The 54,976-nt window shown below is 72.0% G+C and carries 55 protein-coding genes and 3 tRNA genes (2 of these 58 running past the window's edge); 38 read left to right on the top strand and 20 right to left on the bottom strand.

Annotation, left to right across the window (positions count from 1 at the left end):
• Nucleotides 1–618 carry the 3' portion of a hypothetical protein gene (locus AB0G11_RS18330; RefSeq protein ID WP_219517280.1) on the top strand. Its footprint begins 261 nt before the window's first position, so the window shows 618 of its 879 coding nt (coding positions 262–879); the start codon falls outside the window, past its left edge; it ends in the stop codon at nt 616–618.
• On the opposite strand, the gene AB0G11_RS18335 is transcribed toward AB0G11_RS18330, so the two are convergent.
• A complete protein-coding gene (locus AB0G11_RS18335; protein WP_219517278.1) occupies nt 596–1,240 on the bottom strand; it encodes an O-methyltransferase in 645 nt (214 codons plus the stop codon). The genes AB0G11_RS18330 and AB0G11_RS18335 overlap by 23 nt on opposite strands.
• A 55-nt stretch (nt 1,241–1,295) precedes the next feature.
• Here AB0G11_RS18335 and AB0G11_RS18340 point away from each other — a divergent pair, with 55 nt between their 5' ends.
• Together AB0G11_RS18340 and cimA are read left to right on the top strand one after the other, a co-directional pair.
• The gene (locus AB0G11_RS18340; RefSeq protein ID WP_219517276.1) at nt 1,296–1,949 is read left to right on the top strand and encodes a thioredoxin domain-containing protein; all 654 of its coding nucleotides are present in this window, start codon (nt 1,296–1,298) and stop codon (nt 1,947–1,949) included.
• Between the two features lie 193 nt (nt 1,950–2,142).
• Entirely contained in the window at nt 2,143–3,720 is a 1,578-nt protein-coding gene (cimA, locus tag AB0G11_RS18345) for a citramalate synthase (RefSeq protein ID WP_219517274.1), read from the top strand.
• Here cimA and AB0G11_RS18350 read toward each other — a convergent pair.
• Both AB0G11_RS18350 and AB0G11_RS18355 read right to left on the bottom strand, forming a co-directional pair.
• Nucleotides 3,717–4,145 (bottom strand): DoxX family protein, encoded by a 429-nt coding sequence (locus tag AB0G11_RS18350; protein WP_219517272.1) that lies wholly within the window; start codon nt 4,143–4,145, stop codon nt 3,717–3,719. The genes cimA and AB0G11_RS18350 overlap by 4 nt on opposite strands.
• A 205-nt stretch (nt 4,146–4,350) precedes the next feature.
• The gene (locus tag AB0G11_RS18355) at nt 4,351–5,982 is read right to left on the bottom strand and encodes a heparinase II/III family protein (RefSeq protein WP_357586907.1); all 1,632 of its coding nucleotides are present in this window, start codon (nt 5,980–5,982) and stop codon (nt 4,351–4,353) included.
• 113 nt (nt 5,983–6,095) lie between these two features.
• Between AB0G11_RS18355 and AB0G11_RS18360 the strand changes: the two genes are divergently transcribed.
• Complete coding sequence (locus tag AB0G11_RS18360; RefSeq protein WP_357586909.1) at nt 6,096–6,692, top strand: HD domain-containing protein; 597 nt, start codon at nt 6,096–6,098, stop codon at nt 6,690–6,692.
• A 4-nt stretch (nt 6,693–6,696) separates the two neighbouring features.
• Here the strand turns inward: AB0G11_RS18360 and AB0G11_RS18365 are convergent, their stop codons facing one another.
• Nucleotides 6,697–7,092 carry an antibiotic biosynthesis monooxygenase gene (locus AB0G11_RS18365; RefSeq protein WP_357586911.1) on the bottom strand — a complete coding sequence of 132 codons (396 nt, stop codon included), beginning with the start codon at nt 7,090–7,092 and terminating at the stop codon, nt 6,697–6,699.
• Between the two features lie 93 nt (nt 7,093–7,185).
• On the opposite strand from AB0G11_RS18365, the gene AB0G11_RS18370 reads away from it, so the two are divergent.
• Together AB0G11_RS18370 and gltX are read left to right on the top strand one after the other, a co-directional pair.
• Nucleotides 7,186–7,962, top strand: a complete 777-nt coding sequence (locus tag AB0G11_RS18370) for a fumarylacetoacetate hydrolase family protein (protein WP_219517264.1) — start codon at nt 7,186–7,188, stop codon at nt 7,960–7,962.
• The gene (gene gltX / locus AB0G11_RS18375) at nt 7,955–9,328 is read left to right on the top strand and encodes a glutamate--tRNA ligase (protein WP_219517262.1); all 1,374 of its coding nucleotides are present in this window, start codon (nt 7,955–7,957) and stop codon (nt 9,326–9,328) included. Before AB0G11_RS18370 ends, gltX begins: the two co-directional genes overlap by 8 nt.
• Before the next feature lie 42 nt (nt 9,329–9,370).
• Here the strand turns inward: gltX and AB0G11_RS18380 are convergent, their stop codons facing one another.
• A complete protein-coding gene (locus AB0G11_RS18380; protein ID WP_357586913.1) occupies nt 9,371–10,576 on the bottom strand; it encodes an MATE family efflux transporter in 1,206 nt (401 codons plus the stop codon).
• Nucleotides 10,577–10,630: 54 nt separating this feature from the next.
• Here AB0G11_RS18380 and AB0G11_RS18385 point away from each other — a divergent pair, with 54 nt between their 5' ends.
• A complete protein-coding gene (locus tag AB0G11_RS18385; protein ID WP_357586915.1) occupies nt 10,631–11,191 on the top strand; it encodes a PadR family transcriptional regulator in 561 nt (186 codons plus the stop codon).
• Between the two features lie 30 nt (nt 11,192–11,221).
• Here AB0G11_RS18385 and AB0G11_RS18390 read toward each other — a convergent pair whose 3' ends face one another.
• Entirely contained in the window at nt 11,222–13,189 is a 1,968-nt protein-coding gene (locus AB0G11_RS18390; protein WP_357586917.1) for a M3 family metallopeptidase, read from the bottom strand.
• 154 nt (nt 13,190–13,343) lie between these two features.
• Between AB0G11_RS18390 and AB0G11_RS18395 the strand changes: the two genes are divergently transcribed.
• From AB0G11_RS18395 to AB0G11_RS18410, 4 genes are all read left to right on the top strand, one after another.
• A tRNA-Gln gene (locus AB0G11_RS18395) sits at nt 13,344–13,415 on the top strand.
• Between the two features lie 56 nt (nt 13,416–13,471).
• On the top strand, nt 13,472–14,053 hold the full coding sequence (locus tag AB0G11_RS18400) for a hypothetical protein (protein ID WP_219517256.1): 582 nt from the start codon (nt 13,472–13,474) through the stop codon (nt 14,051–14,053).
• Nucleotides 14,054–14,129: 76 nt separating this feature from the next.
• Nucleotides 14,130–14,205: transfer RNA gene (locus tag AB0G11_RS18405), tRNA-Glu, on the top strand.
• A gap of 18 nt (nt 14,206–14,223) precedes the next feature.
• A tRNA-Glu gene (locus AB0G11_RS18410) sits at nt 14,224–14,296 on the top strand.
• Between the two features lie 109 nt (nt 14,297–14,405).
• Here AB0G11_RS18410 and AB0G11_RS18415 read toward each other — a convergent pair.
• Both AB0G11_RS18415 and AB0G11_RS18420 read right to left on the bottom strand, forming a co-directional pair.
• The gene (locus AB0G11_RS18415; protein ID WP_219517255.1) at nt 14,406–16,112 is read right to left on the bottom strand and encodes a hypothetical protein; all 1,707 of its coding nucleotides are present in this window, start codon (nt 16,110–16,112) and stop codon (nt 14,406–14,408) included.
• A gap of 58 nt (nt 16,113–16,170) precedes the next feature.
• Nucleotides 16,171–16,887, bottom strand: a complete 717-nt coding sequence (locus tag AB0G11_RS18420; RefSeq protein ID WP_049556902.1) for an IclR family transcriptional regulator — start codon at nt 16,885–16,887, stop codon at nt 16,171–16,173.
• Nucleotides 16,888–16,953: 66 nt separating this feature from the next.
• Here AB0G11_RS18420 and leuC point away from each other — a divergent pair, with 66 nt between their 5' ends.
• The 4 genes from leuC (at nt 16,954) to AB0G11_RS18440 (ending at nt 19,565) form a co-directional block, all read left to right on the top strand.
• Nucleotides 16,954–18,339 (top strand): 3-isopropylmalate dehydratase large subunit, encoded by a 1,386-nt coding sequence (gene leuC, locus AB0G11_RS18425; protein WP_219517254.1) that lies wholly within the window; start codon nt 16,954–16,956, stop codon nt 18,337–18,339.
• An 11-nt stretch (nt 18,340–18,350) separates the two neighbouring features.
• Nucleotides 18,351–18,887, top strand: a complete 537-nt coding sequence (gene leuD, locus AB0G11_RS18430) for a 3-isopropylmalate dehydratase small subunit (RefSeq protein WP_357586919.1) — start codon at nt 18,351–18,353, stop codon at nt 18,885–18,887.
• 74 nt (nt 18,888–18,961) lie between these two features.
• Nucleotides 18,962–19,165, top strand: coding sequence for a hypothetical protein (locus AB0G11_RS18435; RefSeq protein WP_357586921.1), 204 nt, complete (start codon nt 18,962–18,964; stop codon nt 19,163–19,165).
• 100 nt (nt 19,166–19,265) lie between these two features.
• A complete protein-coding gene (locus AB0G11_RS18440) occupies nt 19,266–19,565 on the top strand; it encodes an HU family DNA-binding protein (RefSeq protein ID WP_219507033.1) in 300 nt (99 codons plus the stop codon).
• A gap of 51 nt (nt 19,566–19,616) precedes the next feature.
• Here the strand turns inward: AB0G11_RS18440 and AB0G11_RS18445 are convergent, their stop codons facing one another.
• The gene (locus tag AB0G11_RS18445; RefSeq protein WP_357586923.1) at nt 19,617–19,817 is read right to left on the bottom strand and encodes a hypothetical protein; all 201 of its coding nucleotides are present in this window, start codon (nt 19,815–19,817) and stop codon (nt 19,617–19,619) included.
• 10 nt (nt 19,818–19,827) lie between these two features.
• Nucleotides 19,828–20,475, bottom strand: a complete 648-nt coding sequence (cofC, locus tag AB0G11_RS18450) for a 2-phospho-L-lactate guanylyltransferase (RefSeq protein ID WP_357586924.1) — start codon at nt 20,473–20,475, stop codon at nt 19,828–19,830.
• Nucleotides 20,476–20,554: 79 nt separating this feature from the next.
• Here cofC and AB0G11_RS18455 point away from each other — a divergent pair, with 79 nt between their 5' ends.
• From AB0G11_RS18455 to AB0G11_RS18465, 3 genes are all read left to right on the top strand, one after another.
• Nucleotides 20,555–21,265, top strand: coding sequence for a lysophospholipid acyltransferase family protein (locus AB0G11_RS18455; protein WP_219507028.1), 711 nt, complete (start codon nt 20,555–20,557; stop codon nt 21,263–21,265).
• Between the two features lie 4 nt (nt 21,266–21,269).
• Nucleotides 21,270–22,280, top strand: a complete 1,011-nt coding sequence (locus AB0G11_RS18460; protein WP_219507026.1) for an NAD(P)H-dependent glycerol-3-phosphate dehydrogenase — start codon at nt 21,270–21,272, stop codon at nt 22,278–22,280.
• 61 nt (nt 22,281–22,341) lie between these two features.
• On the top strand, nt 22,342–23,439 hold the full coding sequence (locus tag AB0G11_RS18465; protein ID WP_219507024.1) for a D-alanine--D-alanine ligase family protein: 1,098 nt from the start codon (nt 22,342–22,344) through the stop codon (nt 23,437–23,439).
• On the opposite strand, the gene AB0G11_RS18470 is transcribed toward AB0G11_RS18465, so the two are convergent.
• Together AB0G11_RS18470 and AB0G11_RS18475 are read right to left on the bottom strand one after the other, a co-directional pair.
• Nucleotides 23,422–23,853 carry a DUF3515 family protein gene (locus tag AB0G11_RS18470; RefSeq protein ID WP_219507022.1) on the bottom strand — a complete coding sequence of 144 codons (432 nt, stop codon included), beginning with the start codon at nt 23,851–23,853 and terminating at the stop codon, nt 23,422–23,424. The two genes, AB0G11_RS18465 and AB0G11_RS18470, sit on opposite strands and share 18 nt — an antisense overlap.
• 13 nt (nt 23,854–23,866) lie before the next feature.
• The gene (locus AB0G11_RS18475; RefSeq protein ID WP_219507021.1) at nt 23,867–24,100 is read right to left on the bottom strand and encodes an Lrp/AsnC ligand binding domain-containing protein; all 234 of its coding nucleotides are present in this window, start codon (nt 24,098–24,100) and stop codon (nt 23,867–23,869) included.
• Between the two features lie 47 nt (nt 24,101–24,147).
• Between AB0G11_RS18475 and AB0G11_RS18480 the strand changes: the two genes are divergently transcribed.
• The 3 genes from AB0G11_RS18480 to thiD all read left to right on the top strand — a co-directional run bounded on the left by AB0G11_RS18480 (nt 24,148) and on the right by thiD (nt 27,791).
• A complete protein-coding gene (locus AB0G11_RS18480) occupies nt 24,148–25,134 on the top strand; it encodes a thiamine-phosphate kinase (protein WP_308125829.1) in 987 nt (328 codons plus the stop codon).
• A gap of 126 nt (nt 25,135–25,260) precedes the next feature.
• A complete protein-coding gene (locus tag AB0G11_RS18485; RefSeq protein ID WP_357586926.1) occupies nt 25,261–26,970 on the top strand; it encodes a hypothetical protein in 1,710 nt (569 codons plus the stop codon).
• An 8-nt stretch (nt 26,971–26,978) separates the two neighbouring features.
• Nucleotides 26,979–27,791 carry a bifunctional hydroxymethylpyrimidine kinase/phosphomethylpyrimidine kinase gene (gene thiD, locus AB0G11_RS18490; RefSeq protein WP_357586928.1) on the top strand — a complete coding sequence of 271 codons (813 nt, stop codon included), beginning with the start codon at nt 26,979–26,981 and terminating at the stop codon, nt 27,789–27,791.
• A gap of 108 nt (nt 27,792–27,899) precedes the next feature.
• Here thiD and rpmB read toward each other — a convergent pair whose 3' ends face one another.
• Nucleotides 27,900–28,085, bottom strand: coding sequence for a 50S ribosomal protein L28 (gene rpmB, locus AB0G11_RS18495; RefSeq protein WP_183656410.1), 186 nt, complete (start codon nt 28,083–28,085; stop codon nt 27,900–27,902).
• 201 nt (nt 28,086–28,286) lie between these two features.
• On the opposite strand from rpmB, the gene AB0G11_RS18500 reads away from it, so the two are divergent.
• From AB0G11_RS18500 to AB0G11_RS18540, 9 genes are all read left to right on the top strand, one after another.
• Entirely contained in the window at nt 28,287–29,831 is a 1,545-nt protein-coding gene (locus AB0G11_RS18500) for a DAK2 domain-containing protein (RefSeq protein WP_357586930.1), read from the top strand.
• Nucleotides 29,832–29,865: 34 nt separating this feature from the next.
• A complete protein-coding gene (gene recG, locus AB0G11_RS18505; RefSeq protein ID WP_219507017.1) occupies nt 29,866–32,064 on the top strand; it encodes an ATP-dependent DNA helicase RecG in 2,199 nt (732 codons plus the stop codon).
• A 675-nt stretch (nt 32,065–32,739) separates the two neighbouring features.
• Nucleotides 32,740–33,318, top strand: coding sequence for a 16S rRNA (guanine(966)-N(2))-methyltransferase RsmD (rsmD, locus tag AB0G11_RS18510; RefSeq protein ID WP_357586932.1), 579 nt, complete (start codon nt 32,740–32,742; stop codon nt 33,316–33,318).
• A gap of 14 nt (nt 33,319–33,332) precedes the next feature.
• On the top strand, nt 33,333–33,809 hold the full coding sequence (coaD, locus tag AB0G11_RS18515; RefSeq protein WP_219507015.1) for a pantetheine-phosphate adenylyltransferase: 477 nt from the start codon (nt 33,333–33,335) through the stop codon (nt 33,807–33,809).
• Between the two features lie 68 nt (nt 33,810–33,877).
• Nucleotides 33,878–34,429, top strand: coding sequence for a YceD family protein (locus tag AB0G11_RS18520; protein ID WP_219507014.1), 552 nt, complete (start codon nt 33,878–33,880; stop codon nt 34,427–34,429).
• 1 nt (nt 34,430) lies between these two features.
• The gene (gene rpmF, locus AB0G11_RS18525) at nt 34,431–34,610 is read left to right on the top strand and encodes a 50S ribosomal protein L32 (protein ID WP_033409409.1); all 180 of its coding nucleotides are present in this window, start codon (nt 34,431–34,433) and stop codon (nt 34,608–34,610) included.
• A 221-nt stretch (nt 34,611–34,831) separates the two neighbouring features.
• On the top strand, nt 34,832–35,545 hold the full coding sequence (gene rnc / locus AB0G11_RS18530; RefSeq protein WP_308125831.1) for a ribonuclease III: 714 nt from the start codon (nt 34,832–34,834) through the stop codon (nt 35,543–35,545).
• A gap of 1 nt (nt 35,546) precedes the next feature.
• Nucleotides 35,547–36,392 carry a bifunctional DNA-formamidopyrimidine glycosylase/DNA-(apurinic or apyrimidinic site) lyase gene (gene mutM, locus AB0G11_RS18535; protein WP_357586934.1) on the top strand — a complete coding sequence of 282 codons (846 nt, stop codon included), beginning with the start codon at nt 35,547–35,549 and terminating at the stop codon, nt 36,390–36,392.
• Nucleotides 36,393–36,498: 106 nt separating this feature from the next.
• On the top strand, nt 36,499–38,019 hold the full coding sequence (locus AB0G11_RS18540; RefSeq protein WP_357586935.1) for a D-aminoacylase: 1,521 nt from the start codon (nt 36,499–36,501) through the stop codon (nt 38,017–38,019).
• Here the strand turns inward: AB0G11_RS18540 and AB0G11_RS18545 are convergent.
• Nucleotides 37,972–39,150, bottom strand: a complete 1,179-nt coding sequence (locus tag AB0G11_RS18545) for an MFS transporter (protein ID WP_357586937.1) — start codon at nt 39,148–39,150, stop codon at nt 37,972–37,974. The genes AB0G11_RS18540 and AB0G11_RS18545 overlap by 48 nt on opposite strands.
• Before the next feature lie 89 nt (nt 39,151–39,239).
• Here AB0G11_RS18545 and AB0G11_RS18550 point away from each other — a divergent pair, with 89 nt between their 5' ends.
• The 6 genes from AB0G11_RS18550 (at nt 39,240) to AB0G11_RS18575 (ending at nt 47,818) form a co-directional block, all read left to right on the top strand.
• Complete coding sequence (locus tag AB0G11_RS18550) at nt 39,240–40,136, top strand: LysR family transcriptional regulator (RefSeq protein WP_219507006.1); 897 nt, start codon at nt 39,240–39,242, stop codon at nt 40,134–40,136.
• An 18-nt stretch (nt 40,137–40,154) separates the two neighbouring features.
• Complete coding sequence (locus AB0G11_RS18555) at nt 40,155–40,430, top strand: acylphosphatase (RefSeq protein WP_219507004.1); 276 nt, start codon at nt 40,155–40,157, stop codon at nt 40,428–40,430.
• A gap of 190 nt (nt 40,431–40,620) precedes the next feature.
• Nucleotides 40,621–40,815: a hypothetical protein gene (locus AB0G11_RS18560; protein ID WP_049556952.1), complete on the top strand. Its 195-nt coding sequence runs from the start codon at nt 40,621–40,623 to the stop codon at nt 40,813–40,815.
• A 174-nt stretch (nt 40,816–40,989) separates the two neighbouring features.
• Nucleotides 40,990–44,673 (top strand): chromosome segregation protein SMC, encoded by a 3,684-nt coding sequence (smc, locus tag AB0G11_RS18565; RefSeq protein WP_357586939.1) that lies wholly within the window; start codon nt 40,990–40,992, stop codon nt 44,671–44,673.
• A 53-nt stretch (nt 44,674–44,726) separates the two neighbouring features.
• Nucleotides 44,727–45,905 carry a signal recognition particle-docking protein FtsY gene (gene ftsY / locus AB0G11_RS18570; protein ID WP_219507002.1) on the top strand — a complete coding sequence of 393 codons (1,179 nt, stop codon included), beginning with the start codon at nt 44,727–44,729 and terminating at the stop codon, nt 45,903–45,905.
• A gap of 251 nt (nt 45,906–46,156) precedes the next feature.
• Nucleotides 46,157–47,818, top strand: a complete 1,662-nt coding sequence (locus AB0G11_RS18575) for a tetratricopeptide repeat protein (protein WP_357586941.1) — start codon at nt 46,157–46,159, stop codon at nt 47,816–47,818.
• 3 nt (nt 47,819–47,821) lie between these two features.
• Here AB0G11_RS18575 and AB0G11_RS18580 read toward each other — a convergent pair whose 3' ends face one another.
• From AB0G11_RS18580 to AB0G11_RS18590, 3 genes are read right to left on the bottom strand one after another with little or no spacing between them, the layout of a single operon-like run.
• Nucleotides 47,822–48,613: an ABC transporter ATP-binding protein gene (locus AB0G11_RS18580; RefSeq protein WP_219507001.1), complete on the bottom strand. Its 792-nt coding sequence runs from the start codon at nt 48,611–48,613 to the stop codon at nt 47,822–47,824.
• On the bottom strand, nt 48,610–49,653 hold the full coding sequence (locus AB0G11_RS18585) for an iron chelate uptake ABC transporter family permease subunit (protein ID WP_357586943.1): 1,044 nt from the start codon (nt 49,651–49,653) through the stop codon (nt 48,610–48,612). Before AB0G11_RS18585 ends, AB0G11_RS18580 begins: the two co-directional genes overlap by 4 nt.
• Complete coding sequence (locus AB0G11_RS18590; RefSeq protein ID WP_357586945.1) at nt 49,650–50,684, bottom strand: iron ABC transporter permease; 1,035 nt, start codon at nt 50,682–50,684, stop codon at nt 49,650–49,652. Before AB0G11_RS18590 ends, AB0G11_RS18585 begins: the two co-directional genes overlap by 4 nt.
• Before the next feature lie 100 nt (nt 50,685–50,784).
• Between AB0G11_RS18590 and AB0G11_RS18595 the strand changes: the two genes are divergently transcribed.
• Nucleotides 50,785–51,750: an iron-siderophore ABC transporter substrate-binding protein gene (locus tag AB0G11_RS18595; RefSeq protein WP_357586947.1), complete on the top strand. Its 966-nt coding sequence runs from the start codon at nt 50,785–50,787 to the stop codon at nt 51,748–51,750.
• Between the two features lie 4 nt (nt 51,751–51,754).
• Here the strand turns inward: AB0G11_RS18595 and AB0G11_RS18600 are convergent, their stop codons facing one another.
• Entirely contained in the window at nt 51,755–52,828 is a 1,074-nt protein-coding gene (locus tag AB0G11_RS18600; protein WP_219506998.1) for a PLP-dependent cysteine synthase family protein, read from the bottom strand.
• Nucleotides 52,829–53,074: 246 nt separating this feature from the next.
• Between AB0G11_RS18600 and AB0G11_RS18605 the strand changes: the two genes are divergently transcribed.
• On the top strand, nt 53,075–53,659 hold the full coding sequence (locus AB0G11_RS18605; protein ID WP_246645188.1) for a sigma-70 family RNA polymerase sigma factor: 585 nt from the start codon (nt 53,075–53,077) through the stop codon (nt 53,657–53,659).
• A 3-nt stretch (nt 53,660–53,662) separates the two neighbouring features.
• Here AB0G11_RS18605 and AB0G11_RS18610 read toward each other — a convergent pair whose 3' ends face one another.
• Complete coding sequence (locus AB0G11_RS18610) at nt 53,663–54,607, bottom strand: sensor histidine kinase (protein WP_357586949.1); 945 nt, start codon at nt 54,605–54,607, stop codon at nt 53,663–53,665.
• Nucleotides 54,608–54,634: 27 nt separating this feature from the next.
• Nucleotides 54,635–54,976 carry the 3' end of a DMT family transporter gene (locus AB0G11_RS18615; RefSeq protein WP_219506995.1) on the bottom strand. The gene runs 492 nt beyond the window's last position, so the window shows 342 of its 834 coding nt (coding positions 493–834); the start codon falls outside the window, past its right edge — the gene reads right to left on this strand; it ends in the stop codon at nt 54,635–54,637.

Genomic DNA, 54,976 nt, shown 5'->3' on the forward strand with positions numbered 1-54,976 from the left:
TTCGGCGAGCCGCTGGACGTGCCCGGCTTCCTCGTCCGGGGCGCGGGCGTGGCGGCCGGGGTGCTGACCATGCTGCGCGCGGTCGCCGCCCGGCGGCTCGTCGCCGGCGCCTGCCCGGCCTGCGGGCGCTCCCACGGCAGCAGCCCGGAGTCCCGTACGGACCCGTCCCCGCGCTGGGCGTACGTGGCGGCGTACGCGGCGGTGGCGGGGGCCGTCGCGCGGATCGCCGGGCAGCTCGCCGACTGGCCGTGGGCGACGGGCGACCCGGCGGGGCCGATCTTCCTGACGCTGTACGCGCTGGCCGGAACGCTGCTGCCGATGGCGCTGGTGCACCGGTGGGGGCGGATCTGGCCGGGCTGGGTGCCGGGGGTGGCCGGGCGGGAGGTGCCCCGGTGGGTGGTGCTGGTGCCCGCGTTCCTGGTCGGCGGCGGACTTACCGGATATTTCGGGATAGCGGGGTTCAGCATGATGCTGGCCGAGGGCACGGGGCAGCCGCTCTGGTGGACGCTGACCGTGATCCCCGGCTACACGGTGTGGGGGATCGGCCTGCTCGTCGCGGCCGCCTCGTACACGATCATGACGAAGCCGCCCTGCGTCAGAGCTTTCGCACCAGCGTGAGACCGTCGGCGACCGGCAGCATGAGCACGGTCACCCGAGGGTCCTCCCGGACCAGGTCGTTGAACTCGCGCATCAGCGCCGTCGGGGCGTCGTCGTGCGCCGGGTCGGCCACGTGCCCGCGCCGCAGCGTGTTGTCCACCATCAGCAGCCCGCCCGGCCGCAGCCGGTCGATCAGCAGCTCGTAGTAGCGGGGGTAGCTGGGCTTGTCGGCGTCGAGGAACGCCAGGTCGATCGGCTCGTCGAAGCCGGCCAGCGTCTCCACGGCCGGGCCCAGCGTGAGCGTCACCCGGTCGGCCACCCCGGCCCGCTTCCAGTAGCGGCGGGCGACGGAGGTCCACTCCTCGCTCACGTCGAAGCAGTGCAGCCGCCCGCCCGACAGGCCGCGCGCGATGCACACCGACGAGTAGCCGGTGAACGTCCCCACCTCCACCGCCACCCGGGGCGCGACGAGCTGGGTGATCATCGTCAGGAACGTGCCCTGGTCGGCGGAGATCTGCATCCCGGCGTCGTCGCCCGTCAGCTCCGCGGTCTCGGCCGCCAGCTCACGCAGCAGCGGGTCGGGCGGGGTGGAGTGGTCGAGGATGTACTGCGCGACCTGCGAGGTCAGGACGTATGCCTTCATGGATCTGGTTTACCACCCGGCAGGGCTGGCGGCCGGGTCAGGTAGGGTCGGGCGGATGATGAAGAGGGTGGCGGCAGTGGTGGTCGCCTGCGTGACGCTGGCCGTGATCGCGGTGGTGACGGTGTCGGGGCCCGGCCGGTCGTCGGCCTCCGGCGAGGTGCGGCTGATGCGCCAGCCCGACGGCTCCATGGTGCTGGCCGACAAGGGCGGCGACGCTCCCGTGCTCGACCTGTACGAGGACTTCGACTGCCCCGTCTGCAAGGAGCTGCACAGCCGGGTCGACGCCACCATCCAGCGGCTGGCCAGGGAGGGCCGGGTCAAGGTCGTCTTCCACCCGGTGACGATCTTCCAGCAGGAGCCGATGCGCTCCAACTCCATCCGGGCCGCCGCGGCCGCCCGCTGCGTGCCCGAGGCCAACTGGCTGGCCTTCCGCGACGCCCTCTACGCCATGCAGCCGGCGCCGCACGGCATCGCGTCCGGGTTCACCGTGGAGGAGCTGGCCAAGGCCGCGAGCACGGCCGGGGCGACGGCCGTCGGCGAGTGCGTGACCTCGCAGGCGTACGCGGACTCCCACGTGGCCGCGAGCGCCAAGATCCGCATCGAGGGCACGCCCACCGTGGTGCTGAACGGCCGGGTGCTGGGCAACGAGGCGTTCGACCCGGCCGCGCTGGAGCAGGCCATCACGGGCGGCACCGGCGTGACCGTCTGACGACACCGTCCCACAGGATGAGATCGATGTGCCAGATGGTGAGTGGGTGTGGCACACTCACAAGCACCATGTTCTACGGTCTGCTCATTATCGGCAGGCGCGCTGGCTGACACAGGGACAACGCCAGCGCGCAGACCTCTCACGTCCGTGAGGGGTCTTTTTGTTTTCCAGACCTCCATCAGAAAGAAGAACCATGGCCGACGACCGCTTCCACGTCTACGACACGACGCTGCGTGACGGCGCACAGCAGGAGGGGCTCAACCTCACCGTCGCCGACAAGATCAGCATCGCGCGGCACCTGGACGGCCTGGGCGTCGGCTTCATCGAAGGGGGCTGGCCGGGCGCCAACCCCAAGGACACAGAGTTCTTCAGGCGCGCTCAAACAGAGCTCGACCTGAAGCACGCGCAGCTCGCCGCGTTCGGTGCGACCCGCCGAGCCGGGGTGAAGGCAGCCGACGACCCGTTGGTGGCCGCTCTGCGCGAATCCGGCGCGCCGGTCGTGACCCTTGTCGCCAAGAGTCACGACCGGCACGTGGAGCTGGCCCTCCGCACGACTCTCCAGGAGAACCTCGCGATGATCCGCGACACGGTCTCTCACCTTCGTGCGGAGGGACAGCGAGTCTTCCTCGACGCCGAGCACTTCTTCGACGGCTACACGTCCAACCCAGCCTACGCGCTGGAGGTCATCCGCACCGCCGCCGAGGCGGGCGCCGACGTCATCGCCCTGTGCGACACCAACGGCGGCATGCTGCCCGACGAACTCGCCGAGGTCGTGCACGCCGCCGTGCAGACCAGCGCCCGGGTCGGCATCCACTGCCACGACGACACCGGCTGCGCCGTCGCCAACACGCTGGCCGCCGTCAGGGCCGGCGCCACCCACGTGCAGGGCTGCGCCAACGGCTACGGCGAGCGCTCCGGCAACGCCAACCTGTTCACCGTCGTGGCCAACCTCCAGCTCAAGCGCGGCTTCGACCTGGTGCCGCCGGAGGCGCTCGCCGACATGACCCGCATCGCCCACGCGATCACCGAGGTCACCAACGTCACGCCCAACTCCCACGCCCCCTACGTCGGGGCCTCCGCCTTCGCGCACAAGGCCGGGCTGCACGCCAGCGCCATCAAGGTCGACCCCAACCTCTACCAGCACATCGACCCCGCCCAGGTGGGCAACGACATGCGGATGCTGGTCTCCGACATGGCCGGGCGGGCCTCGGTCGAGCTCAAGGGCCGCGAGCTGGGCTACGAGCTCGGCGCGGCCGACACCAAGACGCTCGTCGAGCGGGTCAAGGACCTGGAGTCCAAGGGGTTCACGTTCGAGGCGGCCGACGCCTCCTTCGAGCTGCTGCTGCGCGACACCGTCCACGGCGAGCGCCGCCGCCACTTCGAGGTCGAGTCGTGGCGGGTGATCGTCGAGCGCACCAAGGGCGGCGAGCTGGTCAGCGAGGCCACGGTCAAGCTCCACGCCAAGGGCGAGCGGATCGTCGCCACCGGCGAGGGCAACGGCCCGGTCAACGCCCTGGACAAGGCGGTCCGCCAGGCCCTGGAGAAGCTCTACCCCGAGCTGGCCAGGCTGGAGCTGGTCGACTACAAGGTGCGGATCCTCGAAGGCACCCACGGCACGGGCGCCATCACCCGGGTGCTCATCACCTCGAGCGACGACACCGCCGAATGGGCGACCGTCGGCGTGGCCGAGAACATCATCGACGCCTCCTGGCAGGCCCTGGAGCAGGCGGTCACGTACGGCCTGCTCAGGGCCGGCCACGAGACCGCCTAGGACCGCACCGCGATCAGGTGCTGGCGGCGGCGTCCGAGCAGGTTGTCCAGGGCCCACGCTCCCGGGCCCAGGACGGCGATGAGCAGGAACGCCCAGCAGTACATCGCCGCCAGCTCGCCGCCGTTGCGCAACGGCAGCAGGTCGGCGGGCTGGTGGACCATGAAGTACGCGTAGGCCATCGTGCCCGAGGCGAGCGTGGCGGCGACGCGGCTGAACAGGCCGCTCATCACCAGCAGGCCGCAGACGAGCTCGATGAGCGCCGCCCACCAGCTCGGCCACGCCATGAAGGCGACGGCCTGGCCGGTTCCGCGATTGCCTCCCATCACGCCGAACAGCGATGTAACGCCGTGAATGCTGAAGAGGAATCCGGTGACGATGCGGAAGAGCGCGAGCACGGGCTGGGCGAACCGGTCTAGGGGGTGCATGGGATCACCTTCCGAATGCCGCTCCTGCGGGGTGAATGCAGGAAATAGGAAAACCGGTGAGTAAAGTTTTCGCGACCCCATTGGCGCAGTTCCCATTAGGGTGTAGTGCGGTCGTTGAAATGTCAATTCCCGGCGTCCGAAGAGCGCCGGGAACTGTGGGTGACCTGGATATTCGCGATGAAATCAATGACGAAACAATGTTCCGTCAGAAGAGGTCGGCGGCGAAGCTCACCCCGTCGACCGTGACCTTGCCCCCCGTGCACGACACCTTGGGCGAGCCGGTGCCCGGCACCACGATCGTCAGCAGCGACCTGGCCGCCGGCGACACCACCACGTTGGTCCGCTGCTTGGCCAGGTAGGTGGGCGACATCCAGCCCAGCTTGCCCCCGCGCTGCACCTTCTGCCCGCCGACCGGCTTGCACGAGGAGAGCTGGACCAGCGTCACCTTGAACTTGCCGTCACTCAGCACCACCCGGCCGCCCCGGTTGGACACGAGCTTGAACGCGTCGTCGAACCGCCACAGGCTCTGCACCTTCTTGCCGCCCGACGCCTCGTCCAGCACCGCCATCATGTCGTCGCCGTGGTTGACCAGGACCGAACGGGTGCGGGTCACGCCGTAGGCCTTGTCGGAAAGGCGGAACGACTGGCGGCCGGAGCCGTACTTCGTCTTGGTGAGTTTGCTGGCCGTACGCGGGCGGAAACGCTCGCCCGCCACGGTCGGGACGTTGTGCGCCTGCGGCGAGAGGGTCCAGTAACGGTAGGAGTTCTTCTCGTAGGAGTGGAATCCCGCGTCGACCAGGATGTCACGGCCGTGCGCGTAATAGGTGACGCCCAGATGGTCCTCGTGGCCGTGCCACTTCATGCCGGGGCCGAACCGGATCGAGTAGAAAGCCGACTCCGGCTTGCCCCAGGCCGTCCGGCCGAACACGTAACCCGCGTTGTAGGTCCTGACTTCCTGCTTGGGCGTGCCCGCGTCCATCTTCGGCTCGGTCTCGGCGCTGCCGTCGCCGATCGGCACCATGTAGCCGTTGGGCTGGGTGGAGTGGGCGATGAAGTCCTTCAGCGCGTGGGTCCGCTCGCTGATGTCGCCCGGCACCTTGCGGCCGCACGAGCGCATGCCCTCCATCGCGACCTGCAGCCGGTTGTGGACGTAGACGGCGTAACGCGGCGCCTGCTCCATGAGCGCGCCCTGCGAGTCGACGTCGAGCCTGACCGTGCCCCGCAGGCGCTTGACCGCCAGGTCGGCCCAGTCGCGCCGGTCGTAGCGGCAGCCGATCGCCAGCAGCGCGATGTCCTGGTCGATGCCGTGGTTGTGGCCCTTCTTGTAGAGCCGCGCGTCGGACAGCAGCTTGGCGTGGGTGGCCAGGCTCTCCTTCAGCCACCCGTCCTTGACGTGCATGCTCAGGCACACCAGCGGCTGCGTGCGCAGCGACACCGGGTGGTCCTTCCACACGTACGCCTTGGTGCCGCGTGCGCCGAGCTTGTTGTGGGCCACCCAGTCCTTGGTGATCTCCTCGGCGCGCCGCAGGTAGCGCTCCTCACCGGTCCGCTCGTACTCGACGACGAGCGTGCCCATCCAGCGCAGCGACTGGAACACGTACTCCCAGGACCGGTTCCTGTACGGGCTCGCCGCCCAGTTGATCTTCTTGCCGAGCTTGAACGCGGGCAGGCCCACCAGGGAGATCTCGCCGGCCATCACGTCGGCGGCGGTGGGGGTGCCCGGCAGCCAGTCGCCCTGGCACTGGGCGGTCCGCTTGACCGGGGCGTCGGCCCGCGCCGGGCTCACCGTCCCGCTGAGCAGGAGCGTGAGAGCAAGGGGGATCGCGAGGCGGCGCACGCCAGATTCCTTCCGGACCGAAAGACGGGGGCGCAACATGCTGTCCGACCGGCGAACTCAAGGTCAAGTTGGCCCCCGCGATCGTTAGCGGCTCGATGCGCCATGCTTCTGCCATGCGATACGACGACCTGGTGATCCCCGACACGTCCGTCTGCCGCGCCGCGCTGGAGGTGGCCACCCGCTACCACACGCCGTCGCTGCTCAACCATTCGATCCGGGCCTACCTGTGGGCCGCCGCGTACGCGCCGGAGCACGGCATCGCGTTCGACGCCGAGCTGCTGTGGGTGTCGGCGATGCTGCACGACATCGGGCTCGCCGCCGAGTTCGACAGCCACACCGTGCCGTACGAGGAGGCGGGCGGGCACGTGGCCTGGGCGTTCTGCGCCGGCGCCGGCTGGCCGGAGGAGCGCAGGCAGCGGGCGGCCGAGGTGATCGTCCGCCACATGTGGGCCGAGGTGCCGGTCGAGCAGGACCCGGAGGGGCACCTGCTGGAGCTGTCGACCGGCATGGACATCTCCGGCAGGCACACCGACCGGATCCCCGGCGGCGTGCGGCAGGAGGTGCTGCGGCGCTACCCGAGGCTGGAGATCGCCGGGGAGTTCGCCGCCTGCATCGCGGACCAGGGGGCGCGCAAGCCGGACAGCTTCGCGGGCGGGTTCGTGCGGGCGGGCATCGCCCAGCGCATCGCCGCGAACCCGCTCGACAGGTGAAATTTCAGGACTTGGGGGTGGCGCTCTGGACGACCTCGAACGACCACAGCTGCGACCCCGACGCGGCCGGCCCCTGACCGTGCCCGTGACCCTGCCCGTGACCCTGCCCCTGGCCGGGTTCCTGGCCCTGGCCGGGTCCCTGGGCCTCGGCCTCGGCCCTGGCCTGGGCATGGCCGCGCTGGAACGCCTGGCTCTCCTGCCAGCGCTGGAAGTCCTCCTCGCTGCGCCAGCGGGTGTAGACCAGATACTGGTCGGTGCCGTCGACCGGCCGCAGCAGCTCGAACCACTCGAACCCGTCGGCCGACTCGACCATCCCGGCCCGGTTGGCGAACCGCTGCTCCAGCTGCTCCCGCATCTCGGCGGGCACGGTCAACACGTTGATCTTCACGACGGAAGGCATGTCAGCTCCTCGGCAAAGTTGGTCCACCAAGCAAACCACGCCCCGCCCCGGTACCGGGCGGACCCGCACCGGTGGCGGCGATAGCCTTGTCAGGTGCGTATAGCGAGGTTCTCCACAGGTGAAGGCGTCTCGTTCGGCGTGGTCGAAGGCGGTCCGGGCGAGGAGTTCGTCTCCGCGATCTCCGGTCACCCGTTCGGCCAGGTCCAGTTCACCGGCGAACGCTTCCCGCTCTCCCAGGTGCGGCTGCTCGCCCCGATGCTGCCGAGCAAGGTCGTCGCCATCGGCCGCAACTACGCCGAGCACGCCCGGGAGATGGGCAACGAGGTGCCCGACGAGCCGCTCATCTTCATGAAGCCGTCCACCTCCGTGATCGGCCACGGCGAGGCGATCGCCTACCCGACCACGCTCTCGCACCGCGTCGACTTCGAAGGCGAGCTCGCCGTGGTCATCGGCCGGCTGTGCCGCGAGGTGCCCGCCGAGCGCGTCAAGGACGTCATCTTCGGCTACACCTGCGCCAACGACGTCACCGCGCGTGACCTGCAGAAGAAGGACGTGCAGTTCACCCGGGCCAAGGGGTTCGACACGTTCTGCCCGATCGGCCCGTGGATTCAGACCGACCTGGACCCCGCCGACCTGGCGCTGACCACGACGGTCAACGGCGAGATGCGGCAGAGCGGCCGCACCAGCCAGCTCATCCATGACATCCCCGCCCTCGTCGCCTACGTCAGCGCGGTCATGACGCTGATCCCCGGCGACGTGATCCTGACCGGCACTCCGGCCGGAGTCGGCCCGCTGGAGATCGGCGACGAGGTCAGCGTCGGGATCGAAGGCATCGGCACTCTGACGAACAAGGTGGTCTCTCGTGACTGATCTACGGGTGCGCTTCGCCCCGTCCCCGACCGGCATGTTCCACGTCGGCGGCGCCCGCACGGCGCTGTTCAACTGGGCGCTGGCCGAGCAGACGGGCGGCCGCTTCGTGCTGCGCATCGAGGACACCGACGCCACGAGGAACCGGCCGGAGTGGACCGAGGGCATCATCTCCGCCCTCGACTGGATCGGCATCAACGGCACCAACCCCGTCTTCGAGGGCCCGTACTTCCAGTCGGCATACGAGCCGCAGCACCGCGAGGCCGTCGCCAAGCTCCTGGCCGGCGGCGGCGCCTACCACTGCGACTGCACCCGCGAGCAGCTCGTCGCCCGCACCGGCTCCGAGCACAAGGGCTATGACGGCCACTGCCGCGAGCGCGGCCTCACCGAGGGCGCCGTCCGCTTCCGCACGCCCGACGAGGGCGTCACCGTCGTCGAGGACCTGGTCCGGGGCCGCGTCGAGTTCCCCAACGACGCCCAGGAAGACTTCGTCATCGCCCGCACCGACGGCTCGCCCCTCTACGTGCTCGCCAACGCCGTCGACGACATCACCCAGGGCATCACCCACGTCGTGCGCGGCGAGGAGCACCTGGGCAACGCCGCCAAGCAGCAGCTCCTGTGGCCGGCGCTCGGCGCGGTCCCGCCCGTGTGGGCCCACCTGCCGGTGATCGTCAACGAGCAGCGCAAGAAGCTGTCCAAGCGCCGCGACAAGGTCGCCCTGGAGGACTACCGCGCCGAGGGCTACCTGGCCGAAGCGATGGTCAACTACCTCATGCTGCTCGGCTGGGGGCCCGGCGACGACCGCGAGATCATGCCGTGGTCGGAGATGGTGCCGCTGTTCCGGCTGGAGGACGTCAACTCCTCCAGCGCCTTCTTCGACGAGAAGAAGCTGCGCGCCTTCAACGGCGAGTACATCCGGGCGCTGCCCATCGAGACGTTCGAGGAGCGGTGCCTGCCCTACCTCGACCCGTCCTGGGACCGCGAGCGGTTCAGCAAGGTCGCCGCGCTCGCCCAGACCCGCATCGGCGTGCTGTCGGAGATCCGGCAGAACGTCGACTTCCTCTTCCTGCCGGAGCCGGTCTTCGACCAGGCGTCCTGGGACAAGGCGATGAAGAACTCGCCGCGCGAGATCCTCTCCGGCTACCTGGAGCGGCTCGACACCGTGAGCTGGGACCCCGAGTCGCTCAAGGTCGCGCTGGAGGAGGTCGGCGCCGCCCACGGCCTCAAGCTCGGCAAGGCCCAGGCCCCGGTCCGCGTCGCCGTCACCGGCCGCACGGTGGGGCTGCCGCTGTTCGAGTCCATCGAGGTCCTCGGCCGCGAGCGCTCCCAGGACCGCCTCCGCGCCGCCCTCAGCCGCCTCGACGGCTGACCCGCCGCCGCCCCGGCCACCGGCCGGGGCCCTCGGGGCCGGTCACCGCGGTCCGCCCGCCCGCGTGGTGCGGGGGAGTACGGCGGCGGTGAGGCTGAGGGTCGCGCCGGCGGCCATCGACAGCCACACCCCGCTGACGCCCAGCCAGGCGCTCAGCGCGTACGCGAGGGGCAGCTGGACGGCGAAGCCCGCCAGGGTGGCGGCGAGCAGCCGGCCGCCTCTCCCGGTGGCCTGCAGCACGCCGCCCACGGCGATCAGCCCGCCGAACGGCACCAGATAGAGCGTCATCCAGCGCAGGAATCCCACGGCGGGCCCCGGGTCGGCGGCGAACAGCGCGGCGACCGGCTCGGCGGCCACGTTGAGCACCGCCGCCACCACGGCTCCCGTGGCCAGCCCGGCGAGCAGGGGCGACCCGGTGTGCTCGCCCCGGGCGGTGCGGATCATCGTGGCCTGGCGGAGCGCGTAGAACGCCATCACCCCGGCCAGCATCACCTTCTGCCCGACCCCGTACCCGGCCAGCTCGGCGGTGCCGAAGCCGGCGACGAGGTCGACGAGCACCATGCCCACGAGCGCCCGTGCCAGGAAGTCCCCTGACATGGGAAGCCCGGTGCGCACCACCGCTCCCACAAGCAACCCCGCCCGCGCCCCCGCCACCGGCCCCGTCCTTGGCCCCGCCCCGGGCTCCGTGCTCGCTTCCGGGCTGCGCAGGGCGGGGAAGGAGGCCGCCAGGGTGATGGCGCGGGCGAGCACGGTGGCCAGGGCGGCGCCCTCGACGCCGAGGCCGAGCCCGTGGATGAACAGCGGGTCCAGCGCGACGACCAGCGCGTTGCACAGCAGCGCGTGGCGCATCGGCCGCCTGGTGTCGCCCCGGCCCTTGAGCACCCCGTCCACGACCGTCTGGGCGAAGTACACGGGCCAGCCGGCGAAGGCGATGAGGAAGTACGCCTCCCCGCCCGACAGCCACAGCCCGGCTGCCGTGATGGGCACGGAGAGCCCCGCCCACAGCATCCACCCGGTCCTGACGACGGGCGCCAGCGGGGCGTGCCCGTCGCGCCGCCCGACGAGCACGGTCACGCCCGTCGGCACGGCCAGGAAGATCCCGTAGGCCAGGGTCTCGGCGGTCGTGGCGATGGTCACCGTGGCGATGGCGTCCTCGCCGAGCCCGGACACCCAGAGCAGGTCGATGAGCCCCACCGCCACGACGGCCGTGAGCAGTTCCACATAGATGGGCGTCGCCAGCCTGAACACGCATACCTCGAATCGTAGTATCTCGATTAGAGGTATAGCGTTACGATGCATCCCATGGCAAGCGGCGGTGACCTGACCCTCTCCATCCTGGGGTTCCTCGGCGAGCGCCCCATGCACGGCTACGAGCTCAAGGCCAGGATCGCGTCGCTGACCGGCCACCTGCGCCCGGTCAGCGACGGCGCCCTCTATCCGGCGATCGCCCGGCTGGAGTCCAAGGGCCTTGTCGAGCGGCACGAGGAGGCCGGCACGCACGCCGCCCGCCGCCAGGTCCTCACGCTCACCCCGGCGGGCCGCGAGGAGCTGCTGAGGCGCCTGCGCGAGCCCAGCGACCTCGACATCAGCGACCAGACCCGGTTCTTCGGCCTGCTGACGTTCCTGTCAGCCCTGCGCGACCGGGCCGAGCGGGCCGGGGTGCTGCGGCGCAGGCTGGCGTTCCTGGAGGCCCCGGCGAGCTTCTTCCACGAGGGGGGCGCGCCGGTGCGGATCAAGGACGAGCGCGACCCGTACCGGCGCGGCATGCTGATCGTCGCCCGAGCCTCCAGCGAGGCCGAGCGGACATGGCTGCGCGAGGCCATCGCGGAGCTCGAAGCCCCCCGCGACGACCCCGCGCGATGACCCTGGTGACCCTGGTGGTCCCGGGCCGGGTCACACCAGGCCGCGGCGCTCCAGCAGCGGGCGGATGCCCGGCTCGCGGCCCCGGAAGTTGCGGAACGCGGTCAGCGCGTCGACGCTGCCGCCCTTCGACAGCAGCTCCCGCCGGAAGTGGTCGCCGTTGGCCCGCTTGAGCCCGCCGTTCTCCTTGAACCACTCCACGCTCTCGGCGTCGAGCACCTCGCTCCAGATGTAGGAGTAGTAGCCCGCGCTGTAGCCGCCCGAGAAGACGTGCGCGAAGTAGTTGGTCCGGTAACGCGGCCGCACCAGCGGGAACGCGATGCCGGCCGCCTCCAGGGCCGCCGCCTCGAACGCCTCGGCGTCGGTCACCTCCTCGCCCGGGGCCAGCTTGTGCCAGGCCCAGTCGAGCAGCGTCGCGGCCAGATACTCCACGGTCTTGAAGCCCTGGTTGAACCGCTCGGCCGCCTTCAGCTTGGCCACCAGCTCGGCCGGCATCGGCTCGCCGGTCTCGTGGTGGCGGGCGTAGCTTTCGAGGATCTCCGGCCAGGTCACCCACATCTCGTTGACCTGCGACGGATACTCGACGAAGTCACGCGGCACGTTGGTGCCCGACACCCTCGGGTAGCGCACCTCGGAGAACAGCCCGTGCAGCGCGTGCCCGAACTCGTGGAAGGCCGTGTTGACCTCCTCGTACGTCAGCAGCGTCGGCCCTTCGGCGGGCTTGGTGACGTTCAGGTTGTTCATCACGACCGGCTTCTCGCCGAACAGGAACGACTGGTCGACCAGGTTGTTCATCCACGCGCCGCCGCGCTTGTTGGCCCTGGCGTACGGGTCCAGCAGGAACAGGCCGAGAGCCTCGCCGCCCTCGTCGGACACCTCGAAGACGCGCACGTCCTCGTGGTAGCCGTGCAGGTCGGGCCGGTCGGCGAAGCTCAGCCCGTACAGCAGCTCGGCGGCCCGGAAGATGCCGTCGCGGAAGACGCGGTCCAGCTCGAAGTAGGGGCGCATGGCGTCGGCGTCGAGGTCGTAGCGGGCCCGGCGCACCTTCTCGGCGTAGTAGGACCAGTCCCACGGCTCGATCGCGAACCCGGCCTGCTCCGCCAGCGCCTCGGCCTCCTCGCGGGCGTTGCGCACGGCCGGGCCGACGAGCTGGGAGAGCATCTCCTCGACGGCCTCCACGGTCTTGGCCGTCTCGTCGGCGACCACGTACGCGGCGTGGCTGGGGAAGCCGAGCAGCGCGGCGCGCTCGGCGCGCAGGCTCGCCATCCGGATCGCGAGCGCGCGGTTGCCAGGCGCCCGCTCGACGCTCAGCTCGTACAGGCGGCGGCGCACGTCGCGGTCGGTGAGCTGGGCCAGCGCCGGCTGGTTGGTGAAGTTGAGCAGCGGCAGCACGTAACGGCCGTCCTGGCGCAGCGACCTGATCGTGGCCTCGTCGAGCCCGTCGAGCTCCTTGGCGTCGTCGACGACCAGCGCCGACTCGGTGGAGGCCTTGAGCAGGTTCTGCGAGAACTCCGTCGACAGCGTCGACAGCTCCTCGTTGAGCGCCCGCAGCCGCTCCTGCTCCGGCTCCGACAGGTCGGCGCCGGCGCGGACGAAGTCGTCGCGGTACTTCTCCAGCAGCCACGCCTCCTCCGGGTCGTCGGTCGTGACCCGCTTGAGCCGGTCCCACAGCGCCCGGTCGAGGCGGATCGCGTCGCTGTGCCTGGCCAGCTCCGGCGAGATCCGCTTCTCGATCTCCATCAGCGCGTCGGAGGTGTTGGAGGACGCCATCGAGTAGAAGACCGTCGCCACCCGGTTCAGGACGCGCCCGGATCTCTCCAGCGCGGCGACCGTGTTGTCGAACGTGGGCGGCTCCTCGGCGGACGCGATGGCCGCCACCTCGGCCAGCTGCTCGGCCATCCCGCGCTCGAACGCGGGCAGGTAGTGCTCCTCCCGGATCTCCGCGAAGGGCGGCAGCTGATAGGGCAGGGTGCTAGGGGCGAAGAACGGGTTCTCGGCCAACGCTGAGGCTCCTCCACGTGGTGATTTGTCCCCATCAGCTTGGCACGTCACGGCCGGTGCCGGACCCCGCCGCGTATTCGTTTTGGTCTTACCCCCCGAGCTGGGCTATTCTTTCGGACATCGCCGAGCGCGCCCCGCAGGGGGTCCGCCGCGGTGGGGTATGGTGTAATTGGCAGCACGACTGATTCTGGTTCAGTTAGTCTAGGTTCGAGTCCTGGTACCCCAGCACAGTGCAGTGACAGTGCGGATGTTTCGATCAGAAACATCCGCTTTCTTGTTTTCATGACCGAGTTCCGGATGCGTCGCGGTTCCTTCTACGCGTTCGCCGCCCCCTTCCTGATGCCGCTCGCGCTCTTCTTCCCGGTCTGCCTGGCGCTGGGCGCGATCCTCACCCGGAGCACGCTCCTCGGCGTCCTCGTCGCCGCCGCGGCCACGGCCGCGCTCGTCGGCGTGCTCGCGGTCAAATACCGGCGGATGGTCGACGGCACCGTGGTGCGCTTCTCGCCGCAGGGCGTCGAGCTGTCCGACTCGTACGGCTTCCGCCTGCGGCTGGCGTGGGCCGACATCGAGCGCGTCGACGTGGTGGAGAGCCCGATGGCCGGCCGCAGGGTCATCGGTCGCCCCGGCGGCGTCCGGGTGCGCGCCGGGGAGATGCGCACGATCGGCCTCGTCGGCTGGGGCTCGCGGGTGCTGCCGGGCCGCGTCCCCGGCTGGATGCGCGACCACCTGGCCCGGGTGCCCGTCCACCCCGAGTCCGGCCTGCAGTGGCTCGGCATCCCGCTCGGCGCGATCGACCCGCTGTGGGAGCGCGGGCCGATGGGTGAGCTGGTACGACAGCGCAGGCCCGATCTGATGGTCCGATAGCGGTTTGGTTGTGCTCCTCGCCGTGCGGTAGAGTTACGTCCGTTGCCGGGGAGGCCCGGCACCAGCTTGTGGACAGGGTCCCGTCGTCTAGTGGCCCAGGACGCCGCCCTCTCAAGGCGGTAGCGCCGGTTCGAATCCGGTCGGGACTACCACTGTCACAAGCTCATGAAGGTCCCGTCGTCTAGTGGCCCAGGACGCCGCCCTCTCAAGGCGGTAGCGCCGGTTCGAATCCGGTCGGGACTACTCCTTCACCTGTGAGACCCGGCCCATCTGGCGCCGGGTCTTTTTCTTTCCCGAAGCTGAGACGCGAAAGCGCGCCCCCCGTTGAGGGAGGCGCGCTCGGTCGTGCGTCCTACTGCGCGGCAGACCGTGCCTTGAACAGCGCCCGCCGGGCCGCCTTGGCGATCTGCTTGTCCGGATGCACCTGGGAGATCAGGTCCAGCAGCTCCTCCACGTGCGCGTGCGGGATCTTCCACACCACGTCCAGCAGGTTGTTGAGCAGCTCCGGCCCGATGTCGCGCAGGCTGCCCACGAACTCCTGCCGCCCCAGCCCGGCCGAGATGGTCCACATGTCGAGGATCAGCCAGTTGGTGTCGTCAGGGGTGGGCTCGGGCGCGCCCTCCACGCCGAGCTGGCTCAGGTGCGTGGCCGCGTAGGGGCGCAGCGACACCTCGTCGAGCGCGGCCTGCCAGGCGGGCACGGCGGCCTCGCCGAGCGTGCCGACGACGCTGGCCGCCTGCACCCGGATGAGCGCGTCGTCGCCGTCCTTGGCGGCGGCCTCCAGCAGCTCCTCGGCGGCCTTGGCGGGCTCGCGCAGCCGCATCCAGGCGGCGAACTCCGCGTCGGCCTCCTCCTCGGGCAGCTCGGCGCTGAGGACCAGCAGCTCGTGCGCGCTCATCGACTCGATGGCGGGCCGGGCGTCGATCTCGATGTCGGAGTCGTCGAGCAGGTGGACGACGCCCTCGGTGCCGAGCGGCGTGAGGCTGACGGTGTCGCCGGAGACCTCCGTCATGCCATAGCCGGCCAGCCAGGTGAGCGCGGGGGCGAGCGGGTCGCCCGCCTCGTGCCACGCCTGGGCGCCCAGCTCGTCGATCTCGGCGGCGGCCTCGGCCAGCTCGCGCCGCAGCCCGGCCAGATCGCGTGAGCCGCCCGCGAGCAGCAGCCTGACCAGCAGGCCCCGGGTGAGGCCGGCCAGGGCCATGGTGAGGTCCTCGTCGGCCAGCTCGGGGTCGCCGTAGTCGACGGAGTGGAGGCCGAGCATCCAGGCGTCGAGCACGTCCTCGTCGTCGTCGAACGGCCACTCGGCGGTGTCGTCCTGCACGGCCACCGTGTTGCCCTCGCCCGGCTCCAGGAACTCCAGGTCGACGGCGAGGTTCCACAGGTTCCACAGGTCGGGCACGGCCTCGGCGAGCGCCCCCTCGGTCTCCGGCCTGGGCAGGCCGACGGCGGCCAGCGCCTCCTCGACCTCGGCGTCGGACAGCAGCGTGTCCTCGCCCACGCGGCGGCCGGAGCCGACCCACAGGGCCAGGTCGCGGGCCTTGGCGATGAGCGGCACCGCGCGCGCGGCGGCGGCCAGCTCGGCGTCGGGCCGCAGCCTGATCGTGGGCAGGTCGGCCAGATCGTCGGCGAAGGGCTCGAAGTCGCCGAGGTCGCCCGTCTCGTCCTCGTCCTCGACGTCCTCGATCAGGTCTTCCATCAGCTCGACGAAGTCGTCCTCCACGTCGTCGAGCTCGGCCTGCAGATCGGCGAGGCTGTCGGAGCCCTTGGCCAGCCTGCCGGTGCTCGACAGGAAGGTCAGGTAGGCGTCGACGGCGGGGAGCATGCCGTCGGCGGCCGCGTCGGGGTCGTCGACGACCTTCGGCATGCGATCGAGCAGCAGGTTACGCAGGTCGGCGCGCTTCCACGTGCCGAGGTCCTGCGAGAAGGCGAGACGGTGCCACAGTGCGGCGGGCCCCACGAGCTCGGGGTCGCTGTCGGGCGCGTTGGTCCGTGCCCACAAGATGAACTCTTCGAGCAGGGGTCGCAGCTCAGTGGCGGCTACCTCGATGCGATCTGTCACGCACTCAGGCTAGTGCGCCAGCGACGCACTCGGCTCCCTAAATACCGGCTTTGGCGGATCATGACGTGCGTCGCATGGCCTCCGTGATGCGCTCGGCCGCGGCCATCACCGGCACCGCGTGCAGCCGCCCCGGGGCGCGGGTCAGGCGCTCGATGGGACCCGACACGCTGACCGCCGCGATCACCTTGCCGCCGCTGCCCCTTATGGCGGCTGAGACGCTCGCCACACCCTGCTCGCGCTCTCCCACGCTGTGGGCCCACCCCCGGCGCCGCACGGAGGCGAGGGTGGCGGCGGTGAACTTGGCGCCGCGCAGCCCCCGGTGCAGCCGGTCGGGCTCCTCCCAGGCCAGCAGGATCTGGGCCGCCGACCCGGCGGTCATCGGCAGCGCCGAGCCGACGGGCACGGTGTCGCGCAGGCCGCTGGAGCGCTCGGCGGCGGCCACGCACACCCGCTCGTCGCCCTGCCGCCGGTAGAGTTGCGCGCTCTCGCCGGTCAGGTCCCTCAGCTGCATGAGCACGGGCGCGGCGACCGCGAGCAGGCGGTCCTCGCCGGCGGCCGTGGACAACTCCGAAAGCCTGGGGCCGAGCACGAACCTGCCCTGCGTGTCACGGGTCACGATGCGGTGGTGCTCAAGGGCGACGGCCAGCCGGTGGGCCGTGGGGCGGGCCAGGCCGGTGGCCTGGACGAGCTGCGCCAGTGACGCCGGTCCGGCTTCGAGGGCGTTGAGCACCAGAACGGCCTTGTCCAGTACTCCGACTCCGCTAGAGTTGTCCATACACCGATACTGCCGTCTCGACATATGAGAAGGCAAGTCGGAGGTCTGTCTCAAGGAGGAGATCCCATGGGCCGCACACTGGCCGAGAAGGTCTGGGAGCAGCACGTCGTGCGCCGCGCCGACGGCGAGCCCGACCTGCTCTACATCGACCTGCACCTCATCCACGAGGTGACCAGCCCGCAGGCGTTCGACGGTCTCCGTCTCGCCGGCCGGACCGTGCGAAGGCCCGATCTCACCATCGCCACCGAGGACCACAACGTGCCGACCGTCCTCGGCCCGATCTCCGACCCGGTGTCCAAGACGCAGGTCGAGACCCTGCGCAAGAACGCCGCCGAGTTCGGCCTGCGGCTCCACCCGATGGGCGACGCCGGCCAGGGCGTGGTCCACATCATCGGCCCGCAGTTCGGCCTGACGCAGCCCGGCATGACGATCGTGTGCGGCGACTCCCACACCTCCACCCACGGCGCGTTCGGCGGCATCGCGTTCGGCATCGGCACCTCCGAGGTCGAGCACGTGCTGGCCACCCAGACGCTGCCCGCCTACCGGCCTAAGACGATGGCCATCGAGGTCTCCGGCGAGCTGCCCGTCGGCGTCACCGCCAAGGACCTGATCCTGGCCATCATCGCCAAGATCGGCACCGGCGGCGGCCAGGGCTACATCGTCGAGTACCGCGGCGAGGCCGTGCGCAAGCTCTCCATGGAGGGCCGCATGACGGTGTGCAACATGTCCATCGAGGCGGGCGCCAGGGCCGGCCTGATCGCGCCCGACGAGACCACGTTCGCCTACCTCAAGGGCCGCCCGCACGCGCCGTCGGGCGAGGCGTGGGACCAGGCCGTCGCCTACTGGAAGACGCTCAGGAGCGACGACGACGCCGTCTTCGACAAGGTCGTCGAGATCGACGCCTCGACGCTGACGCCGTACGTCACCTGGGGCACGAACCCCGGCCAGGGCCTGCCGCTGAGCGACAGCGTCCCCGCCCCGGAGAGTTTCGCCGACCCGGTCGCCCGCTCGGCCGCCGAGCGCGCCCTCGAATACATGGGCCTGACCGCCGGCACCCCGCTGCGCGACATCGAGGTCGACACCGTCTTCGTCGGCTCGTGCACCAACGGCCGCATCGAGGACCTGCGCTCGGCCGCCGAGATCCTGCGCGGCCGCCAGGTCCGGACGCGCACGCTCATCGTCCCCGGCTCGATGCTGGTCAAGCGCCAGGCCGAGGAGGAGGGCCTGCACGAGGTGTTCAAGGCCGCCGGCGCCGAGTGGCGCGAGGCCGGCTGCTCCATGTGCCTCGGCATGAACCCCGACACCCTCCAGCCGGGCGAGCGCAGCGCCTCCACCTCCAACCGCAACTTCGAGGGCCGCCAGGGCAAGGGTGGCCGCACCCATCTGGTGTCGCCGCAGGTCGCCGCCGCGACCGCCGTCACCGGCCGCCTGACCGCCCCCGCCGACCTCTAGGAGACCCACCGATGGAAGCCTTCACCACCCACACCGGTACGGCGGTGCCGCTGCGCCGCAGCAACGTCGACACCGACCAGATCATCCCGGCCGTCTGGCTCAAGCAGGTCAGCCGCACCGGGTTCGAGAAGGGCCTGTTCGCCGCCTGGCGCGAGGACCCGTCCTTCGTCCTCAACGACCCCGCCTACTCGGGCGCGTCCGTCCTGGTCTCCGGCCCCGACTTCGGCACCGGCTCCTCGCGTGAGCACGCCGTGTGGGCGCTCCAGCAGTACGGGTTCCGCGTCGTGATCGCCGCCCGGTTCGGCGACATCTTCCGCAACAACTCCACCAAGATGGGGCTGCTGCCGGTCGTGCTGCCGGGCGACAAGGTCGAGGCGCTGCAGGACGCCGTCGAGGCCGACCCGGGCCTCCAGGTGACCGTCGACCTGGCCGAGCGCCAGGTCCGCTGGGCCGGCGAGACCGTCGCCTTCGAGATCGACGACTACACCCGCTGGCGGCTCATGGAGGGCCTGCCCCACATGGGGCTCCCCTGGCGACACGCCCACTAAACCCCAAGTTCCGCTTTTGGCGGCCCCCATTGGGCCCCCACCACCGTCTAGACGACGACGAGCTGGCGCGGCGGTTGCGCGAAGCGCACCGCCGCGTCCGCATGCTGCCCCTGACCGACCGCGCCGACCGCGAGCGGCTGGCGCGCCACTACCTGTCCATCTGCGACCAGGCCAAGCTCGATCCCGGCCGCGCGGCCGCCCGCCTGGACAACTTCCTGGCCGTTCTCGACGAGGCCGCCGACACGCCACGCGAGGACGAAAACACGCCGGGTGATTGAGTTCCCCCCCGATCCCGCCTACTTTCGAGCGCGTAAGGGGTTTCTACGTCAGACTCGTGAGCTGGAACCCCGAGCCGTAACTGGGGGAGCAGAAACTTTCATGAACAAGCGGGAACTCGTCGACGCCATCGCGGATCGCGTCGGCGACAGGAAGACGGCGACAGAGGCCGTCAACGCGGTCATCGACGCCGTCCAGAAGGCAGTGGCCAACGGCGACAAGGTCTCGATCACGGGCTTCGGCGCCTTCGAGATGGTGCACAAGCCGGCCAGGACGGCCAGGAACCCTTCGACCGGGGCCGAGATCAAGGTGGCGGAGAGCTGGGCGCCCAAGTTCCGCCCCGGTTCGGACTTCAAGGATCTGGTGAACGAGGGCGGCAAGAAGGCCGCGAAGAAGAAGTAGGCACCGCAGCGGCGAAAAGCCCGGGCTCCCTTTACGGGGGTCCGGGCCTTTTCACGGCAGCGGGAAGGTCGACAGCGTGATGTAGCTGATCTCGCCGCCGGACACCGTGAAGTTGACCCGCTGGCCGGTGCGCAACAGCAGCAGCGGCCCGGCGTCGAAGGCATGGGCGGGGAAGGTCAGCACGGTCCCGTCGTCGAGGAAGACCGAGCCGGACCGGGTGGCCTCGTCGAAGCTGCGCACCGTCCCCTGCATGCTTCCCAGCCTAGACCTGATCACCGCCGTTGGGCCACAGCTCGGCGACCACCGCCGCCGTGTGGGCGCCCAGGCCGAGCGTGATGGCGGCGCGCAGGTCGTCCGGTGTGTCGACGTCGCGCCGCAGCGAGTCGATGCCCTCCGGGGTCAGCTCCTTGGCCCCGCCCGCCAGGTGCTTGGCCCGTGACTCGCCGCCGAACCGGGGCCGGAAGGGCCTGCCGGGCCGTACGCCGTAGAAGGTGGTGCCGACGTCGAGCGCGTCGGGCACGAACGCCTGGTCGAACTCGGCGGCGGCCCCCAGCGCGATCGCCAGCTCCGCCGGGCGCAGCGCCGGCAGGTCGGCCTGGAGCGCTCCGACGGGGTCGCCGGGCGCCAGCCGCACCGCGTGCGCCGCGCCGGTGCGCAGCGCCGTGTTGAGCCCCCGGTCCGGGTCGTGCACCACGTCGGCGCCGAGCCCGGCCAGCGGCCCCGCGGCGGCCGGGTCGGCCGTCACCACGATTACCCTGGCGACCGCCGGGCAGGCGAGGGCGGCAGTGACGGTGTCGCAGGCGACCGCGACGGCGAGCCGCGTGCGGTGCGGGCCCGTGGCGGCGGCCAGCCGGGTCTTCGCCGCTACCAGGGTCTTCACCGGAATGACCAGCGACCAGCGGATGCTCATAGGCTTAAGCATCGCGCCTCGACATCCCTGGCGGCCAACCGGGAGACTTGGGCGCATACCAGAGGTGTTGGAGGAGACCATGAGCCGCGTCACGCGACCGTCGCGTTTCTGGGAAACCCTGGCCGTCGTGATCGTGAAACCGCTCTCGTGGCTCCTGGTCAAGAAAGACTGGCGCCGCGGCGACCGCCTCCCGCGCACGGGAGGCGTGATCATCGTGGCCAATCACCTGTCGTGGGCCGACCCGGTGCTGCTGTCGCACTTCCTCTACAACAACGGCCGCTGGCCGATCATCCTGGCGAAGGCGGCGCTGTTCAAGGTGCCGCTGCTGGGTCACGCGGTGCGCTCGCTGCGCGCCATCCCCGTCTATCGGGGCAGCGCGGACGCCGCCAGGTCGCTGCGGGAGTCGGAGCAGCGGCTCAAGGACGGCGGCGCGATCCTGTTCTACCCCGAGGGCACCTGCACCCGCGATCCCCGCCTGTGGCCGATGGTGGGCAAGACCGGCGCCGCCAGGCTGGCCCTGGAGAGCGGCGTCCAGGTGATCCCCATCGCCCACTGGGGCGCCCACGAGCTGCTGCCCTACGGCCAGAAGCGGCCCAGGATCTTCCCCCGCAAGACGTTCCGCGTGCTGGTCGGCCCCCCGGTCGACCTGTCGCGCTACGCCGGCCGGCCGCCGCACGCCGACGTGCTGCGCGAGGCCACGGCCGACATCATGGCCGCGCTCACCGCCCAGCTCGCCGAGCTGCGCGGCGAGAAGGCTCCCGAGACTCCCTACGATCCCGCCGGACGGTGACGAGATGACCAAGGCCGCCGTGTTCGGCACCGGCTCCTGGGGGACCACGTTCGCGATGATCCTCGCCGAGGCCGGCAACAAGACCGTCCTGTACGGGCGCCGCCCCGAGGTGGTCGAGGCGATCGACCGCACCCACATGAACGCCGACTACCTGCCCGGCGTCGCGCTGCCCACCTCGCTGCGCGCCACCACCGACGTCGCCGAGGCGCTCGACGGGGCCGACTTCGTGGTGCTGGCCGTGCCCTCGCAGACGCTGCGGGCCAACCTGACCGCCTGGCGCGAGCACATCCCGCGTGACGCGGTGCTGGTCAGCCTCATGAAGGGCATCGAGCTCGGCACCACCAAGCGGATGAGCGAGGTGATCCGCGAGGTCGCCGGGGTGCCGCCGGAGCGGGTGGCGGTCGTCTCCGGGCCCAACCTGGCCAAGGAGATCGCCCAGCGCCAGCCCGCCGCCGCCGTGGTCGCCTGCGCCGACGAGGGCGTCGCCGACCGGCTGCAGAAGGCGTGCCACCTGCCGCCGTGGTTCCGCCCCTACACCAACACCGACGTGGTGGGCGTGGAGCTCGGCGGCGCCGTCAAGAACGTGATCGCGCTGGCCGTCGGCGTGGCCGCCGGCATGGGCATGGGCGACAACGTGGGCGCGCTGCTGATGACCCGGGGCCTGGCCGAGATCTCCCGCCTGGGCGCCGCGCTCGGCGCCGACCCGCACACGTTCGCCGGGCTGGCCGGCATGGGCGACCTGGTCGCCACCTGCACCTCGCCGCTGTCACGCAACCGCACCTTCGGCGAGAACCTGGGGCGCGGCATGACGCTGGAGGAGGTCGTCGCCGCCACCCGGCAGACCGCCGAGGGCGTCAAGTCCTGCGAGTCGGTGCTGGAGCTGGCCAGGAAACACGACGTGGAAATGCCGATCACCGAAGTCGTCGTCGGCGTCGTCCACGACGGCATGTCGCCTGCGGAGGCGGGGATGCTGCTCATGTCGCGCTCACCCAAACCCGAGCGTTACGGCGTCTGATGTCCCGAAACACGCGTGCTTGACTCGCTGTGGGCGGAGCGCGCCGGTAGATTCGGACCTCATGAGCAAGCCACGCGTCGCCGTCGTTTTCGGAGGTCGCAATTCCGAGCATGCCGTGTCCCTGATGGGGGCGGGCAGCGTGCTGGAGGCGATCGACAGGAGCAAGTACGAGGTGATCCCCATCGGGATCGCCCAGGACGGCAGGTGGGTGCTGGCCTCGGCCGATCAGCGCTTCCAGATCGAGGAAGGCGAGCTGCCCGCCGTCGAGACCACCGGCGCGGCGCTCGCCCTGCCTTCGGGCGGCAGCTCCCTCGTGGCCTACGACCCGGGCAGCATCCCGGTCGAGCTGGGCTCGGTCGACGTGGTGTTTCCGGTCATGCACGGGCCGTTCGCCGAGGACGGCACCATCCAGGGGCTGCTGGAGATGGCCGGGGTCCGCTACGTCGGCTCCGGCGTGCTGGCCAGCGCGGTCGGCATGGACAAGGGCTACATGAAGACGGTCCTGGCCGCCGCCGGGCTGCCGATCGGCCGCTACGTGGTGGTCCGCGACCGTGACTGGCGGCTCGACCGCGACCGGGTGGTGAAGGAGGCCGAGGAGCAGCTCGGCTGGCCGGTGTTCGTCAAGCCGGCCAGGGCCGGGTCCTCGCAGGGCATCTCCAAAGCCCACGACCGGGCCGAGCTGGAGCGGGCCGTGGAGTTCGCCAGGCAGCACGACCCCAAGGTCCTCATCGAGGAGGCCATGACCGGGCGCGAGGTCGAGTGCGCGGTGCTGGAGTCGCTCGGCGACGACCCGCCCGCAGCGTCGGCGCCCGGCGAGGTCAGGGTCGAGGGCGGCCAGGAGTTCTTCGACTTCGAGGCCAAGTACTACCCCGACCAGATGTCGCTCACCGTGCCCGCCGACATCCCGGCCGAGGCGGCCGAGGAGCTGCGCGCGATGGCGGTGCGCGCGTTCGAGGCGCTGGAGTGCGAGGGGCTGGCGCGGGTCGACTTCTTCTACACGCCCGACGGGCGGCTGGTGCTCAACGAGATCAACACCATGCCGGGCTTCACCGCGCTGTCGGTGGCGCCGCAGCTCTGGGCCGCCTCCGGGCTGCCCTACCCGGCGCTGGTCGACCGGCTCGTGCAGCTCGCGCTCAACCGGTCACCGGGGCTGCGCTGACACCTGGCCGATCGGGCCCGACAGCTCGGCGAGCACCTCGGGGGCCACGTGCGAGCCGCCGACCGTGACCTCCACGTAGAGCGGGGCGGCGACGGCGGTGAACAGGGTGGGCCGTTCGGGATCGGCGAACCAGCCCACCCCGTTGATCTCCTGGAGCTGGTCGGTGGGCGCCATCCTGGCCGGCCTGGGCACGCCGCAGCGCAACGCGACCGTGCCCGGCCCCCACACCGCGACGTACGGGGAGGCGGGCGTGGACTCCGTGCGCCCGTCGGCCCCGATCTTGGCGGGCAGCAGGCCGGCCAGCCGGTCGCAGGCCGCCACCGCCTCACCCTCGGGCTTGGGCGGTTCGACCTGGACGGCGCCACCGCATCCGGCCAGTGCGAGCAGGACAAGCAGGACGGGGGCCGTACGCATGGAAAGATCTACCTCAGATATGGACGATCGGACACGTAAGGGTACGCGTGATGCCCTCCACGGCCTGAATCTGGGCCACGACGAGCTTGCCCAGCTCGTCGACGTTGCGAGCCTCGGCGCGCACGATCACGTCGTAGGGGCCCGTCACGTCTTCCGCCTGAGTCACCCCGGTGATGCCGGAGATCTCGTGGGCCACCGCCGCCGCCTTGCCGACCTCGGTCTGAATAAGGATGTAGGCCTGCACCATTACGTCCTCCCAGGCGATTGGATCACGCCGAAGGGCCACCGTACCCTGTGAGCGTCAGGAGGTGCGTCATCACAGTCGGTGAACTCGGCGAGTTCGGAGTTGTGGCCCGCATCGCCGCGCGCCTGCCTCAGGGCGCCGCGGTGCTGCTGGGGCCGGGCGACGACGCCGCGATGGTCAGCGCGCCGGACGGGCGCGTCGTGGTATCTACAGATCTCCTGATCGAGGGTAGGCACTTCCGCCGCCATTGGTCCAGCGGCTACGACGTCGGCCGCAAGGCCGCGGCCCAGAACCTGGCCGACGTGGCCGCCATGGGCGCGGTGCCCACCTCCATCGTGGTCGGGCTCGGGATGCCCGCCGACCTGCCCCTCACCTGGCTCGACGGCCTCACCGACGGCTTCCGCGAGGAGTGCGCCCTGGTAGGGGCCAGTGTGGCCGGGGGCGACGTCACCCGCTGCGACCTGGTCGTCATCGGGGTGACGGCGCTGGGCGACCTCCAGGGTCGCGCGCCGGTGACCCGTGCCGCCGCCCGGCCTGGGCACGTGGTGGCCGTGGCGGGCCGCCTGGGCTATTCGGCGGCCGGGCTGGCCCTGCTGGAGGCGGGCCGCGCCACCGGCGGCGAGCAGGCCGAACGGGAGCCGCGCTGGGGTGACGTGGTGGCCGGCCACCGGCGGCCCAGCCCGCCCTACGCGTGCGGGCCGGAGGCGGCTCGGCTGGGCGCGAGCGCCATGCTGGACGTGAGCGACGGGCTGCTGCAGGACCTGGGCCACGTGGCCGCGGCCAGCGGGGTGCGCGTCGAGCTGGACCCGGGGGCGCTCCCGGTGGCGGAGCCGGTGGCCGCGGCGGCCAAGGAGCTGGGCGCCGATCCGCTCGACTGGGTGCTCACCGGCGGCGAGGACCACGCCCTGGCCGCCACGTTCCCTCCTGACGTGCGGCTTCCCGCCTCCTGGCAAGTCGTGGGGCGCGTGGTCGAGGGGGAGGGCGTCGGGGTCACGGGGCGTGAGACCGGGCCCGGCGGATGGGATCACTTTAGGTGACCAACTAGCCCGATTTGCGTAGTATTTTCCGGATTTCCGGCGTGACTGCGGGGAATGTTGGGACAAAGGCGTAGTAAAGGTGTTATGAAGATTGGCGGCCAACTGTAACCGGCAGAGAGGGCTGTCATGGGCCGCCACGGCACCGGTGGATCCGAAGATGGGGACGAACGGGGGGAAACCAGCGCCTTCTGGGGTTCGCACGACGAGCAGCCCGAGTCCTTCTGGGGCTCGGAGGGCAAGCCGTCCGAGCCAGGCTGGCCGTCACTGCCCGACCAGGTCGAGGTGACGGGCCAGTGGTCGCCCATGCCCCAGCGGGACGACGCCCCGTCCTCAGCCGTGCCGCAGTCCGACCCGTTCGAGGTCACCGGCGCCTTCGCCGCGTCGCCCCGGCCGGAGCCCGGACGGCCGGTCCCGCCGGCTGACCAGCCCTTCGAGGTCACGGGCGCCTTCACCCGCCCGGCCTCCTGGGACGACGTCCCCGAGGCCGCCGCCCAGCCGCCGTCCCGGCCCAGCGTCTTCGACCCGGCCCCGCACGACAGCACGGCCGTCTTCGGCCCGCCGTCGGACCCCTTCGGCCAGGCCAAGCAGCCGAACCCGTTCGAGCCGGACCCCCCGCTGAACCCGCAGGTCCCGGTCCCCAATCCGTTCGACCAGGGGCCGCAGACGGGGTCGTTCGAGCCCGTGGGCGGCGATCACCCGAACCCGTACGCCCGGCCCGGCGGGTTCGCCGGCGGGGAGGCGTTCGACGAGGGCCCGGCGGAGCGGACCGGCGCGTTCAACCCCTTCCCGGACGACCGCACGGCGAGGTTCGACCCGCCCGTCACCGCAGGCCCGCCCGAGCCGGGCGACGTCAAGGTGGCAGGCGAGCCGACGATGGCCGCGCCCACCCCCGCGTGGGCCGAGGCCGAGAGCGGCTTCCTCGGCTCCGGCTGGTCGTCGGACGGCGAGCAGCCCGCCGAGCCGGAGCCCAGCTCGCGCCGTGGCCGCCGCAAGCCGCCCAAGGACCCGTACGACGCCCCGTCCGGCGGCAGGGGCAAGCTGGCGCTGCTCTCCGTGGCGGCCGTCGCCATCGTGCTCGGCGGCACCGTGGCGGGCGTCAAGATGATGAGCTCCGGCGGCGCGGCCGACTGCCCCGGCGGCGCCTGCGCCGCCGTCCAGGCGAGCAACCAGCCCGGCCCGGCCGTGTCCGAGCCTCCGGCCGAGGACCCCGAGCCCGTGGCGGACCCCGCTGAGGAACCGGTGGAGGACGAGCCGGCGGAGAAGGAGAGCGAGGCGGCCGACCCGCCGGCGCCGAAGGCCACCGACGCCCCGGTCCAGCCGCGCCGCACCCCGTCGCCGACCCCCAAGCCGACCAAGACCAAGTCCAAGCAGGCCCAGGAGCCTGTGGAGGAGCCGGTCGACGAGATCATCGAGGAGATCCCGACCGAGACGCCCAGCGAGGAGACGTCCCCGCTGGGTGACGCCGACGGCCGGCCCAGGCAGGACAGCACCACCCAGCCGGCCCCGACGGCCACCACCCAGCTCGCGGCCGGCGGCTCCTCCGTGCGGGTCGACTTCGACGTGGTCAAGCAGGGCCTCACCGGCTACACCGCCGCCGTGAACGTCCGCAACTCCTCCGCCGGCCCGCTGACCGCCCTCACGCTGTCGCTGCCCGTACGGGGCCGCGTCACGGACGTCGACGGCGCCACCTGGACGCAGGACGGGAACCTGCTGATCGTGGACCTGCCGGCGACGATCGCGTCCGGCGACTCCAGCGAGATCACCGTCAAGGCCCTGGGCAAGGCGGGCCAGCCGCGTAGCTGCGGCATGGTCGGCGGGGAGTGTTCCGTCAGCTAAGTGGTTGGATGGGGGATATGACGGTTTCGACTCCCCCACGCGTGCTGACCGTCGCCGGATCCGACTCCGGCGGCGGTGCGGGCATTCAGGCCGATCTGAAGACCATGCTGGCCCAGGGCGTGCACGGCATGAGCGTGATCGCCGCGGTCACCGCGCAGAACTCCATCGGCGTCCAGGGCTACTGGGAGCTGCCGCCCGAGGCGGTGCGGGCGCAGCTCGACTCGGTGCTCGGCGACATCGGCGCCCAGGCCGTCAAGACCGGCATGCTGGCCTCGCCCGCCCTGGTCGAGCTGGTCGCGGAGAAGCTGGCCGGCTACCCCGCGCCGCTCGTCGTCGACCCGGTCGGCGTGTCCAAGCACGGCGACTCGCTGCTCGCGCCCGAGGCCGTCGAGACGCTCAGGACGCGCCTGCTGCCCGTCGCCACCGTCGTCACCCCCAACCTGTGGGAGGTGGAACAGCTCACCAGCGTCAAGGTCGAGGACGAGGACGACCTGCGCCGGGCCGCCGACGCCATCCTGGAACTCGGGCCCACCTGGGTGCTGGTCAAGGGCGGCCACCTGCCCGGCAGGCCCGTCGACCTCCTCACCGACGGCGCCGCCGAGCACCGCTTCACCGCCGAACGCCACGACAACCGCCACACCCACGGCACCGGCTGCACGCTCGCCTCCGCCATCGCCTCCCACCTGGCCCTGGGCGAGGACGTGCCGGGCGCCGTCGCCAAGGCCAAGGCGTACGTGACGGGCGCCATCGCCCACGGCTTCCCCCTGGGCGCGGGCATCGGCCCGGTCGACCACGCCTGGCAGCAGCGCACCCAGCGGTGACCCTAGCCCGTACGGCGGGCCTGCGGCGTCCTGCGGGCCTTTGCCGCTCGGCGGGCACGACGAAGGCCCGCCGCTCAGGTGAGCGGCGGGCCTTCGACAGAGCGTGGGTTAGCGGGTGACCTTGCCCGCCTTGATGCACGAGGTGCACACGTTCATCTTCTTCGGCGTGCCGCCGACGACCGCGCGAACCGTCTGGATGTTGGGGTTCCAACGACGGCGGGTGCGGCGGTGAGAGTGGGACACGTTGTTGCCGAAGGTCGGCCCCTTGCGGCAGACATCGCAGACGGAAGCCACGGTATCGCTCCTTAAAACAGTCGATGTAGCCCGGTCCGCTGATGTTCGTCGGGCGGAGGGCATGCCGGGACAACCGGCCAGCCAGACGAGAATATCCGATCCGCACCACCACGGCGAACTCGATCACCACTGGACGACGCCGGACACGGCGATATTCTCCTCGATTAACGGTAGCGCACGCGGGGAGGCCGGAGCGCGCACATGGAGGATCTCGACCCGCCCGCGGTGCGACGCTGGGCCCGGCTGGCCGCCGACGCGCTCGGCAGGGCCAGGGGCGAGCTCGACGCGCTCAACGTGTTCCCGGTGGCCGACGGCGACACCGGCACGAACCTGCACCTGACGATGCTGTCGGCGGCCGAGGCGGTCGAGTCGCTGCCCGACGACGTGGGCGCCGAGGTCGTGTGGCAGACGCTCTCCTACGGGGCGCTGGTCGGGGCGCGCGGCAATTCCGGGGTCATCGTCAGCCAGGCGCTGCGCGGGCTGGCCGAGGTGCTGAAGGACGGCTCCGACCTGCGTGCCGGGCTGGCCAGGGCAGCCGCGCTCGCCAGGCAGAGCGTCGCCAGGCCCGTCGACGGCACGGTGCTGAGCGTGCTGGCCGCCGCCGCGCAGGCCGTACAGGACCTGCGGAGCGGGCCCGGCGAGGTCGCGCGCCGCGCCGCCGAGGCCGCCCGCGCGGCGCTGCGCCGTACCCCCGACCAGCTCGACGTGCTGGCCCGCAGCGGCGTCGTCGACGCGGGCGGCGCCGGGCTGGCGATCGTGCTGGAGACGCTCGCCGCGGTGATCACCGGCGTCCACCGGGAGCGCTACGAGGTGCCCGGACCGACCGCCCGGGTGTCGCCGATGACCGAGGTGGGCGCGGGCTACGAGGTCATGTACCTGCTCGACGCCGACGACGCGGCCGTCGCCCGGCTGCGTACGGAGCTCGACGCCATGGGCGAGTCGCTCGTCGTGGTCGGCGGCGAGGGACTGTGGAACGTCCACGTGCATGTCGGCGAGGCGGGCCCGGCCGTCGAGGCCGGGCTGCGGGCCGGCCGCCCCCACCGCATCAGGATCACCTACCTGGCCGAGCGCACCCACCGCGCCGGACCCGGCCGGGGCGTGGTGGCCGTCGCCGCGGGCGACGGGATCGCGGCGCTGTTCGAGGAGTGCGGCGCGGTCGTCGTCCGGCGCGAGCCCGGCGGCAGGCCGGCCCTGCCCGCCATGCTCGCCGCCATCCGGCAGGCCGGGGACGAGGTCGTCGTGCTCCCGAACGACGAGGCCGCCGGAGCCGTCGCCTCCGCCGCCGCCGAGATCGCCCGCGAGGACGGCGTCGCGGTGAGCGTGCTGCCGACCAGGGCGACCGTGCAGGGCCTGGCCGCGCTCGCCGTGCACGACCCGCTGCGGCGCTTCGACGACGACGTGGTCGCCATGACCGACGCCGCCGGCCACACCCGCCACGGCCACCTCGCGCTGGCCGACCAGGAGGCCGTCACCAGCGCCGGCCTGTGCCGCCCCGGCGACGTGCTCGGGCTGATCGACGGCGACGTGGCCGTGATCGGCGACACGCTCGACGGCGTCGCCACGCTCGTCGTGGACCGGATGGTGGCGGGCGGCGGCGAGCTGGTGACCCTCGTCACGGGCGCCCGCGCCCCGGCCCTGCTCGCCGACCACGTGGCCGGGCATCTCTCGCGCGTACGGCCCGACGTCGACCTCGTCGTCTACCAGGGGGAGCAGGACGGCTACCCGCTGCTCATCGGCGTCGAGTGATTCCTGTCGGCCGCAAGCGGTAGAACTAGGTGGCGTGAGCCGTTTCGACGAGCCTCTGACGAAGGCGCTCGACCCGAAGACCGCCAAGCTGCTGCACACCGTGCTCGGCCTGGAGACGGTCGGCGACCTGCTGCGCCACTACCCCCGGCGCTATGCCGAGCGCGGCGAGCTGACCTCGCTCGACGCCCTGGAGGTCGACGAGCACGTGACCGTGGTGGGCGAGGTCACCCGGCTGATGCGCAAGCCGATGCGCAACCGCGGCGGCACCTGGCTGGAGGTCGAGGTCGTCGACGGCAGCGGCAGCAAGATCTACCTGTCGTTCTTCGGCAAGGGCTCCCACGTGGCCGAGTCGCGGCTCAAACCGGGCAGGCGCGGCATGTTCGCCGGCAAGGTGGGGCTGTTCGGGGCGCGGGGCAAGCCGCGCTGGCAGCTCGCCCACCCCGAGTTCGAGCTGTTCGAGGAGGGCGAGGCGAGCGCCGAGGACTTCGCGGCGGCGCCGGTGCCCATCTACCCGGCGGGCAAGGACCTCACCCCGTGGGCGATCCGGCGGGCCATCGGCATGATGCTGGACACGCTCGGCCCGCTCGACGACCCGCTGCCCGCCGACCTGCGCGCCCGCCACGCGCTGCCGGGGCTCGACGACGCGCTGACGGCGATCCACCGGCCGAAGGACTTCGGTGACGTGCAGCGGGCCCGCAAACGGCTGAAGTTCGACGAGGCGTTCCTGCTCCAGGCCGTGCTGCTGCAGCGCAGGCAGGCGGCCACCGCGTGGCCGGCCAAGCCACGCCCGCGCCGCGACGGCGGCCTGCTGGCCGACTTCGACGCGCGGCTGCCGTTCTCGCTCACCGAGGGGCAGGCGGCCGTCGGCGAGGAAATCGCCGCCGACCTGGCGCTGGAGCACCCCATGCACCGGCTGCTCCAGGGCGAGGTCGGCGCCGGCAAGACCGTCGTCGCGCTGCGCGCCATGCTCCAGGTCGTCGACGCGGGCGGCCAGGCCGTGCTGCTCGCCCCGACCGAGGTGCTCGCCCAGCAGCACCACCGCTCGATCAGCGGCATGCTGGGCGACCTGGCGCAGGGCGGCATGTTCGGCGGCACCGCCGTCACCCTGCTCACCGGCTCGATGGGAGCCGCCGCCCGGCGCGCGGCCCTGCTCGACGCCGCCTCCGGCACCGCCGGGATCGTCGTCGGCACCCACGCCCTGCTCCAGGAGCACGTCCAGTTCGCCGACCTCGGCCTCGTGGTCGTCGACGAACAGCACCGCTTCGGCGTCGAGCAGCGCGACGCGCTCCGCGAGAAGGCCGGCGACGCCCGGCCCCACGTCCTCGTCATGACCGCCACCCCCATCCCGCGCACGGTCGCCATGACCGTCTTCGGCGACCTGGAAGTCTCCACGCTCTCCCAGCTCCCCTCCGGGCGGGCGCCCATCACCACCCACGTCGTCCCCGCCGCCGAGAAGCCCCACTACCTCGAACGCACCTGGGCCCGGGTCCGCGAAGAGGTCGCCCTCGGCCGGCAGGCGTACATCGTCTGCCCCCGCATCGGCGACCTGGAAGGCGACGAGGGCGACCTGGCCCCCTCCGACTCCAACTCCGGCTCCGCCTCCGCCGACGAGGAGCGCCGGCCGCCGCTGGCCGTCCTGGAGGTGGCCGAGATGCTGTCCGAAGGGCCCTTCCACGACCTGCGCGTGGCCGTCCTCCACGGCAAGCTGCCGCCCGAGGAGAAGGACGCCATCATGCGGTCGTTCAGCCGGGGCGAGATCGACATCCTGGTGGCGACCACGGTGATCGAGGTCGGCGTCGACGTGCCCAACTCGTCGGTGATGATCATCATGGACGCCGACCGGTTCGGCGTCTCCCAGCTCCACCAGCTCCGCGGGCGCGTCGGGCGGGGCGGGCTGCCCGGGCTGTGCCTGCTGGTGTCCGACTTCCCGGAGAACACCCCCGCCCGCGCCCGCCTCGACGCCGTCGCCGCGACCCTCGACGGGTTCGAGCTCTCGCGCGTCGACCTGGAACAGCGCCGCGAGGGTGACGTCCTCGGCGCCGCCCAGTCGGGCAAACGGTCGTCGCTCAAGATGCTGCAACTGCTGCGCGACGAGGACGTCATCGCCACGGCCCGCGACGAGGCCGCCGCCCTCCTCGCCGCCGACCCCGCCCTCACCACCCACCCCGGCCTCCGCGCCGAGATCGACCGCCTCCTGGCCGACGAACGCGCCGAATACCTGGAGAAGACCTAACCCCACCGAGGGGGGTACGGCGCGGACGGGGGCTGGGGTCTGCCTGGAAGGGGCGTGCGCGTCGGGAGGGGGCGGGGGAACGGCCCCCTGCGGAGGTCACCCACCCAGCGCCGATGCGGCGAGGGGGCGTACGGCGAAGGTCGGCGCAACGTGTACGGCGCGGATGGCCTGCCGGGCGGGGGCGTGCGCATTGGGAGGGGTGGGGGGACGGCCCCGTGCGGTGGTCACCCTCCCGGCGCCGGTGCGGCGAGGGGGCGTACGGCGGAGGTCGGCGCAAGGCGTACGGCGCGGAAGGGGCCGGGGAGGCGGGGCAGCCGGAGAGCCGGCGCGTACGGCGCAAAGGGCCGGGGGCTGGGGCCGTGGAAGGGCCAAGGGTTGAGGCACAGGCGGACGGCGCCGTCAGGTGTGTGGGGAGGGGGGTGCCCCAGGGCCCAGCCGCGGGGACGGCCTCCCCCCGAATGCCGTCCCCGGCTGGGCCCACCCTCGGGTCAGGTGCCGAGGGAACCGGCGTGCGGAAGGGCTCACGATCACGCCGGTCGGCCTTCATGTGGGTCACCTCGAAGGCCGCAGGACTCATCTTGCTCACTGGGCCCCCCGATGTGAATCACCCTTGCGCAGTCGAGGCAGACACTTGTCCACTCTTGACCTGGGCGGACATGCGGAACAATGGGGCGCATGACTCGGATCATCGCGGGGAGCGCGGGTGGGCGCCGGTTGGAGACGCCGCCGGGGCGCGGGACGAGGCCGACCAGTGACAGGGCCAGGGAAGGCGTCTTCTTGACGCTCGACTCGCTGTACGGGCTCGACGGGGCGCGGGTGATGGATCTGTACGCCGGGTCGGGGGCGGTGGGGCTGGAGGCGCTGTCGCGGGGGGCGGCGGAGGCGGTGCTGGTGGAGTCGGACCCGAAGGCGGTGCGGGTCATCAGGTCGAACGTGGCGTCGCTGGGTCTGGCCGGGGCGCGGGTGGTGGCCGATCGGGTGGAGCGGGTGCTGGCCAGGGCGGGGGAGGAGCCGTTCGACATCGTGTTCGCGGATCCGCCGTACGCGGTGTCGGATGACGAGGTGGGGCGGGTGCTGGTGGCGTTGCGGGACAACGGGTGGCTGGTCTCGGGGGCTTTGGTGGCTTTCGAGAGGGAAAGCAGGGGGAAGGCCCTGATGTGGCCTGACGGGTACGTTGAGGAGAGGGTCCGTCGATATGGTGAAGCGTCCGTTTGGTACGGTCGCGCCGCCGGGGAAACCGTAGACCACCCGTAGACCTGGGAGGCGTGTTGCGCCGCGTTGTCTGCCCGGGGTCGTTCGACCCCATCACCAACGGTCATCTCGACATCATCGGCCGGGCCGCCCGGCTGTACGACGAGGTGACGGTGGCCGTACTGATCAATGTCGAGAAGAGCAGCCTGTTCACGGTCGACGAGCGGATCGACATCCTGCAGACCGTGACCAAGGAGTACGCGAACGTCAAGGTCAGGAAGTTCCACGGCCTGCTCGTCGACTTCTGCAAGCAGAACGACATCCCGGCGATCGTCAAGGGCATCCGGGTGGTCAGCGACTTCGACTACGAGTTGCAGATGGCCCAGCTCAACTACCGGCTGTCGGGCGTGGAGACGCTGTTCATGCCGACGAACCCCGAATACTCGTTCCTGTCGTCGAGCCGGGTGAAGGAGATCGCCCGTTATGGCGGAGACGTGTCCGGCCTGGTGCCGGACCTGGTGCACAAGCTGCTCGTCGAGCGGCTCAGAGGCTGACGGCGACCTGGTATCCTTTCATTTCGGCCTTGTACGACGGCGTTATCGCCATGCCTAGCGAGAGCAGGATGACTCAGCACCTCAACCCCCGCTCCCCTTGGGTGATCTCCACTCACGACCTGGGAAAGCGGCCGGGCACGATGCGAGAGATCACCCTGACCCTTCCGGCTCCGGCGGATCTCGGCGTCGACATGATCGGCGTTCCCAAGGACGCCGAAGTCGAGCTGGACCTCCGGCTCGAAGCAGTGATGGAAGGCGTGCTCGTCTCGGGCACGGCGCAGGCCCCGCTCGCCGGGGAGTGCGCGCGGTGCCTTGACCCGTTGACCTCGGAGATCGAGGTCGACCTGCAGGAGCTGTTCTTCTACTCCGACGAGGACGCCTCGGAGGACGACTCGCTGCTCGACGGAGAGCTGCTCGACCTCGAGCCGACGTTCCGTGACGCGGTGGTGCTCGCACTGCCGTTGAGCCCCGTCTGCCGCGAGGACTGCCCGGGGCTCTGCACGGAGTGCGGGATCAAGCTGGCCGAGGCCGGCGACGATCACCGGCACGAGAAGATCGACGCCCGCTGGGCGTCGTTGCAAGGTCTGGTTACCGAGAACGATAACGATCAGGAGAAGTGACGTGGCCGTCCCGAAGCGAAAGATGTCGCGGAGCAACACCCGCGCCCGTCGCTCCCAGTGGAAGACGACTGCTGTCGCCCTGGTGAGCTGCCCGCAGTGCCGTTCGCCGAAGCAGCCGCACATCGCGTGCCCCACCTGCGGCACCTACAACCGCCGTCAGGTCATCGAGCCGTCTGCCTGATCTCGCTGAGTTGACGTGATGCCGACCGGGTGCCATTGTGCCCCGGTCGGCGTTACCGTCTCAGATGCGTGCGGTTACGGTTTCGCCCGCGGTCGTGGTGGACGCCGGGGCCTGTTCCCCCCGACGCCCACCACGTTTTCGGGCATCTTCCGCAGCCGTCGCGCCTGGTGAAGATGTTCCGAGGAGGAAAGCACGTGGGCGCAGGTCCTAAGCCGGTGGCCGTGGAGGTCGCCAGAGAAGAGCTGGAGCGGGTCCTGGCGGTCGCCCTGGACTCCGACATCCTGGAGCGGGCGCTGACGCACCGCTCCTACGCGTACGAGAACGGCGGCCTGCCCACCAACGAGCGCCTGGAGTTCCTCGGCGACTCGGTGCTGGGCCTGGTGGTCACCGACACGCTCTACCGCAACCACCCCGATCTGCCCGAGGGCCAGCTGGCCAAGCTGCGGGCGGCGGTGGTCAACATGCGCGCGCTCGCCGACGTGGCGCGCGGCCTGGGCCTGGGCCGGTTCCTGCGGCTGGGCCGGGGCGAGGAGGGCACCGGGGGCCGTGACAAGTCCTCGATCCTGGCCGACACGCTGGAGGCGCTGATCGGCGCCGTCTACGTCGACAAGGGGCTGGACGAGGCGTTCCGGGTCGTGCACGTGCTGTTCGACCCGCTGATCGTGCGGTCGGCGTCGCTGGGCGCCGGGCTCGACTGGAAGACCTCGCTGCAGGAGCTGACCGCCTCCGAGGCGCTGGGCGTGCCCGAATACCACGTCGAGGAGAGCGGCCCCGACCACGCCAAGTCGTTCACCGCCGTGGTGAGGGTGGGCGGCGAGCCCTACGGCGAGGGCAGCGGGCGCAGCAAGAAGGAGGCCGAGCAGCAGGCGGCCGAGGCGGCGTGGACCCGGATCCGGGCCCGCCGCGAGCAGCGCGAGAGCCAGCCGGCGGGCTAGGTTGCCCGAGCTTCCCGAGGTCGAGGTCGTCCGCCGCGGTCTGGCGGAGTGGGTGACCGGCCGTGAGATCGCCTCCGCCGAGGTGCTGCACCCGCGCGCGATCCGGCGTCATCTGCCGGGCGCCGACGAGTTCGCGGCGCGGCTGCGCGGGCGGCTGGTCAAGTCGGCCGAGCGGCGCGGCAAGTACCTGTGGCTGCCGCTGTCGGGGCCGGAGGAGGCGCTGCTGGCGCATCTGGGCATGAGCGGCCAGTTGCTGGTGGTCGATCCGGACGCGCCGCCGGAGAAGCATCTGCGGGTGCGGCTCAGGTTCGCCGACGGCGGCTCCGACCTGCGCTTCGTCGACCAGCGGACGTTCGGGCACGTGATGCTCACCACGCTGGTGGGCGGGGTGCCCGAGCCGATCGCGCACATCGCGCCCGACCCGTTCGAGGAGTCGTTCGACGAGGCCGCCTTCACCGCGGCGTTGCGCGCGAAGAAGACGGAGATCAAGCGGGCGCTGCTCGACCAGTCGCTGATCAGCGGCGTCGGCAACATCTACGCCGACGAGGCGCTGTGGCTGGCCCGGCTGCACTGGGCGCGGCCCGCGCAGACGCTCACCCGGCCCAAGGTCGCCGAGCTGGTGGCCGCGGTGCGCGAGGTGATGGGAGCCGCGCTCCAGCAGGGCGGCACGTCCTTCGACAGCCTGTACGTGAACGTCAACGGCGAGAGCGGCTACTTCGACCGCTCGCTGGAGGTGTACGGCAGGCAGGACCAGCCCTGCTCGCGCTGCGGCGCCCCGATCAGGCGTGAGCCGTTCATGAACCGGTCGTCCTACTCCTGCCCGAAGTGCCAGCGGCGGCCGCGCTGATCCGGTGGCGTCGCCTCGATCATCGTCGCAGCGGACCAACCTCGGGCCCGGTGTTGGGCCGCTGACACCAAGCGCGAGGCGGCCTTGACGGTGTTGGGTGGGTCTCATGGTGGATCTGCTGTTGCGCGGTGGTTCGGTGTACGACGGGCTGGGCTCCGCGGCCGTGACGGCGGACGTCGCCGTCGAGGGCGGCAGGGTGGTGGCCGTCGGCCGTGACCTGGGCGCCGCCCGCAGGGTGCTGGACGTGACGGGGCTGGCGGTCGCGCCCGGGTTCGTCGATCCGCACGCGCACTCCGACCTGGTGCCGCTCATGCCGCGGGCGCAGCCGTTCAAGCTGCTCCAGGGCGTGACGACGGAGATCAACGGCAACTGCGGCTTCTCCTACGCGCCCGACGCCTCCCGGCTGGAGGAGCTGACCGGGGACGGGGTGCCCGACTGGACGTTCGCCGGCTACCTGGCGGCCGTGGCGGACGCCGGGCCGACCAACCACGTGGCCACGCTGGTCGGACACTCGACGCTGCGCGGCGCGGTGGCCGGGTTCGAGCCGGAGCTGCGGCCCGGCGACCTGGAGCGGATGTGCGAGCTGGCCGCCGAGGCGTTCGAGGCGGGCGCGTGCGGGCTGTCGAGCGGCCTCATCTACCCGCCGGGCAGCTACGGCGACACCGACGAGCTGGTGGCGCTGGCCAAGGTCGCGCACCGCTACGGCGTCCCGTATACGACTCACCTGCGCGACGAGGGGTCGGCGCTGGGGCAGGCGCTGGACGAGGCCGTCGAGATCGCCCGGCGGGCGCGGGTGAGCCTTCAGGTGTCGCACTGCAAGGTCGCCGGCCGCGCCAACCACGGCGGGGCCGGGATGCTGCTCGGCAAGCTGCGTGAGGCCCGCCTGGCGGGCGTGGACGTGCGCGGCGACCAGTACCCCTACACGGCGGGCTCCACCGTCCTGGCGGCGCTGCTGCCGCCGGCCGCGCTGGCCGGCGGCGGCGTGCGCGACACGCTCGCCTCGCCCGGCGAGCGGGCCCGGCTGCGGGCCCGCGCCGAGGCGGGCGGCTCGGGCTCCGGGCTCTGGCGCGACGCCGTCCCCGAGGGCGTGCTGATCACCTCGCACGCCGAGCCGGGGTACGCCGGCCGCACGCTCGCGGACGTGGCCGCCTCCGGCGACGCCTGGGAGACGCTGTGCGACCTGGTGTCGGCCGATCCGGCCGCCGAGATGGTCGTCGAGATGATGGCCGAGGCCGACGTGACCGAGATCATGGCCGACCCGCTGATCGGCATCGGCTCCGACAACGGCGCCCCGGCCGGGCTGGAGCATCCCCGCACGTGGGGGTGCTTCCCCCGGTTCCTCGGGGTGTACGTGCGCGAGCGCGGGGTGGTCGGCTGGGCGGAGGCGGTGCGCAAGATGACCTCGGCCAACGCCGCCCAGTTCGGGCTGCGCGGGCGGGGCTGCCTGGTGCCGGGGGCGTACGCGGACGTGTGCGTGTTCGACCCGGAGAGCGTGGGCCACGCCGGGACGTACGCCGAGCCGTCCGCCCGGCCGACGGGCATCGTGCACGTCCTGCTGGAGGGCCGGGTGGTGGTCGAGTCAGGCGTGTTCACCGGCGGGCGTCACGGCCGGCTGCTGCGCCCGTGAGCCCCGTACGGCGATGAGGACGGCCGCCAGCGCGGTCAGCGCCGCGCCCAGCCACATCACGGCGGTCACCGAGACGCCGTCGGCCACCCGGCCGCCGGCGAGCGCGCCGAGCGCGATGGAGACGTTGAACGCGCCGACGAACAGCGCCGTGCCCAGCTCGCCGCCGCCCGCCCGCATGATCCACAGCTGCAGGGTGACGCCCACGCCGCCGTAGCCGAGACCCCAGACGACGAGCACGGCCAGCGGCAGGCCGATCAGCGGCAGCGCCGCCATGCCCGCGACCATGAGCGCGACCAGCGTGATCAGGACCGCCGCCGGGTTCCTGGCGGCCCGCGCGCCGGCGGCGAAGTTGCCCGCCACGCCCGCCGCGCCGTACAGCAGGAGCGCGACGCCGACCAGCACCGGGCCGGCGTGCGTGACCTGCTCCATGAACGGCCGCACGTAGGTGTAGGCGGCGAAGTGGCCGGCCACGATCAGGACGGTCAGCACGAGGACGAGCCTGAGCGGCCCCGAGAACGCGCCGGACAGCGCGCCGCGGCTGTCGGTCCCCGGCAGCGGCGGCAGCGTGGCGGCCAGCAGCGCGAGCAGGACGAGCGCGCCGGCGCCCATGGCGGCGAACGCCGTGCGCCACCCCGCGAACGATGACACGAACGTCGCCGCGGGCACCCCCAGCACCGAGGCCACCGCCACGCCGGACAGGATGACGGAGGTGGCCCGGCCGACCGCCGGTTCCGGCACCAGGCGCGGGCCCAGCCCGGCCGCGATGGCCCAGAACCCGCCGATGCTCACCCCGGTCAGCACCCGGGCCGCCAGCATCACCGGGTAGTTCGGCGCGAGCGCGCCCATCAGGTTGCCCGCCGCCAGCAACGCCATCAACGCCAGCAGCATGATCCGACGGTCCAGCCGCCGGGTGGTGAACGCCAGCACGGGCGCCGAGGCGGCGGCCACCAGCCCGGGGGCCGTCATCATCAGCCCGGCCGTGCCGTCCGACACGCCGAGCGACGCGGCGATCTCGGTCAGCAGGCCGACGGGCAGCATCTCGCTGGTCACGAGGGTGAAGGTGCCCGCCGCGACCGAGGTCACGGCGAGCCAGCGCGCCGGAGCGGCGGCGGGTGCGTCAGTCGTCGTCATGCCGCTCAGCCTCGCGGCGGCGCGCGTGGGGAACAATGACGAACGGCGAAGCCTTGGTTGAGGCAGGCTAAGCGATGCTGGAGGCGGGGATGGAGTTCAGGGAGCTGGAGTGCTTCGTCGTGCTGAGCGAGGAGCTGCACTTCGCGCGCACGGCCGAGCGCCTCTACCTGTCGCCGGGGCGGGTGAGCCAGCTCATGCGCGCCCTGGAGACCAGGATCGGCGGCAGGCTCTTCGAGCGCACCAGCAGGCGGGTGCGGCTCACGCCGCTCGGCGAGCGGTTCCTGGCCGACCTGAGGCCCGCCTACGCCGGGCTGGCGAGCGCCGTGAGCCGGGCCAAGGCCGCGGCGCGGGAGGTCACGGGCGTGCTCAGGGTGGGGTTCCTGGCCACGCCGACGGACGTGGTCACGGGCAGCGTGCTGGCGTTCGAGAGCCGTCATCCCGGCTCGTCGGTCGAGCTGGTGGAGATCCCGCTGTCCGACCCGTTCGGCAGGCTGCGGGCCGGGCAGGTCGACGTCGCGTTCACGCTGCTGCCGGTGGACGAGCCCGACCTGGCGACCGGCGAGGCCCTGAACCGCGTCCCCTACCACCTCGGGCTGCCCGCCGGCCATCCGCTGGCCGGACGGGTGAGCATCGGCGCGGAGGAGCTGGCCGGCGTGCCGCTGATCGGGCTGGACGGGCCCGCGCCGCGCGGGTGGCGCGAGCGGGCGGCACCCAGCGTGACCCCTTCCGGACAGCCGATTCCCCAGGCAGGTACGGTGGCCACCAGCCAGGAGGGCCTGACCCAGGTGGCGCTCGGCCGGGGCGGCATGCTGTTCTGCACCCCGACGGCGGCCCACCACAGGCGGCCCGACGTGAGCTTCGTGCCGGTCACCGGGCTGCCGCCGTCGGTGCTCGGCCTGGCCTGGGTCAAGGCGGCGGAGACCGCGGCGATCAGGGCGTTCGCGCGGGCGGCGGCCGGGCACGCGCTGAGGCTCGTGGCCGCATGACGTCAGCAGGGAGGAATCATGGACGACGCGCGTATGACCGCCTGGGTGCGGGGCAGGGTGCAAGGGGTGGGGTTCCGCTGGTGGACCAGGGCCAGAGCGCTGGAGCTGGGCCTGACCGGCTGGGCCAGGAACACCGACGACGGCCGGGTCGAGGTCGTCGCCGAGGGGCCGCGCGAGTCGTGCGTCAAGCTCCTCGACCTGCTCAGAGGTTGCGACACGCCGGGCAGGGTGGATGGAGTAGTGGAACGCTGGAGCGAACCCCGAGGTAGCTTGGGCGGATTTGTGGAGCGGTGACCCGTTTCGTTAAACGGCTCAAATAGGGTATAGTTATATGTCGGGAGTGCCTGTCGGTAGGGCAGAGCGGTGCGTTCGACTTGACCGCCCACACGGCCGGTGCGACTCTTGTTAGGTACCACGCGCACCCCTCCCGCGGAATAGAAGTGCGCGAACCAGTCTGGTCACTCAGCGTGGAGGACCCTTTACCATGGCGAAGGCTCTACTCGGCCACGTCGGCGGTCCTGACCCTCGAATGGTCTCGGAGATGCGGCGATTGCAGCAGCGGATCCGTGACCTGGAGGCAGAACTCATCCGACTCCAGGCCCAGAATGACGCTCTTGCGGCGCAAACCCGCGATGAGGCAATCAGCCGCATGCAGGAGCGCGAGCCGGCACTCACCTGAGAGTGATCGGAGCGCAAGATCAGGGACGTCTCACCGAGGCGTCCCTTGTTATTTTTCGCGGGACCGTTGTTTTGCGTAAGACCCACCTCACCTCCTGACTGCGCCCGCCAGCGACGGGCAGCCGGGGCCAGTAGGCTTTCCCGGAGTTCCGTCCAGGAGTAGGGGGTCCGCGCTTTGTACCTGAAGACCCTCACGCTGCGCGGATTCAAGTCCTTCGCCTCGGCCACCGCCCTCCGCTTCGAGCCCGGCATCACCTGCGTCGTCGGCCCCAACGGCTCCGGCAAGTCCAACGTCGTCGACGCCCTGGCCTGGGTCATGGGCGAGCACAGCGCCAAGTCGCTGCGCGGCGGCAAGATGGAGGACGTCATCTTCGCCGGCACCTCCTCCCGGCCGCCCCTCGGCCGCGCCGAGGTGACGCTGACCATCGACAACACCGACGGCGCCCTGCCGATCGACTACACCGAGGTCACGATCAGCCGGCTGATGTTCCGGTCCGGCCAGAGCGAGTACGCGATCAACGGCGACACCTGCCGCCTGCTCGACATCCAGGAGCTGCTGTCCGACTCCGGCATCGGCAGGGAGATGCACGTCATCGTCGGCCAGGGCCAGCTCGACGCCGTCCTCCACGCCGGTCCCGAGGACCGCCGCGCCTTCATCGAGGAGGCCGCGGGCGTCCTCAAGCACCGCAAGCGCAAGGAGAAGGCGCTGCGCAAGCTCGACGCGATGCAGGCCAACCTCACCCGCGTCCAGGACCTCGCCACCGAGCTGCGCCGCCAGCTCAAGCCGCTCGGCCGCCAGGCGGAGATCGCCCGCAAGGCCGCCGTCATCCAGGCCGACCTGCGTGACGCCCGGCTGCGGCTGCTGGCCGACGACGTCGGCATCCTGCGCGCCACGCTGGAGCGCGAGGCCGCCGACGAGGCCGCGATCCTCGCCAGGCGGGCCCAGGTCGAGGCCGGGCTGGCCGAGGGCCAGCAGCGCGAGGCCCTGCTGGAGGCCGCCGAGGCCGAGGCGCAGCCCCGGCTGAGCGCCGCCCAGGAGACCTACTTCCGGCTGTCGTCGCTGCGCGAGCGCATCACCGGCCTGGCCCAGCTCGCCGCCGAACGCCACCGCCACGCCGTCGACGCCGCCTCCATCGAACGCCGTGGCCGCGAGCCCGAAGAGCTGGAGCGCGAGGCCGCCGAGGCGCGCGAGCAGGAGCTGATCCTCCAGGCCGAGCTGGAGCAGGCCCGCGAGCTGCTCGACGACGCCGTCGAGCGCCGCACCGCCGCCGAGGCCGAGCTGGCCGCCGAGGAGCGCCGGCTGGCGATGGCCGCCAGGGCCGCCGCCGACCGCCGCGAGGGCCTGGCCAAACTCCGCGGCCAGGTCGACTCCGTACGGAGCAGGTCACGGGCCGCCGAGGAGGAGATCGGCCGGCTGGAGCGGGCGGTCGCCGACGCGGCCGAGCGCGAGCGGCGCGCCCGCGAGGATTTGGAGGCGCAGCGGCTCGACGAGCCCGCCCCCGACCCCGCGCTGGCCGAGGAGCTCGCCACCGCGCAGGCGCTGGTGGAGGAGGCCAAGCTGGCCGCCGACGCGGCCCGCGCCGCCGTCGAGGAGGCCAAGGCCGCGCTCGACGCGCCCCGCGCCGCCCTTCAGGCCGCGAAGTCGGGCGTCGGCACCGCACGTGCCGCCGACCAGGACGCGCAGCGGGCCGTCGCCGCGCTCCAGGCCCGGTGCGACGCCCTGGAGCTGGGCCTGGCCAAGGGCGACGGCGGCGCGGCCCTGCTGGAGGCCGATCTGTCCGGCGTGCTCGGGCCGCTCGCCGCGTCCCTCCAGGTGACGCCCGGGGCCGAGGTGGCCGTCGCCGCCGTGCTCGGGCCGGTCGCCGAGGCCATCGCCGTCACGTCGCTCGGCACCGCCGTCGAGGCGCTGGAGCTGCTGCGCGTCAAGGAGGCGGGCCAGGCGACCCTCCTGGTCGCCGGCTCCCGCGACGGCGCCGGGCCCGGCTCGCCGGGCGGCGCGCCCGGCGGTGGGCGGTGGGCGGCCGAGCTGGTCAGCGTGCCCGACCGGCTGCGCGCGTCCCTCGACCACGTGCTGGGCGGGGTCGTCGTGGTCGACGACCTGGAGACCGCGCGGCGGGTGGTCGAGGCCGACCCCGCCCTGCGCGCCGTCACCGTCGGGGGCGACCTCGTCGGCGCGCACGTCGCCGGCGGCGGCTCCGAGGGCGGCACGTCCGTGCTCCAGGTCCGCGCCGCGCTCGACGACGCCGTCGCCGACCTGGCCGACGCCAGGACCAGGGCCGAGGAGACCGCCGCCGCGCTGACCGAGGCGGTCGCCGCCGAGCAGGCCGCCCAGGCCGCGTTCGAGGCCGCCCAGGCGCACGTCGCGGAGGCCCAGAGCGCGGTCAGCGCCGCCCAGTCCGGGGTCAGCTCCGCGCAGGGCACGCTCGACCAGGTCAGGGCCCGCCAGCGGGAGGCCGACCAGCGCGACGCCGCCGCCGCCAAGCGGCTGGCCCAGCTGGAGGCCGCGGCCGAGGCCGCCCGCGCCGAGGCCGAACGGCTCGGCCAGAGCGTCGCCGCCGCCCGCGAGGCCCGCGCCGACGGCCTGGAGGAGCTGGCCGAGCTGGAGGTCCGGCTGGCCGAGGCCGAATACTCCCAGGAGCTGGAGACCGAGCCCACCACCGAGGCCCGCGACGAGCTCGCCGCCGTCTGCGAGAGCGCCCGGCAGCGCGAGGTCGAGACCCGCCTCCAGGTCCGCACCGCCGAGGAGCGGGTCAAGGGCGTCGAGGGCCGCGCCGACGGCCTCATCCGCGCCGCCGCCCGCGAGCGCCAGGAACGCGCCCAGGCCGCCGCACAGCGCGCCCGCCGCCGTGAGCAGGCCGTCCTGGCCCAGGCGGTCGCCGAGGGCGCCAAGCGCGTCCTGACGAGCCTCGCGGCCTCCATCCAGCTCGCCGCCCGCGAGCGCGACGAGGCCGACCTCGCCCGCGTCGCCGTCGACGCCGAGCTCAAGCAGGTACGCCTGCACGTGCGCGAGCTCAGCCAGGAGCTCGACAAGCTGGTCAACCGGGTCCACGGCAGCGAGGTGGCCCGCACCGAGCAGCGCCTCCGGCTGGAGCAGCTGGAGCAGCGGGCCATGGACGAGTTCGGCGTCGAGGCCGACACGCTGCTCACCGAGTACGGCCCCGACGCCCCGGTGCCGGGCGACCCGCCCGTCCCGTACGTGCGCGAGGAGCAGGAGAAGCGGGCCCGCGCCGCCGAGCGCCAGATGAACCAGCTCGGCAAGGTCAACCCGCTGGCCCTGGAGGAGTTCGCGGCGCTGGAGGAGCGCCACGCGTTCCTGACCTCGCAGCTGGAGGACCTGAAGAAGACCCGGCGCGATCTGCTGACCGTGGTCAAGGAGGTCGACGACCGGGTGCAGCTGATGTTCTCGTCGGCGTACGAGGACGTGGCACGCGAGTTCGAGCAGATCTTCGGCCGGGTGTTCCCGGGCGGTGACGGGCGGCTCGTGCTGACCGACCCCGACGACATGCTGACCACCGGCATCGAGGTGGAGGCGCGGCCGCCGGGCAAGAAGGTCAAGCGGCTGTCGCTGCTGTCGGGCGGCGAGCGGTCGCTGACGGCGGTCGCGTTCCTGATCTCCATCTTCAAGGCCAGGCCGTCGCCGTTCTACGTCATGGACGAGGTCGAGGCCGCGCTCGACGACACCAACACCCAGCGGCTGCTGACGCTGTTCGAGGAGCTGCGGCAGAGCTCGCAGCTGATCGTCATCACGCACAACAAGCGTACGATGGAGATCGCCGACGCCCTCTACGGCGTGTCGATGCGCGGCGACGGCGTCACCCAGGTCGTCAGCCAGCGGCTTCGCGAGCGCGAAACGGCGTGATTGGCGTGGCCTTGGGCATGAGCATGCCGGACGATCTGGAAAACTGACATCTTGTGGATGGTTACCTCGGCGTCATAGTGATCGTGGTGCTTGTCGCCCTCGTGGCGGCAGGCGGCCTCTTCCTGCTCTTCCGGCCGGGCGGCAAGGCGGCCCCGCCGCCCGTCAAGCCTCCGGAGGCGCCGCCGCTCCCGGAGGAGACGGAGAAGCGCCCCGCCTCGGCCGACGAGGCCGAAGGCGCCACCACCACGCTGCCGCCTCCGGCCAAGCCCGCCGAGCCCGCCGTCGTGGCGCCGCCCGTGGAGGTGCCGCCGCCGTCCGAGGGACGCATGGTGCGGCTGCGCTCGCGGCTGGCCAGGTCGCAGAGCGCGCTCGGCCGCGGCCTGCTGGAGCTGCTGTCGCGTGACCGGCTCGACGACGAGGTCTGGGACGAGATCGAGGAGCGTCTGATCACGGCCGACGTCGGCGTCGCGCCGACCCAGGTCATGGTCGAGGAGCTGCGCACCAAGGTCAAGGTGCTCGGCAGCCGGTCGCCGCAGGAGGTGCGGGCGCTGCTGCGTGAGCAGCTTCTCATCCAGGTCAACCCCGACCTCGACCGCACCCTCCACACCGCCAAGCACGGCGAGCGGCCGGCCGTGGTGCTGGTCGTGGGCGTCAACGGCACCGGCAAGACCACCACCACCGGCAAGCTCGCCCGTTCGCTCGTCGGCGACGGCAAGAAGGTCGTGCTCGGCGCGGCCGACACGTTCCGCGCCGCCGCCGCCGACCAGCTCCAGACGTGGGGCGACCGGGTCGGCGCCGACGTGGTGCGCGGTCCCGAGGGCGGCGACCCGGCCTCGGTGGCCTTCGACGCGACCGCCCGGGGCATCGAGGAGCAGGCCGACGTGGTCATCGTCGACACGGCGGGCCGCCTGCACACCAAGACCGGCCTGATGGACGAGCTGGGCAAGGTCAAGCGCGTCATCGAGAAGAAGGCCACGGTCGACGAGGTGCTGCTCGTCCTCGACGCCACCACGGGCCAGAACGGGATGCGGCAGGCGCAGGTGTTCGCCGAGGTGGTCAACATCACGGGCATCGCGCTGACGAAGCTCGACGGCACGGCCAAGGGCGGCATCGTCATCTCGGTCCAGCGGGAGCTGGGTGTCCCGGTCAAGCTGGTCGGGTTGGGCGAGGGTCCGGATGATTTGGCCCCCTTCGACCCAGAGGTGTTCGTCGACGCCATCCTGGGTGATTGATCCTTAAACCCCTAGGAAATTTCCCTTACCAGGTCATCCCTTGTTGTTTGACCGCTTTCGTGTTGATATTGAGCGGTCCTTTTCGTTTGACCTGGAATGAGTGCACATGAAGAAGGTTGTGGTTCACAAGCCGGGCACCGTCAAGCTGACCGGAGCGGCGACTCCGAAGCACGCGGCCTAACCTCCTCCATGGCAGAGGGCCGGCGCATTGCGGTGGATGCGCCGGCCCATTCTCTTGGCGGACGGGGAAATTGCACGAGATCACGTTTGACGCGCACCGCGGCCTGCTCGGCCCCTACACCATGGCGGCCGGGCTGGCCGCGGCGCTGGTTCCAGGAGCGGCGCCGGAGCTGGCCGCCGCCCACGACATAGAGCTCAGGGCCGTCGCGCCCATGCTGAACCTGCCGGTCAGGCGGTCCTCGCTGGCCGACCGGCTGCCGCAGGAGGAGCGGATCCTCATCCCGGCGCCCCTGCGCACGCTCCGGCTGGCGAACGGGGTGGCGGAGTTCGTACGCGATCATCTGGAGGCGGCGGGGCCGCTGAAGCTGCGGGTGGTCAACCTCGCCGAAGCGGACCCGACCGATATCGAGTTGCTGGCGGTGCTGGAGCGGCGGGTGCCGGCGCTCACCGTGGTCCGCGAGGAGCACGGGCCGCCGCATCCGGGACCGGTCCACCGGTTCGGGCCGGAGCTCGACCGCTACCGCAACGAGGGCTTCCACCACGCGATGGCCGAGGCCGGGGCCGCGCTGCTGCCCGGGCTGCCGGAAGGCGGCGACGAGTGGTGGACGCTGCTGCACCGCACCACGACCGCGCTGGCCGCGCTCGAACGCGAGGACGAGGCCCGCGACCTGCTGGACCTGGCCCGCCGGGTCGGCCACGACCCCAAGAACCTCGCCACGGCGGCGTACGCGACCGCGATGCTGCTCGTCAGGCACCACGACCCGGCCCGGCGCGACCCGGCCGAGGCGATGGAGTGGATCGACCGGGCGGTGGCGCTGGCGGGCAGCCTGGCCGATCCCCGGGAGCGGGCGTTCCACCTGGGCTTCGACCTGAACGGCAAGGCGCTGGTGTCGGTGCGGCTGGGCCGGTTCGCGCAGGCGCTGGAGCTGGTGGAGGAGGCGCTGGCGCTGGGGGAGCGGGAGCTCGCCCCGGCCCACCCGATCCACCGGCTGGTGCTGCACGCCAACCGGGCGCAGCTCATGGCGCAGGCGGGGCGCACCGACGAGGCGCTGATCGGCTACGGCACGGCGATCGCGATGGACCCCGGCTACCCGGACTACTACCTGGACCGGGGCAACCTGCTGCACAAGCTGGGCCGCGTCGCCGAGGCGCTGGCCGACTACGAGAGCGCGATGCGGCTCGGGCCGCCGTTCCCGGAGCCGTACTACAACCGGGCGGAGATCCGCTTCGCGGCGGGCGACCTCGCCGGGGCACGCGCCGACCTGGACCACGCGCTGGAGCTGGATCCGGGGTTCGGGCCCGCGTACGTGAACCGGGCGGGCATCCTGGCCGGGCTCGGCGAGTACGAGGCGGCGCGGGCCGACGTGGCGCGCGGGCTGGCGGCCGACCCGGGCAACGCGCACCTGCTGGCCGTGCTCGGGCAGGTGGAGGCGGCGCGGGGCAGGCCGGAGGAGGCGCTGGCGGCCTATGACGCGGCGCTGGCGGTCGATCCCGGGCTGGCGGCCGCGTGGGCGGGGCGCGGGGAGCTGGCGTTCGAGCGCGGCGAGCACCACCAAGCGGTCGCCGACCTCACCCGGGCGCTGCAGCTCGGCGAGACGGCCGAGCTGCTGTTCAACCGGGCGGTGGCGCACCGGGCGGCGGGCCGGGCCGAGCAGGCCAGGCAGGATCTGCTGCGGGCCAGGGAGCTGGCGCCGGGCGACGAGGACATCGAGCGGGCGCTGGCCGGGGAGTGACGCTCAGGAGGACTGGCGGTGGGTGCCGATCGGGACGACGAGCGGGGTGCCCGCCACCGGGTCCGGGATGACTTTGGCGTCCAGCTCGAACACCTCGCGCAGCAGCTCCTCGGTGAGCACCTCGTGCGGCTCCCCGGCGGCGATCACCCGGCCGCCGCGCATCGCCACCAGGCGGTCGGCGTAGCGGGCGGCCAGGTTGAGGTCGTGCAGGACCATGACGATGGTCCGGCCCGAGGCGTGGTGCAGCCGCCGGACCAGCTCCAGCACCTCGACCTGGTGGGCCAGGTCCAGGAACGTCGTCGGCTCGTCGAGCAGCAGCAGGTCGGTGCCCTGGGCCAGCGCCATCGAGATCCACGCCCGCTGCCGCTGCCCGCCGGACAGCTCGTCCAGCGGCCGTTCGGCCAGGTCGGCCAGGCCCGTCATGGTCAGCGCCTCGGCCACGGCCGACTCGTCGTCCGTCGACCACTGGCGGTACCAGGTCTGGTGCGGGTGCCTGCCCCGGGCGACCAGGTCGGCGACGGTCAGCCCTTCGGGCGCGGTCGGCGCCTGGGGGAGCACGCCGAGGACCTTGGCCACCTCGCGGGTGGGGATGCGGTCGATGCGCTTGCCGTCGAGCAGCACCTCGCCGCCCTGCGGCTTCAGCAGGCGGCCCAGGGCGCGCAGCAGGGTGGACTTGCCGCACCCGTTGGGGCCGATGATCGTGGTCACGGTGCCCGCCTCGATGCCGAGGTCGAGGCCGTCGACGATGGTGCGGTCGCCGTAGCCGAGCTTGACGGCGGCGGCCTGGAGCCTCATTTCCTCGCCCTCCAGATGAGGTGGATCAGGTACGGGGCGCCGAGGACGGCGGTGACGACGCCGACGGGCAGTTCGACCGGCGCGAACAGGGTGCGGGCGAGCAGGTCGGCGGCGGTGATGAGCACCGCGCCCACGGCGGCCGACGACAGCAGCGGCGGCTGGGCCGACCTGGTGAGGCGCAGCGCGATCTGCGGCGCGGCCAGCGCCACGAACGCGATGGGCCCGGCCGAGGCGGTGGCCACGGCGGCGAGCAGCACGGCGGCCAGGATCATGGCCGCGCGGGCGCGGTTCATGCGGAGGCCGAGCGCGGTCACCGTGTCGTCGCCGAACCGCAGCGCGTTCAGCGACCGGGTGCCGGTCAGGGCCAGCGGCACGAGCACAGCCAGGGCGACGGCCACGGGCTGGACGTGCTCCCAGCCCCGGCCGTGGAGCGAGCCGCTGATCCACACCATCGCGCGGCCGGTGTCGTTGACGTCGCCGACGGTGAGCAGCCAGAACTTCACGTTGGTGAACACGGCGGCCACGCCGATGCCGACGAGCACCAGGCGGTAGCCGTCGAGGCCGCGCCGCCAGGCGAGCCCGTAGACGATGACGGCGCCGATCAGGCCGCCGAGCAGGGCGAGCGCGGGGACGCCGAGGCTGGTGAGCAGGCCGCTGGTGCCCCCGTAGGCGCTGCCGCTGGCGACGACCCCGGCGACGACGAGCACGGAGGCGCCGTTGGTGACGCCGAGGATCTCCGGGCTGGCGAGCGGGTTGCGGGCGATGGACTGGATGATCGCGCCGGACAGCGCGAGGGCCGCGCCGACCAGCGCCCCGGTGAGCGCGCGGGGCAGGCGCAGCTCCATGATGACGAAGTGGGCCGGGTCGGCCGGGTCGAAGGTGGCGGCGAGCACCTGGCCGACCGTCAGCTCGATGTCGCCCATGCGCATGCTCAGCGCCATGAGCAGGGCGAGCAGCGCCAGCCCGGCGGTCGTCACGACCACGCCGCGCGGTCTGATCCGCCACGACAGGCCGCCGAGGCGCAGGGGGATCGAGGTCACAGGCGCACCGGCTTCCTGCGCCGGACGAGCGCGACGAAGAAGGGGGCGCCGATGAGCGCGAGCACCACGCCGACCTCCAGCTCGCCGGGCGGCGCCACGACGCGGCCGACGACGTCGGCGAGGAGCACCAGCGCGGCTCCGAGCAGCCCCGAGTACGGGATCAGCCAGCGATGGTCGGTGCCGGACAGCGCCCTGGCCAGGTGCGGGACGATGAGCCCGACGAACGCGAGCGCGCCGCAGGCGGCCACGGCGGCGCCGGACAGCAGGGTGACGGCGGCGACGCCGACGGTGCGGGTCAGGGCGATGTGCTGGCCGAGGCTGCGGGCGACGTCCTCGCCCAGCGACAGCGCGTTGAGGCCGGGCGCGTTGATCATGGCCAGCACCAGCCCGGCGGCGATGAACGGCAGCACCTGCCAGACCACGTCGGGGCCGCGCGCGGCGATCGAGCCCGCCTGCCAGAACCGGAAGACGTCCATCGCCTGCTCGTCCAGCAGCACGAGGGCCGAGGTGAGGGCGTACAGGAAGGCGCTGACGGCGGTGCCCGCCAGGGCGAGCGTCACGGGGGTCGGCCCGCCGCGCCCGCCGACCATGCCGAGGGCGAACACGCCGACGCTGGCGACGAGCGCGCCGGCCAGGCCGAACCAGATGTAGGCGAGCAGGCTGGAGGCGCCCAGCCACATGATCGAGGCCACCATGGCGAACGCCGCGCCCTGGGTGACGCCGAGCAGGCCGGGGTCGGCGAGCGGGTTGCGGGTGTGGCCCTGCATGAGCGCGCCCGCGACGCCGAGCGCGAGCCCGGACAGCACGCCGAGCGCGGTCCTGGGCACGCGCAGGGAGCGGATGATGATGTCGCTCTCGGTGTCGCCAGGGGCGGTCAGCGCGTGCCAGGCGTCGAGCGGCGCCACGGACCGGGAGCCGATCGTGATGCTCAGCACCACCCCGGCGAGCACGGCCGCCGCCAGGACGGCGAGGACGGTGATCCTGTGGTGACGGATGCCGTGCAGGCGCGGCGCCACGGCGGTCGCACTCACCCGTCCTCCTCCGAAGTTGCCTGACCCTGGTGCAGTATGCCAGCTTAGGCAGGGCTAACCTAATTTAGGTTTGCCTTACTTGATCGTCGAAAGGGTTCCGATGAGATCGTTGCGCGCGCTGGTGGGCGCCGTCCTGGTGGCCGGGCTGGCCGCCTGCGGTGCGAGCGAGCCTGCGGCCACCACGCAGAAGGCCGCCGAGCCGTTCCGCACCATCAAGCACGCGATGGGCGAGACCGTCATCCCCGCCCAGCCCAAGCGGGTCGTCGCACTCGACCAGAGCTTCGTCGACGCCGTGCTCACGCTGGAGACGCCCGTGGTGGGCTACACCACCTACCGGGCCATCGACGACAAACTGCCCGACTACCTGGGGCCGGCCCTGGCGCAGTACGGCAAGGAGGCCACCTCCGTCGGCACGCTGGAGCAGCCGAGCCTGGAGAAGGTCATGGCGCTCAAGCCCGACCTGATCGTCTCGGCCAAGGTCCGCCACGAGGCCCTGTACGACAAGCTTTCCAAGATCGCCCCGACCGTCTTCAGCGAGACGACCGGCGCCATCTGGAAGGACAACCTGCGCCTCGTCGGGCAGGCCCTCGGCAAGGAGGACCTCGCCGACACCAGGATCAAGGAGTACGAGGACCGCGCCGGCAAGATCGGCGCCGCGATCAAGGAGAAGGACGGGAAGCTGCCGACGGTCTCGGTCGTGCGGTTCGCCGGTGAGCCCACCGCCCGCCTCTACGTGGAGAACTCCTACTCCGGCCTGGTCCTGAAGGACGTCGGCTTCCCCCGCCCGGAGGGCCAGCCGAGCACCACGGAGACGATCATGGTGGAGATCAGCGAGGAGCGGATCGCGGACATGGACGCCGACCACATCTTCGTCGCCACCTACCCGGACCCGACGGCAGACGGGCCCAAGGCCAAGTTCACCGGAAACCCGCTGTGGGGCAAGCTCAAGGGCGTCAAGCACGAGGTCAGCGACCTGACGTGGATGAGCGCCGTGGGTCTCCAGGGCGCTCACAGCATGCTCGACGACCTGGCCGGCTTCTTCAAGGTGGACCCGGCCAAGGCGTGACGGCCTAGCTGGGCAGGAACGCGCGCAGGTCGGCCAGGTGGGGCTCGATGTCGAGGCCCTGGCCGGCCAGCCACGCGGGGTCGCCGTACGTGCCCCGGTAGCGGTCGCCGCTGTCGCAGATCAGCGTGACGACGCTGCCCCGCTCGCCGGCCTCGCGCATCTCCCTGATGAGCTCCACGCAGGCGGCCACGTTGGTCCCGGTGGAGCCGCCCACGTCGCGGCCGGTGACCTCGCGCACCCAGTGCATGGCCGCGATCGAGCGGGCGTCGGGCACGGCGACCATCCGGTCGATGACCGTCGGCTGGAACGACGGCTCGACGCGCGGCCGCCCGATGCCCTCGATGCGCGAGCCGGGCGCGGTGGCCGCGCCGTCGCCCGACACCCAGCTCGGGTAGAAGGCCGAGCCCTCCGGGTCGACGACGGCCAGCCGGGTGGCGTGACATCGGTAGCGGATGTAGCGGCCGATCGTCGAGGAGGTGCCGCCGGTGCCCGCGCCGACCACGATCCAGGCGGGCTCCGGGTACGGCTCCATCGCCATCTGGTTGTAGATCGACTCGGCGATGTTGTTGTTGCCGCGCCAGTCGGTGGCCCGCTCGGCGTAGGTGAACTGGTCCATGAAGTGGCCGCCGGTCTCGGCCGCCAGCCGCCGGGACTCCGCGTAGATCGTGCCGGGGTCGCTGACCAGGTGGCACTTGCCGCCGTGGAACTCGATCAGGTGGATCTTCTCCGGCGACGTGGACGCGGGCATGACCGCGATGAACGGCAGGCCGAGCAGCCGGGCGAAGTACGCCTCGCTCACGGCGGTGGAGCCGCTGGACGCCTCGACGATCGTGGTGCGGGGGCCGATCCAGCCGTTCGCCAGCCCGTACAGGAAAAGTGAGCGAGCCAGCCGGTGTTTCAGTGAACCGGTGGGGTGCACCGACTCGTCTTTCAGATAGAGGTTTACCCCCCAGTGCGAGGGCAGCGGAAAGACGTGCAGGTGAGTATCGCAACTACGGTTGGCGTCGGCCTCCACCTTGCGGATGGCCTCCGCCACCCACGACCGAGTCCCCGAGTCATGCCGGTCCAGGTATTCCATGGCCCATACGCTATCCCATGTGAAGCTGGCCACACTTTGCGGAAAATTGAGGGGATAGTGTTATGATTATGAAATCTGTCCGGCCGTGGACGTGATGACGCACGCCGCGAGCAGATGGACTGTTCACCCCGCTGACCAGTGCGGAAGCCCTAACGCGGCCCTTACGAGGGGCCTGGGAGCATGGAATCGCTGTCAGCCGGCTGGATGCCGACGGGGGATAGCGCAAGGGGGAATGAATTGATCACCATGACCGATGAGCAGCGTCAGGACTGGTTCGAGCGCGACGTCGTGCCCGTCACGTCGCAGCTGTTCGCCTCCGCCATGCGTCTGACCCGCAACACCGCCGACGCCGAGGACCTCGTGCAGGAGACCGTGGCCAAGGCCTACACCTCCTACCACCAGTTCCGTGAGGGCACCAACCTCAAGGCCTGGCTGCACCGGATCCTCACCAACAACTTCATCAACGACTATCGCAAGAAGCAGCGTTCACCGAAGTTGTCGGCGGCCGAGGACATCGAGGACTGGCAGTTGCACGCCGCCGAGTCCCACACCTCGACGGGTCTGCGCTCGGCCGAGAACGAGGCGCTCGACCGGCTGCCCGACAACGTGGTGATGAACGCGCTGCGCTCGCTGCCCGAGGACTTCCGGGTCGCCGTCTACCTCGCCGACGTCGAAGGCTTCCCGTACAAGGAGATCGCCGACCGGATGGGCACGCCCATCGGCACCGTCATGTCCCGGCTGCACCGGGGCCGCCGCCAGCTCCGCGGCATGCTGGAGGACTACGTGCGAGAGGAAGGCGCCGTGCGGCTGCCCGCCCAGCGCGCGGCCTGACCCTCAGGGGCGCAGCCGCATGTGCAGGCGGACGCGGAGCATCCCGTCGTCCGCCCGCAGCTCGACGAGGTCGCAGAGCTGACGACTGATCCAGAGCCCGTATCCCCGCAGGGATCCGGGCTCTGGTGGTATATAGCCGGGCAACGGGTCCTCCAGCGGGCCGCCGGGGTCGCTGATCTCGCAGACGACGCCCCTGCCGCCCCTCCACATCCTGATCAGGCCATGGCCCGGCCCGTGCTCGACGCTGTTGGCGGCGATCTCCGACACGCTCAGCACCAGCGAGGCGACCAGGTCGCGGTCCATGCCGGCGGCCCCGGCGTAGCCCGCCACCTCGTGCCTGAGCTCCTTGAGCCGGTCGGCGGTGAACCGCACCGAGCGCACCCGGCCGGTCGGCTCCGGGAGGGGGCCGCGGTCGCCGTTGAGCACCAGCTCGTCCGGCCTGACGTAGCGCGGGCTGGGCCGCTCGCCGCCGGGGCCGAGGATCACCGGGTGGGTCGTCTCCGCGTGACGCAGCACGTCCGCGGGCGCCGTACGCACGTCGTAGAAGCACAGCGCGCGCGTGGGGACGCCGGCCAGCGCGGTGTTGAGCACCGACTCGTAGCGGATCCATTCGCGGGTCTCGATCTCGCTCAGGCCCGCCCAGACCGGCTCGCCGACCAGCAGCGTGGGCCTGCCGTGCGCGTAGTCGTAGCAGCTCGCCAGCGTGCGCTGCGGATGGTCGTACCAGGAGCCCGAGTCGCGGCGGTCGACCTCGCGCCAGTCGTCGCCCAGGGCCTCGGCCAGCAGCGACAGCCGCGCCGGGCGGGTGACGACCAGCACCCGCCTGCCGCCGGCCAGCGCCTGCCGGACGCGCGGGACGGCCAGGTCGAGAAAACCCTCATCGGAGCCGTACGGCACGGCCACGTGCTGCGACGGCTCGCCGGAGGAGGGGGCCCGGTCGTGGGGCACGGGCGAAACGTAACAAGGGCGTGGCGGCTACGCAACGGCTATGAGCGCGACCGCACCCAGCGCGCATGCCACGCCGGTGAGCTGGATCGCCCGCAGCCGCTCCCCGAGCACCTGCCTGGCCAGCAGGAGCGTGCTGGCCGGGTAGAGCGAGACGAGCACCGCCACCAGGCTGAGCAGGCCGTGCTGCTTGGCCAGCAGGTAGAGCACGTTGGCGGCCATGTCGAGCACCCCGGCGGCGACGATCACGCCGAGCGAGCCCGAGCTGGGCCGCAGCGTCCGCCGCAGCGCCAGCGCGAGCAGGACCACCACCGCGATCGACGAGGCCCGCGCGCCCACCAGCGGCCACAGCCCGGCCTCGTGCGGGGCCAT

The sequence above is a fragment of the Nonomuraea sp. NPDC023979 genome (assembly GCF_040639085.1).
GTDB classification, from domain to species: domain Bacteria; phylum Actinomycetota; class Actinomycetes; order Streptosporangiales; family Streptosporangiaceae; genus Nonomuraea; species Nonomuraea ceibae.

Excerpts from the sequence above, each read along its gene's own strand:
- AB0G11_RS18460 (WP_219507026.1), top strand. The coding sequence starts at position 21,270 with ATGACCAAGGCCGCCGTGTTCGGCACCGGCTCCTGGGGGACCACGTTC.
- leuD (WP_357586919.1), top strand. The coding sequence starts at position 18,351 with ATGGAAGCCTTCACCACCCACACCGGTACGGCGGTGCCGCTGCGCCGC.
- AB0G11_RS18470 (WP_219507022.1), bottom strand. The coding sequence starts at position 23,853 with ATGCGTACGGCCCCCGTCCTGCTTGTCCTGCTCGCACTGGCCGGATGC.
- rsmD (WP_357586932.1), top strand. The coding sequence starts at position 32,740 with ATGACTCGGATCATCGCGGGGAGCGCGGGTGGGCGCCGGTTGGAGACG.
- AB0G11_RS18340 (WP_219517276.1), top strand. The coding sequence starts at position 1,296 with ATGATGAAGAGGGTGGCGGCAGTGGTGGTCGCCTGCGTGACGCTGGCC.
- AB0G11_RS18335 (WP_219517278.1), bottom strand. The coding sequence starts at position 1,240 with ATGAAGGCATACGTCCTGACCTCGCAGGTCGCGCAGTACATCCTCGAC.
- AB0G11_RS18365 (WP_357586911.1), bottom strand. The coding sequence starts at position 7,092 with ATGCCTTCCGTCGTGAAGATCAACGTGTTGACCGTGCCCGCCGAGATG.
- AB0G11_RS18560 (WP_049556952.1), top strand. The coding sequence starts at position 40,621 with ATGGCGAAGGCTCTACTCGGCCACGTCGGCGGTCCTGACCCTCGAATG.
- AB0G11_RS18605 (WP_246645188.1), top strand. The coding sequence starts at position 53,075 with ATGACCGATGAGCAGCGTCAGGACTGGTTCGAGCGCGACGTCGTGCCC.
- AB0G11_RS18580 (WP_219507001.1), bottom strand. The coding sequence starts at position 48,613 with ATGAGGCTCCAGGCCGCCGCCGTCAAGCTCGGCTACGGCGACCGCACC.
- leuC (WP_219517254.1), top strand. The coding sequence starts at position 16,954 with ATGGGCCGCACACTGGCCGAGAAGGTCTGGGAGCAGCACGTCGTGCGC.
- AB0G11_RS18385 (WP_357586915.1), top strand. The coding sequence starts at position 10,631 with ATGGCAAGCGGCGGTGACCTGACCCTCTCCATCCTGGGGTTCCTCGGC.
- AB0G11_RS18420 (WP_049556902.1), bottom strand. The coding sequence starts at position 16,887 with ATGGACAACTCTAGCGGAGTCGGAGTACTGGACAAGGCCGTTCTGGTG.
- AB0G11_RS18500 (WP_357586930.1), top strand. The coding sequence starts at position 28,287 with ATGGAGGATCTCGACCCGCCCGCGGTGCGACGCTGGGCCCGGCTGGCC.
- AB0G11_RS18455 (WP_219507028.1), top strand. The coding sequence starts at position 20,555 with ATGAGCCGCGTCACGCGACCGTCGCGTTTCTGGGAAACCCTGGCCGTC.
- AB0G11_RS18595 (WP_357586947.1), top strand. The coding sequence starts at position 50,785 with ATGAGATCGTTGCGCGCGCTGGTGGGCGCCGTCCTGGTGGCCGGGCTG.
- AB0G11_RS18360 (WP_357586909.1), top strand. The coding sequence starts at position 6,096 with ATGCGATACGACGACCTGGTGATCCCCGACACGTCCGTCTGCCGCGCC.
- AB0G11_RS18545 (WP_357586937.1), bottom strand. The coding sequence starts at position 39,150 with ATGACGACGACTGACGCACCCGCCGCCGCTCCGGCGCGCTGGCTCGCC.
- thiD (WP_357586928.1), top strand. The coding sequence starts at position 26,979 with ATGGGGGATATGACGGTTTCGACTCCCCCACGCGTGCTGACCGTCGCC.
- AB0G11_RS18600 (WP_219506998.1), bottom strand. The coding sequence starts at position 52,828 with ATGGAATACCTGGACCGGCATGACTCGGGGACTCGGTCGTGGGTGGCG.
- AB0G11_RS18555 (WP_219507004.1), top strand. The coding sequence starts at position 40,155 with ATGGACGACGCGCGTATGACCGCCTGGGTGCGGGGCAGGGTGCAAGGG.
- cofC (WP_357586924.1), bottom strand. The coding sequence starts at position 20,475 with ATGAGCATCCGCTGGTCGCTGGTCATTCCGGTGAAGACCCTGGTAGCG.
- AB0G11_RS18540 (WP_357586935.1), top strand. The coding sequence starts at position 36,499 with ATGGTGGATCTGCTGTTGCGCGGTGGTTCGGTGTACGACGGGCTGGGC.
- AB0G11_RS18440 (WP_219507033.1), top strand. The coding sequence starts at position 19,266 with ATGAACAAGCGGGAACTCGTCGACGCCATCGCGGATCGCGTCGGCGAC.
- AB0G11_RS18465 (WP_219507024.1), top strand. The coding sequence starts at position 22,342 with ATGAGCAAGCCACGCGTCGCCGTCGTTTTCGGAGGTCGCAATTCCGAG.
- cimA (WP_219517274.1), top strand. The coding sequence starts at position 2,143 with ATGGCCGACGACCGCTTCCACGTCTACGACACGACGCTGCGTGACGGC.
- AB0G11_RS18445 (WP_357586923.1), bottom strand. The coding sequence starts at position 19,817 with ATGCAGGGGACGGTGCGCAGCTTCGACGAGGCCACCCGGTCCGGCTCG.
- AB0G11_RS18475 (WP_219507021.1), bottom strand. The coding sequence starts at position 24,100 with ATGGTGCAGGCCTACATCCTTATTCAGACCGAGGTCGGCAAGGCGGCG.
- AB0G11_RS18520 (WP_219507014.1), top strand. The coding sequence starts at position 33,878 with ATGACTCAGCACCTCAACCCCCGCTCCCCTTGGGTGATCTCCACTCAC.
- AB0G11_RS18400 (WP_219517256.1), top strand. The coding sequence starts at position 13,472 with ATGACCGAGTTCCGGATGCGTCGCGGTTCCTTCTACGCGTTCGCCGCC.
- AB0G11_RS18485 (WP_357586926.1), top strand. The coding sequence starts at position 25,261 with ATGGGCCGCCACGGCACCGGTGGATCCGAAGATGGGGACGAACGGGGG.
- AB0G11_RS18550 (WP_219507006.1), top strand. The coding sequence starts at position 39,240 with ATGGAGTTCAGGGAGCTGGAGTGCTTCGTCGTGCTGAGCGAGGAGCTG.
- AB0G11_RS18350 (WP_219517272.1), bottom strand. The coding sequence starts at position 4,145 with ATGCACCCCCTAGACCGGTTCGCCCAGCCCGTGCTCGCGCTCTTCCGC.